Origin of the sequence: Burkholderia stagnalis, from assembly GCF_902830275.1 — a bacterium.
Lineage (GTDB): Bacteria > Pseudomonadota > Gammaproteobacteria > Burkholderiales > Burkholderiaceae > Burkholderia > Burkholderia stagnalis.
Genome location: NZ_CADESW010000036.1, coordinates 1 through 40,864 on the forward strand (window position 1 = coordinate 1; position 40,864 = coordinate 40,864).

Annotated in this window: 35 protein-coding genes; 17 read left to right on the forward strand and 18 right to left on the reverse strand. The window is 68.5% G+C overall.

Annotated elements, in window-relative coordinates; translation table 11 throughout:
* Nucleotides 1–132 precede the first annotated feature (132 nt).
* A complete protein-coding gene (locus tag HWY45_RS34675; protein ID WP_059882949.1) occupies nucleotides 133–1,215 on the forward strand; it encodes a porin in 1,083 nt (360 codons plus the stop codon).
* Between the two features lie 47 nt (nucleotides 1,216–1,262).
* Nucleotides 1,263–2,726 carry an MmgE/PrpD family protein gene (locus HWY45_RS34680; RefSeq protein ID WP_059882948.1) on the forward strand — a complete coding sequence of 488 codons (1,464 nt, stop codon included), beginning with the start codon at nucleotides 1,263–1,265 and terminating at the stop codon, nucleotides 2,724–2,726.
* A gap of 175 nt (nucleotides 2,727–2,901) precedes the next feature.
* Here the strand turns inward: HWY45_RS34680 and HWY45_RS34685 are convergent, their stop codons facing one another.
* The 8 genes from HWY45_RS34685 to HWY45_RS34720 form a co-directional block, all read right to left on the reverse strand.
* Complete coding sequence (locus HWY45_RS34685) at nucleotides 2,902–3,828, reverse strand: LysR family transcriptional regulator (protein ID WP_059882957.1); 927 nt, start codon at nucleotides 3,826–3,828, stop codon at nucleotides 2,902–2,904.
* Nucleotides 3,829–4,213: 385 nt separating this feature from the next.
* A complete protein-coding gene (locus HWY45_RS34690; RefSeq protein WP_059882946.1) occupies nucleotides 4,214–5,233 on the reverse strand; it encodes a cyclase family protein in 1,020 nt (339 codons plus the stop codon).
* On the reverse strand, nucleotides 5,230–6,762 hold the full coding sequence (locus HWY45_RS34695; RefSeq protein ID WP_059882944.1) for an MmgE/PrpD family protein: 1,533 nt from the start codon (nucleotides 6,760–6,762) through the stop codon (nucleotides 5,230–5,232). Before HWY45_RS34695 ends, HWY45_RS34690 begins: the two co-directional genes overlap by 4 nt.
* Nucleotides 6,759–7,631 (reverse strand): HpcH/HpaI aldolase/citrate lyase family protein, encoded by an 873-nt coding sequence (locus tag HWY45_RS34700; protein ID WP_059882942.1) that lies wholly within the window; start codon nucleotides 7,629–7,631, stop codon nucleotides 6,759–6,761. The genes HWY45_RS34695 and HWY45_RS34700 overlap by 4 nt, the downstream gene beginning before the upstream one ends.
* Nucleotides 7,628–8,866, reverse strand: coding sequence for a CaiB/BaiF CoA transferase family protein (locus tag HWY45_RS34705; protein ID WP_375862149.1), 1,239 nt, complete (start codon nucleotides 8,864–8,866; stop codon nucleotides 7,628–7,630). The genes HWY45_RS34700 and HWY45_RS34705 overlap by 4 nt, the downstream gene beginning before the upstream one ends.
* 102 nt (nucleotides 8,867–8,968) lie before the next feature.
* Complete coding sequence (locus tag HWY45_RS34710) at nucleotides 8,969–10,132, reverse strand: quinone oxidoreductase family protein (RefSeq protein ID WP_059809133.1); 1,164 nt, start codon at nucleotides 10,130–10,132, stop codon at nucleotides 8,969–8,971.
* A 50-nt stretch (nucleotides 10,133–10,182) separates the two neighbouring features.
* On the reverse strand, nucleotides 10,183–10,770 hold the full coding sequence (locus HWY45_RS34715; protein WP_059882939.1) for a hydrolase: 588 nt from the start codon (nucleotides 10,768–10,770) through the stop codon (nucleotides 10,183–10,185).
* 10 nt (nucleotides 10,771–10,780) lie between these two features.
* Nucleotides 10,781–12,253 (reverse strand): MFS transporter, encoded by a 1,473-nt coding sequence (locus tag HWY45_RS34720; RefSeq protein ID WP_059882937.1) that lies wholly within the window; start codon nucleotides 12,251–12,253, stop codon nucleotides 10,781–10,783.
* A 599-nt stretch (nucleotides 12,254–12,852) separates the two neighbouring features.
* Between HWY45_RS34720 and HWY45_RS34725 the strand changes: the two genes are divergently transcribed.
* Nucleotides 12,853–13,869, forward strand: a complete 1,017-nt coding sequence (locus tag HWY45_RS34725; RefSeq protein WP_230946964.1) for a DUF3466 family protein — start codon at nucleotides 12,853–12,855, stop codon at nucleotides 13,867–13,869.
* A gap of 124 nt (nucleotides 13,870–13,993) precedes the next feature.
* Here the strand turns inward: HWY45_RS34725 and HWY45_RS34730 are convergent, their stop codons facing one another.
* The gene (locus tag HWY45_RS34730) at nucleotides 13,994–14,872 is read right to left on the reverse strand and encodes a PhzF family phenazine biosynthesis protein (protein ID WP_059882931.1); all 879 of its coding nucleotides are present in this window, start codon (nucleotides 14,870–14,872) and stop codon (nucleotides 13,994–13,996) included.
* 217 nt (nucleotides 14,873–15,089) lie between these two features.
* Here HWY45_RS34730 and HWY45_RS34735 point away from each other — a divergent pair, with 217 nt between their 5' ends.
* From HWY45_RS34735 to HWY45_RS34750, 4 genes are all read left to right on the forward strand, one after another.
* Nucleotides 15,090–15,344, forward strand: a complete 255-nt coding sequence (locus HWY45_RS34735) for a hypothetical protein (protein ID WP_059882929.1) — start codon at nucleotides 15,090–15,092, stop codon at nucleotides 15,342–15,344.
* 92 nt (nucleotides 15,345–15,436) lie between these two features.
* Nucleotides 15,437–15,715: a hypothetical protein gene (locus HWY45_RS34740; protein ID WP_230942306.1), complete on the forward strand. Its 279-nt coding sequence runs from the start codon at nucleotides 15,437–15,439 to the stop codon at nucleotides 15,713–15,715.
* Nucleotides 15,716–16,183: 468 nt separating this feature from the next.
* Nucleotides 16,184–17,194: a hypothetical protein gene (locus HWY45_RS34745; protein WP_060131814.1), complete on the forward strand. Its 1,011-nt coding sequence runs from the start codon at nucleotides 16,184–16,186 to the stop codon at nucleotides 17,192–17,194.
* Nucleotides 17,191–17,802, forward strand: coding sequence for a GTP pyrophosphokinase (locus HWY45_RS34750; RefSeq protein WP_081059719.1), 612 nt, complete (start codon nucleotides 17,191–17,193; stop codon nucleotides 17,800–17,802). The genes HWY45_RS34745 and HWY45_RS34750 overlap by 4 nt, the downstream gene beginning before the upstream one ends.
* 141 nt (nucleotides 17,803–17,943) lie before the next feature.
* On the opposite strand, the gene HWY45_RS34755 is transcribed toward HWY45_RS34750, so the two are convergent.
* The 4 genes from HWY45_RS34755 to plcR form a co-directional block, all read right to left on the reverse strand.
* Nucleotides 17,944–19,068, reverse strand: a complete 1,125-nt coding sequence (locus HWY45_RS34755; RefSeq protein ID WP_059882923.1) for an adenylate/guanylate cyclase domain-containing protein — start codon at nucleotides 19,066–19,068, stop codon at nucleotides 17,944–17,946.
* Between the two features lie 25 nt (nucleotides 19,069–19,093).
* On the reverse strand, nucleotides 19,094–20,695 hold the full coding sequence (locus HWY45_RS34760) for a hybrid sensor histidine kinase/response regulator (RefSeq protein ID WP_414143460.1): 1,602 nt from the start codon (nucleotides 20,693–20,695) through the stop codon (nucleotides 19,094–19,096).
* A 51-nt stretch (nucleotides 20,696–20,746) separates the two neighbouring features.
* On the reverse strand, nucleotides 20,747–22,123 hold the full coding sequence (locus HWY45_RS34765; protein WP_059882919.1) for a pectin acetylesterase-family hydrolase: 1,377 nt from the start codon (nucleotides 22,121–22,123) through the stop codon (nucleotides 20,747–20,749).
* 65 nt (nucleotides 22,124–22,188) lie between these two features.
* Nucleotides 22,189–22,896: a phospholipase C accessory protein PlcR gene (plcR, locus tag HWY45_RS34770; protein WP_059882917.1), complete on the reverse strand. Its 708-nt coding sequence runs from the start codon at nucleotides 22,894–22,896 to the stop codon at nucleotides 22,189–22,191.
* Nucleotides 22,897–23,329: 433 nt separating this feature from the next.
* Between plcR and HWY45_RS34775 the strand changes: the two genes are divergently transcribed.
* The 7 genes from HWY45_RS34775 (at nucleotide 23,330) to HWY45_RS34805 (ending at nucleotide 31,340) form a co-directional block, all read left to right on the forward strand.
* On the forward strand, nucleotides 23,330–24,553 hold the full coding sequence (locus HWY45_RS34775; protein ID WP_059882915.1) for an amino acid deaminase/aldolase: 1,224 nt from the start codon (nucleotides 23,330–23,332) through the stop codon (nucleotides 24,551–24,553).
* Nucleotides 24,554–24,636: 83 nt separating this feature from the next.
* Nucleotides 24,637–26,106, forward strand: a complete 1,470-nt coding sequence (locus tag HWY45_RS34780) for a D-arabinono-1,4-lactone oxidase (protein WP_081069803.1) — start codon at nucleotides 24,637–24,639, stop codon at nucleotides 26,104–26,106.
* A complete protein-coding gene (locus tag HWY45_RS34785) occupies nucleotides 26,103–27,308 on the forward strand; it encodes an MFS transporter (protein WP_059882911.1) in 1,206 nt (401 codons plus the stop codon). The genes HWY45_RS34780 and HWY45_RS34785 overlap by 4 nt, the downstream gene beginning before the upstream one ends.
* A gap of 178 nt (nucleotides 27,309–27,486) precedes the next feature.
* Nucleotides 27,487–28,683: a porin gene (locus HWY45_RS34790; RefSeq protein WP_059882909.1), complete on the forward strand. Its 1,197-nt coding sequence runs from the start codon at nucleotides 27,487–27,489 to the stop codon at nucleotides 28,681–28,683.
* 87 nt (nucleotides 28,684–28,770) lie between these two features.
* Entirely contained in the window at nucleotides 28,771–29,817 is a 1,047-nt protein-coding gene (locus tag HWY45_RS34795) for an AraC family transcriptional regulator (RefSeq protein ID WP_059882907.1), read from the forward strand.
* Nucleotides 29,818–30,201: 384 nt separating this feature from the next.
* On the forward strand, nucleotides 30,202–30,669 hold the full coding sequence (locus HWY45_RS34800; RefSeq protein ID WP_059882905.1) for a GNAT family N-acetyltransferase: 468 nt from the start codon (nucleotides 30,202–30,204) through the stop codon (nucleotides 30,667–30,669).
* Nucleotides 30,666–31,340: an FMN-dependent NADH-azoreductase gene (locus HWY45_RS34805; RefSeq protein ID WP_059882904.1), complete on the forward strand. Its 675-nt coding sequence runs from the start codon at nucleotides 30,666–30,668 to the stop codon at nucleotides 31,338–31,340. The genes HWY45_RS34800 and HWY45_RS34805 overlap by 4 nt, the downstream gene beginning before the upstream one ends.
* A gap of 27 nt (nucleotides 31,341–31,367) precedes the next feature.
* Here HWY45_RS34805 and pdxR read toward each other — a convergent pair whose 3' ends face one another.
* Nucleotides 31,368–32,867: a MocR-like pyridoxine biosynthesis transcription factor PdxR gene (gene pdxR, locus HWY45_RS34810; protein WP_059882901.1), complete on the reverse strand. Its 1,500-nt coding sequence runs from the start codon at nucleotides 32,865–32,867 to the stop codon at nucleotides 31,368–31,370.
* A gap of 189 nt (nucleotides 32,868–33,056) precedes the next feature.
* On the opposite strand from pdxR, the gene HWY45_RS34815 reads away from it, so the two are divergent.
* Both HWY45_RS34815 and HWY45_RS34820 read left to right on the forward strand, forming a co-directional pair.
* Nucleotides 33,057–33,812, forward strand: a complete 756-nt coding sequence (locus HWY45_RS34815; RefSeq protein ID WP_059882899.1) for an SDR family oxidoreductase — start codon at nucleotides 33,057–33,059, stop codon at nucleotides 33,810–33,812.
* A 588-nt stretch (nucleotides 33,813–34,400) separates the two neighbouring features.
* Nucleotides 34,401–36,098, forward strand: coding sequence for a M4 family metallopeptidase (locus HWY45_RS34820; RefSeq protein ID WP_059882897.1), 1,698 nt, complete (start codon nucleotides 34,401–34,403; stop codon nucleotides 36,096–36,098).
* A 130-nt stretch (nucleotides 36,099–36,228) separates the two neighbouring features.
* Here HWY45_RS34820 and HWY45_RS34825 read toward each other — a convergent pair whose 3' ends face one another.
* Nucleotides 36,229–37,482: a PucR family transcriptional regulator gene (locus tag HWY45_RS34825; protein ID WP_059882895.1), complete on the reverse strand. Its 1,254-nt coding sequence runs from the start codon at nucleotides 37,480–37,482 to the stop codon at nucleotides 36,229–36,231.
* A gap of 259 nt (nucleotides 37,483–37,741) precedes the next feature.
* Between HWY45_RS34825 and HWY45_RS34830 the strand changes: the two genes are divergently transcribed.
* Nucleotides 37,742–38,215 carry a MarR family winged helix-turn-helix transcriptional regulator gene (locus HWY45_RS34830; protein ID WP_059882953.1) on the forward strand — a complete coding sequence of 158 codons (474 nt, stop codon included), beginning with the start codon at nucleotides 37,742–37,744 and terminating at the stop codon, nucleotides 38,213–38,215.
* Between the two features lie 30 nt (nucleotides 38,216–38,245).
* Here HWY45_RS34830 and HWY45_RS34835 read toward each other — a convergent pair whose 3' ends face one another.
* From HWY45_RS34835 to HWY45_RS34845, 3 genes are all read right to left on the reverse strand, one after another.
* Complete coding sequence (locus HWY45_RS34835) at nucleotides 38,246–39,190, reverse strand: LysR family transcriptional regulator (protein ID WP_059882951.1); 945 nt, start codon at nucleotides 39,188–39,190, stop codon at nucleotides 38,246–38,248.
* 119 nt (nucleotides 39,191–39,309) lie between these two features.
* Entirely contained in the window at nucleotides 39,310–39,960 is a 651-nt protein-coding gene (locus HWY45_RS34840; RefSeq protein ID WP_414143461.1) for a PqiC family protein, read from the reverse strand.
* 8 nt (nucleotides 39,961–39,968) lie between these two features.
* Nucleotides 39,969–40,864, reverse strand: an 896-nt coding sequence (locus HWY45_RS34845; RefSeq protein WP_176118437.1) for a PqiB family protein, incomplete at its 5' end; no start/stop codon positions are given.

Sequence of the window (40,864 nt, forward strand, 5' to 3'; positions counted from 1 at the left end):
GTCAGCGTATTTCATAGGGGCCCGCAGCGGCAGTACCGGCTGCAACAAGGCCGGATATAGAGCTGCTGCCCATCCTGTCTGTCGTAACACACGAGAACTGTTGCAAACGGGACGCGTTCATATAGACGACCCATGGGCAAGCGGATGTCCGCATTGTGCGGACTGGGCCTCGTATCGGCCGGCGCCTGCGCGCAGAGCAGCGTGACGCTGTACGGCATCGCCGATATCTACACCGAATTCCTCACGCACCAGGCCGCGCCCGGCGACAAGTCGTCGGTGTCGCAGGTGCGCATGGCGTCGGGCGGCAAGAGCGGCTCGCGCTGGGGCCTGAAGGGCGTCGAGGATCTCGGCGGCGGCTGGCAGGCGGCGTTCCGGCTCGAAAGCGGCTTCAACCTGAACAACGGCAGCGCCACCGGCGGCGGCGGCTTCGACCGCTCCGCGTGGGTCGCGCTGCAGCACGAACGCTGGGGCGCGCTGCGGCTCGGCCGCCAGTACTCGACGCTGTTCGACATCATGGAGCGCTACTCGCCGACCGGCGCGTATTCGACGCTGTACGAGCCGGCCGGCGCGGTCGTCGGCGTCAACTTCCGCGAGAACAACGTCGCCAAGTACATCGCGAAGGTCGGCGCGCTGACGCTCGAAACGCACTACGCGTTCGGCAACACGCCGGGCGCATTCCAGTCGAACGCCGCATACGGCGCGGGCTTCGACTATGCGGGCGGCGCGTTCTCGTTCGCCGCCGCGTTCGACGACGTCCACACGCCGCAGCCGGGCGGCTTCGCGCATTTCCGCCGCTACGCGGCATCCACGATCGTGCGGTTCGACCGTGCGCAGCTGATGGCCGGCGTCGTGCACGGCCAGAGCGGCGTGAACACGCCGTCGGTCGTCACACGCTACACGTTCTGGTGGGCCGGCATGCGCTACAGCATCAGCGATTTCCTGCAGGCGATCGGCGCGTTCTACTACGAGGACATCCACGCGCAGAACCCCGCGAACGCGCAGGCGGGCAAGCCGCAGCCGGCCAACCCGCAGCAGGTCACGCTGCAGTTGAACTACTTCGTGTCGAAAGCCACGACGCTGTACCTGGCGGGTGGCTACGTGCGCCGCGCCGCGCTCGATTTCGACAACTACAACTACAACTTCCTGCACTACACGCTCGCCGCCGGCCGCGCCAGCAGCGTGGGCGTCGCGCTCGGCATGCGCAAGGCGTTCTGAGCCCATTGCCTCTCCCCCAGCTTCAGGAACCTTCGGAGTTTTCCAAAATGAACCGCCGCCACTTCCTTTCCACGCTGTCCGGCGCCGCGCTCGCGCTGCCCTTCGGCCGCGCCGCTGCATCGCCCGCGGCCGACCCGCGCAACGGCCGCCCGGACCTCGCGCAACAGCTCGCCGACTACGCGGCCGGGCTGCAATACCACGACCTCGACGCCGCCACGGTCGAGACGGTCAAGGCGCACCTGATCGACGCGCTCGGCTGCGCGATCGCCGCGCACGACGAACGGCCGGTGCGCATCGCGCGCGACGCGGCGCTCGCGTCGCCCGGCGGCGTCGCGACGGTGATCGGCACCGCGCAGCGCACGAGCCCCGACCTCGCGGCCTTCGCGACCGGCACCGCGCTGCGCTACTTCGATTTCAACGACGCGTACGCCGGCAAGGAGACCGGCCACCCGAGCGACAACATGTCCGCATGCCTCGCCGTCGCGGAAGCGCAGCACGCGAGCGGCCGCGAGCTGATCCTGTCGATCGCGATCGCGTACGAGATTGCCTGCCGGCTGATGGACGCCGCCGCGATCAGCCCGCGCGGCTGGGATCACACGTGCTACAGCCTGCCGGCCGTCGCGCTCGCCGCCGGCAAGCTGATGCGCCTGCCCGCGCCGCAGCTCGTGCAGGCGATCAGCCTGTCGATCAACAGCCACCTCGCGCTGAACCAGACGCGCGTGCAGGAGCTGTCGAACTGGAAGGCGCTCGCCGATGCGGACGCCGCGCGCAATGCGGTGTTCTCCACGCAGCTCGCGCGCGCCGGGCTCACGGGCCCGTCGCCGATCTTCGAGGGGATGGCCGGGTTCTTCCCGCAGGTGTCGGGGCCGTTCGCGCTCGACACGGGCGAATTCGGCGGGCGCGGCGGCGCGTTCCGGATCGGCAAGTGCTTCGTGAAGTTCTATCCGGCGCAGGGGCTCACGCAGACGGCGATCCCGGCGGCGCTCGACGTCGCCGCGCAGGTCGGCGACCTGCGCCGCATCCGCCGCATCGAGATCCACACGACCGAGGTCGGCTACGTGACGGCCGGCCGCGACCGCGAGAAATGGGCGCCGTCGACCCACGAGACCGCCGACCACAGCCTGCCGTACATCGTCGCGCGCGCGATGCTCGACGGCGACATCACGACCGAGAGCTACCGGCACGACGCGCTGCACGATCCGGCGCTGCGCGTGCTGATCGACAAGGTCACGGTGCACGCGGACCCGGCGCTGACCGCCCGCTATCCGGCGCAGGCGCCGAACCGCGTGACGGCCGTGCGCGACGACGGCGCGACCTTCACGAAGCAGGTGGACGACCTGCCCGGCTCGCCGACGCGGCCGATGCAGCGCGGCGACTACGAAGCGAAGTTCGCGAAGAACTGCCGGCGGCACTGGCGCGACGCGCAGACGCGCGCGGCGCTCGACTACTTGTGGCGGCTCGACGAACAGCCCGACGTCGCGGCGCTGCCGTCGTTGCTGGTGGTCGGCTGAGGCTGAGCGGCGGCACGGCGGCACGGCGTCGGCGTTGTGGCGGCTCGACGAACAGCCCGACGTCGCGGCGCTGCCGTCGCTGCTGGTGGTCGGCTGAGGCTGAGGCTGAGCGGCGGCACGGCGGCACGGCGGCACGGCGGCAGCTAACGGCTAACGGCGAATGGCGGAGGGCGCGCTACGCCGCCACCGTAACGTCCTGTTCGAGCAATTCCGCGACCTCGACGATGCAGTTGCGCAGCCACGCATGCGCGTTGCTCGCGTCGTAGCGGCGGTGCCAGTACAGCGACCAGGTGACGGGCTCCATCGGCAGCGGCAGCTCGCGGATCACGAGCCGCGCATCGTCGAGGCTCAGCGCGTGCCGCTCCGACATGATCACCGCGTACGGCAGCGCGTCGAGCATGTTCGGCACGACGAGCCAGTGCGGCACGTTCAGCGCGATGCGCCGCGTGAAGTTCATGTTCGCGAGCTGGTTGTCGATCAGGCTGTGGTCCACCGGGTTGATCGACACGTTGAGGAAGTCGAGCGCGAGGAAGCGCTCGAGCGTCAGCGGCCGCTCCGCCTCCGGATGATTGCGGCTCAGCACGCAGACGAGCCGGTCCTGAAACACCGTTTGCGACGACAGCGTGCCCGAATGCGCGATGCCCGCGCTGATCGCCAGGTCGAGCCGCCCCGCTTCGAGCGCGTCGGCGGTCTTGGCCGCGCTCAGGTGCACGACGTCCATGCCGATATGCGGGGCCGTCAGCCGCATGAGGCGCAACAAGGCGGGCAACATCAGCAATTCGGTGAGATCCGACATGCGGACCGTGAAATGACGCTCCGACGTATACGGATTGAATTGATAATCCGATTCAAATAATGACTCGATTTGTTGCATGATCTGCCGAACCGGCAGCACGAGCGCCTGCGCGCGCGGCGTCAATTCCATGCCGAGGGTGGTGCGCGCGAGAATCTCGTCCTTGAACACGTAGCGCAGGCGCGACAGCGCGTTGCTGACTGCCGGCTGCGTGAGGCCGATCTTCAGGCCGGCCCGCGTGACCTGCTTCTCCGTCAGCAGCGCGTCGAGTATCACCAGCAGGTTCAAGTCGATCGATCGAAGATTCATGATTGTGACCATCCACTAAACAGGTTAATCACCGAACCCTAATTACGCGTTAACGCAATTAGAGAATTACCCTGATATTTAGTGCAATGCACAAGAATAGTCCAATCTTGACGCGCGGATAATTTTTCTATAGCCGCCGATACTGGATGGTTTTTTAAATTAAATCCGGTTCTACGCCCTGATTTTTCCGATTCGCTCGCCAATCGGCAATTGGTTTTCCATATTGTGCGATCGGGTTGCAGTGCAAAAAAGACGGGCGGCGGCCGCCACAAACCCGCCGCCCGCGCCAGGGCCTGTTCCCGCTCATAACGGGCTTGCGAACGTGACAAAAACTCCCTAGTGGGGCTGGCCGCCAGCGCAAGCCCGTTATGAGCGGGAACGGGCCCTAAACGGTCGCGACCGGATTCACCGGAGAGCCGACCACCCCGCGCAGATACAGCGGCGGCGCCGTCAGCAGGAACCGGTTTCGGCGGTGCGCGTGCAGCCAGCCGGCGAGCGGCGTCAGGTGCCACAGCTCGCCGAGGTGGATGCCGAGCTTGAACAGGCACAGCTCGTGCAGCGGCATCAGCGCGCCCGGCTGCGCGAGCGGCTGCGCGTTGTACGGACGCTCCTCGATCGCGTGGTTGTCGGCCGCGAGCGCGGCGAGGCCCGATTCGTCGATCCAGCGCAGCAGCCGCACGTCGCTGCTGTCCAGCACGCAGGCGCTGCCGACCGTCGCCGGTGAACCGCCGTCGTCGTGCAGCAGCAGGTCGGCGAAGCCGGTGTGGAGGCAGACGATGTCGCCGCGCTCGACCCGCACGTCGTCCGCGTCCATCACGCGCATCAGCTGGTCGAAGCCGACCTTGGTGCGCGCGTCGCCGAAGTGGCGCCGCAGGTCGATCAGCACGCCGCGCCCCTGCACGCCCGTCTGCGCCATCACCTCGATGCCGAGCGCGCGCGCGCCGCCCGCCGCATCGCCCTCCTGCGGCACCCGCAGGTGCTCGCCCATCCGGAAACCGTTGTAGAACACGATCTCGGGCACGCCGTCGTCGTCCGCGTCGAACAGGCCGCCCACGTGCGACAAGCCGTCCCACTGCGTCGAGAACTGCGAGTGCATGCAGAACGAATCGTCGCAGACCACATCGGTGGCGTTCGCCACCTGTTCGTCGGCGCGATAGCCGAAGTACGGCTTGCCGCCGAGCAGCGCCGGCATGATCGCCGGCGGCCGGCGCCGCGCGTTCAGCCCGCCGCCGCGCGGCACGTCGAGCGGCAGGCTCAGCGAGAACGACAGCCCGGCGCGCACCTCGGCCACGCCCTGCCGCACCTTCTCCGGGGTCAGCCAGTTCAGCCGCCCCTTCTGGTCGTCCGGGCCGAAATCCCCCCAGTTCGAGCCGGGCGGCCGCTTGTTCCAGCGCGGTGCGTTCAAGATGCGAGCCCTCCCGGCTGACCGGCGTGAGGCCGCACGCCGGACGTCAGTGCGGCGAGCGCATCGAGCGGCGCGTCGTCCACGAGTTCGCGCACCGCGTCGCGCAGCGCCAGCGCGCGCGTCATGCCGATCGCCGAGCTCGCCGCCAGCACGAACTTCGCGGTGAGCTCCTGCTCGGTGAGCGGCCGCGCGTTGGTGCCCTTGCTCGACTCGATCCGCACCTCCCGCTCCTCGCCGTCGCGCAGCTTCACGCGCAGCACGGCCGGCAGGAAATTCGGGAAGCGCGCGTCGCACCACGGATCGGCGACGCAGCGCACCTTCGCGGCGAGCGCGCGCCGCGCGGGCTCCTGCGCGCGCGCGTCGTCGAAATCGTCGAACCACACGCCGAGCCCGCCGCCGCCGAGCAGCGCGGCCGCGACCGTGTACGGCCCCGAGAACGCCGCCGCATAGCCGTTCGGCGGGTTCGCCTTCAGCTCGGCCGGCTCGCCGATCGTGCGCAGCGTCGAGGTCGCGACCCGCAGCTCGGCCCACACCACATCGTCGGCCGTCACGCCGTCCGCCTTCAGCTGCAGCGCCGCGTCGATGCCCGGATGCGTGAAGTGGTTGCACGGATACGGCTTGAAGATGATCCGGCTCGTTTCCCATTCGTCGCCGAGGCCGCGCAGCACCGCGCCGGCGTCGGCCAGGTCGCCGCACCACGCGTGGAAGAAGCCGAAGCGGCCTTCGAGCGCGGTGGGCGGCGCGGTCACGCCCGCGCCGGCCAGTTCCGCCGCGCTCACGCCCGCATGCGCGGCCCAGCCGCAGTGGATCCGCTTCACCGAGCCGCCGGTGCGGTTCGCCTCGAGCAGCCCCGCGCCCATGCTCGCGGCGATCCCGAGCGCGGCGGCGATCTGCGCGGCGTCGTGCCCGAACAGCATCGCCGCGGCGGCCGCCGCGCCGAGCGTGCCGCAGATCGACGTCGCATGCTGGCCGCGCTCGAAGAACACCGAATTGCCGAGCCGCGCGTTGTACGCGGCCACGCCGAGCCGGATGCAGATCTCGGTGCCGACCGTGATCGCATCGAGCAGCGCCGCGCCCGACGCGCCGCTCGCCTGCGCGGCGGCGAGCGCGGCCGGGATCACCGACGCGCTCGGATGCAGCACCGACAGCATGTGCGAATCGTCGAAATCCATCGCATGCGCGAGCGTGCCGTTGACGAGCGCGGCGCTCGCGGCCGGCAGCCGGTCCGGCGCGCCGATCACGCTCGCGCGGCCGCTGCCGGCCCAGCGCCGCGCGACCTGCAGCACCGACTGCGCGACCGGCTCGCCGTGCGCGATCAGGCTGTTGCCGACCACGTCGAGCACGCGCGCGGCGGCCTCGGCGCGCAGCGTGCGGCTCAGCCCGTCGGCGCGCGCCGCCGCCGCGAAGCGGCCGAGCGCGGCGACGATGCCGTCGGGCGGCAGCGCCGCGTCGCCGGCGCCGGGGCATGCCGCCGCCGGCCGTTCGGCGCGTGCGGCGGAGGGGGCGGAAATCGTATCGGGCGTGCTCATGCCAGCGCTCCACTGAGTCGAAGATTGTTCGCGAGCGCGAGCGTCACGCGCGCGTTCGCGATCAGCGGCGGCGCGACCACGCGGCCGTCCGGCAGCACGAACACCGACGACGCCGATTCCTTGCCCGCCGCCGCGTCCACCGCCTCCAGCACGCGCTCGGCCGCGCGGATCTCGTCCTCCGACGGCGTGAACACGTCGTTGATCACCGCGAGCTGCGACGGATGGATCGCGAAGCGGCCGAGAAAGCCCATCGATTTCGCGCGCAGCGTCGATTCCTTCAGGCCGTCGAGATCGGGCAGCGTGTGATAGACGGTCTGGATCGGCCCGGCCAGCCCGGCCGCGCGGGACACCACGACGCAGCGCGCGCGGCACACCTCGAGCGTGAAGTTGTCGACGCCGATCTGCAGGTCGGCGCGCAGGTCGCTCTCGCCGAGCCCGATGCGCTCCAGCCGCGGCGACGCGGTGGCAAGCTGGTAGGCCGTCTCGACGCCGTACGCCGATTCGATCAGGATCTGGATTCCCGCGTCGCAGCCGAGCGCGTCGAGCCAGCCCGCCACTTCCTGAATGTGCTGCGGCAGGTCGCATTTCGGCAGGCGCAGCGCCTGCAGCGCGGGCTGCGCGATCGCGTCGACGTCGTCGCGGCACCACGGGCTCGCGATCGGGTTTATCCGCACGTACGTTGGCTTCGGCGGGCCGTCCGCGAGAATCGCGGCAGCCGCCTTGCGTGCTTCGGCCTTGTGGCTGGCCGGCACGGCATCCTCCAGGTCGAGCACGATGGCATCGGCTTCGCTCGCATACGCCTTCTCCACGACCTGCGCCTTGTGCGCGGGCACGTACAGGTAACTGCGGTAAGTCGCGCTGGTTTTCATATCACGCCTCGTTCGGTCAAATCGGCGATCTCGCGCCGCTCCAGGCCCAATGCGCCGAATACTTCGTCGTTGTGCGTGCCGCGCGGCGGGCCGCCCCAGCGGATCGCGCCGGGCGTGTCGGACAGCCGGAACGGCACGTTGTGCGTGCGGAATGCGCCGAGCTCCGTGTCCGGCACCGACACGACCGAGCCGAGCGCCGCGTACTGCGGATCGTCGAGCACGTCGGTGACGTCGTAGATCGGCGCAACCGCCGCCTGCGCGCGCTCGAACTCGGCGATCACGTCGTCGCGCGTGCGCTGCGCGATCCAGCCGCCCACGGCCGCATCCAGCTCGTCCGCGTGCTTCGCGCGCTCGACGCCGTTCGCGAACCACGGCGCGTCGATCAGGTCCGCGCGGCCGACCAGGTGCATCACGCGCTCCGCGATGCTGTGCGCGGACGTCGACAGCGCGACCCACTTGCCGTCCGCCGTGCGGTACACGCCGCGCGGCGAATTGTTCGGCGAGCGGTTGCCGGTGCGTGCGGGCACCTTGCCCGTCTGGTCGTAGCTCGCGATCTGCGCGCCCATCGCCGCGAGCATCGTCTCGATGATCGCGAGATCGACCACCTGCCCGCGCCCGGTGCGCTCGCGCGCCTTCAGCGCCGTCATGATCGCGAACGCGGCGTTCAGCCCCGCGACGGTGTCCGCGAGCGGGAACGACGGCAGCAGCGGCGGCCCGTCGGCCTCGCCGGTGACCGACGCGAGCCCGCTCATCGCCTCGGCGAGCGTGCCGAAGCCGGGGCGGCTCGCATACGGGCCGAACTGGCCGAAGCCCGTCACCCGCACGAGCACGAGCCGCGGGTTGAGCGCGGCGAGCACGTCGTAGCCGAGCCCCCAGCGCTCCAGCGTGCCGGGCCGGAAGTTCTCGACCACCACGTCCGCCTGCGCGGCCAGCTCGCGAAACAGCCGCTGGCCGTCGGGCGTGCCGAGATTCAGCGTGACTGCCCGCTTGTTGCGCGCGAGCACCTTCCACCACAACGGCACGTCGTCGCGGCGCGCGCCGTACTTGCGCGCCGGGTCGCCGTCCGGGTGCTCGACCTTGATCACGTCCGCGCCGTAGTCGGCCAGCATCGTCGCGGCGAGCGGGCCCGCGAACAGCGTCGCGGCGTCGATCACGCGAATGCCGTCGAGCGGCGCCGGCCGGGCGCTTTCCGACGCCGTGCCGGCGTCGACATCCTCGGCTTCCACAGAGGCCATGGCGTTCTCCATGCAAAGAAATCGAACGGCGCGCCGCGCGCCGCCATCATCTGCATGACTAAGCATCGTGCAGCGGGGCGAACGCGGCGCGCACCCTGCCTGTCAGACGGCGTTGATCCGGTAGATCGGGAAATACGTCTGGATCTTCCCGTTCAGGTAGTCGGCCGCCAGCTTCGGCACCTCGTCGAAATCGAAGATCTCGGTCGGCTCCTGGCCGATCCAGCCGGTCGATTCCTGGAAGTCGCGGATCGTGATGCTGTCGTCGTAGCGCCATGCGTGCGTATGGATGTGCAGGCGGCGGTTGATGCATTCCGTCGCGCGCAGGTTCCACAGGCGCATGCCGGTCTTCCAGCCGACCGTCGTCACGATGCCGGTGCGGCCGACCACGCGCATCGTCGCGCGATACAGCGCGCCGCCGAGGTTGTCGAGGAAGATCGCGACGCCGCGCCCGCCGCTCAGCTCGGCGATCGTCTCCGCGAACACGCGCTCCGACTCGCGGTAGCTTGCCTGGTACTCGGGATCGCTCTTGTAGCGTGCGTCGTCGTACGCGAGGTTCGGGAACTTGCGGCGGTCGACCGGCGTGATGCCGAGCTTCGCGAGCTCCTCGAGGCGGCGGTCGTTGCTCGCCGTCATCGCGACGCGAAAGCCCTCGCGCTTCGCGAGCTGCAGCTCGGCGAGCGTCGTGCCGCCGCCCCAGCCGAACACCAGGTAGTCGGCCGGGTCGACGTCCGGCAACTGCGAGCGCCAGCACGCCGACGCCACCTTCCAGTTGTCCCACGCGGTGAAGTAGCGGCCGTAGGTCGCCCATTGCAGCAGCGAATGGCGGCTGTCGGTCGGCACCGGCACGAGGTTGTCGGCGCGCATCTTCGTGCGCTGCGCCATCACGCCTATCGTGCCCGGCGCATCGTACGCGTAGACGAGTTCCGCGAACCCGTATTCGTCGCGCTTGCCGAACGGCATCACCATGCAGATCTCGCCTTCCGTCAGCGACGTCACGCCGCTGCCGCGCTCCGCGATCCGCACCAGCGCGCCGTTGCCGAGCACGATCTTGTCCTCGCGGCGCTGGCGGCAGATGTCGACCGGGTTGCGCGACAGCGCATGGTCGAGGTTCGCTTCCCACGATCCGTACAGCGGCTCGACGAGCACCTCGTCGGCGGCCAGGTCGGCAAACTCGAAGGTTTCGCGCCGCAGCTCGCCCGCGACGGGCGCGTGCTGCTTGCCCGGTTCCGGTCCTGCGTAAAGCACCCATGCATCGGTCTTGATCATCGTCATTCCTCGGTTAATGACTAGGTGGCATGCCGAACGGTTCGCGCCGCTCAGCGCGCCAGGGCCTGCTCCAGTGCCGCCTCCACGTCGGCCGCTGCGGCGACCTGCCCGAGCTTCGGGAAGATCTGCGTCAGCGCGAAGTGCTGCGCGTCGGTCGACGACGTGCTCACCGCGTCGCTGACGACGACGACGTTGTAGTTGTTCTCGTAAGCCTGGCGCGCCGTCGATTCGACGCCGATGTTGGTCGCGATGCCCGTCAGCACGACATCGGTGACGCCGCGGCGGCGCAGCTGCACGTCCAGGTCGGTGCCGGTGAACGCGCCCCACTGGTGCTTCGTCACGACGATGTCGGACGGCTGCACGCCGAGCGCCGGCGCGAACGCGCTCCAGTTCGGGTCGAGATTCGGCGGCGCCGACGGCGCGTCGGTCTTCACCTTCAATGCCACGCCGCCGTCCGGCTGGTAGCTCGTGTGCACGTAGATCACGGGCAGCTGCAGCGCGCGGAACGCGGTGGCGAGCTGCACCGTCGTGGCCACCACCTGCGCGCCGGTGTAGGGCACGACCGGCAGCGACACGATGCCGTTCTGCAGGTCGATCGCCACCAGGGCAACCGTGCGGTTGAGCGTCGGAATGGACATGTCGAAAGCCTCACTTTTGTTGTGGAACGGAAGAAGATGTGGCGCCGTCGAGATGCCGGCTCGACGCCGCGTTGAGCAGCAGCAGCACGCTGATCACGGCCAGCACGATGGCCAGTTCGCGCAAGCCGCGATCGCTCGCCGGATGGCCGAGCGCGAGGCCGACCAGCGCGAACGACAGGCTGCCGCCGACGTACTGCGCGGTGCGGTACAGCCCCGACGCGGTGCCGATCCGGTCGTGCGGCGCGCTCTGGTAGAGCGTCGCCTGGTTGCCGAGGTTGTTGAAGCCGTTCGGCACGCCGAACACGATCGACAGCAGCACGATCGACCAGACCGGCAGGCTGCTGGTCATCAGGCTCATCACGACGCTGCCGACGCACAGCATCGCGGAGCCGATGATCAGCACCGGCCGCGAGCCGCGGCGGTGCGCGATGCGGGTCGCGAGCATCGTCGCCACCGTGCCGATGCCGGCGATCGGCAGCATCACGAGGCCCGCGTCGGCCGCCGACAGGCGCTTCGCCTCCTGCAGCCACATCGGCAGCGCGTAGAAGATCGCGTAGAACACCGCGTAGGTGCCGATGCAGCGCAGGTAGGTGCCGAGCAGCGCGCGGTTGTCGGCCAGCATGCGGATGTCGATCAGCGGCGTCGCGGCCTGCCGCTCGCGATGGATCAGCAGCGGACACAGCACGAGCGTCGCGGCGAGCAGCGGCCAGTCGGGCTCGCGCGACACCGACTGCAGGAACAGCAGCAGGCTCGCGAGCGTCAGCACGAACAGCGCGACGCCGGGCAGATCCAGTTCTCGCAGCGTGGCCCGCAGCGTGCGGTGCGCGGATGCGCCGCGCCACGCGGGGTCGGCCGGGATCCACAGCCACGCGAGCAGGAACGCGGCCAGCACGATCGGCACGTTGATCCAGAAGATCGCGCGCCAGCCCGCGAACTGCACGAGCGCGCCGCCGAGCGGCGGCCCGAACGCGACGGCCACCTGCGCCGCGACCGAGATCGCACCGAGGCCGCCCGTCGGCGTCGCACCGTTCGCATGCTGCTGCGACCACGCGCGAATCATCGCCATGCCGGCCGGATATGCGGCCGACGTGCCGAGGCCGAGCGCGACGCGCGATGCGATCAGCCAGCCGAGCGTCGGCGCGAACGGCGCGAGCGCCGACGCGGCCAGCACGATCGCGAGGCCGATGCAGAAGATCCGCTTCGCGCCGAAGCGGTCGGCGAGCCGCCCCATCGTCGGCTGGCCGACGGCCGTCGCGAGATACAGGCCCGACACGAGCCACATCGTGTCGATGCGCGCATGCGCCGCGCCGGCCGGCGCGAATGCCTGCTGGATGCTGACGAGCGCCACCGCGATCATCGACGAGTTCAGCGCGTTCAGCAGCGTGCCGAGCACGATCGGGCCCACCAGCCGCGCGGGCAGGCGCGGGCCGGCCGAAGGGGCCGGTTGGGTCGCATGCTCGCGTCGATCGGGTGTCGTTTTCATGGCGTCGTCGTGTAAGGGATGTGCAACATGATTCGCGTGGTTCGCTGAATTTCGAACGTGCGTTCACCTTACCGTTTCGATTGCGTCGGATGAAATGGATTGTTGCGATGCACACATTCGTCGCTTGAATGCCGCGCATGCGGCGTGGCGTGACCGATGCGGCGCGGCAGCTTGCGAGCGGCATCGCCGCCTGCCGCGCCAGCCTTGCCCGGCAGGCGAATCGGCGCAGCGCGGCGGCCTGTGCGAACGCCATGCGGGCTGCCGCGCATGAAGTGCGAATAACACCCTGGATGACAGTTTTATGCCGCAGTGCGATGCCGCATCAGAGGGGGTGCTCTAGCGGATGCCGCGATGCACCGGATAGCGCCTGCTGCGTTGCCGCGATGAAACGCTTTCGACTTGCCCGCAGCGCCGCACGCGCGCAATCGCCGCGCGGACGGGCATGGCGCGTTTCATGCATATCGCGATCCGATTCACCGGCCTGCACGTGCGCCGGCCGCCACGCCCCGTCGCGCGTCCGCCTCCGTCCGAAGGAGTGAACCATGTCTCTCGCATGCAAGGGTTTCGCCCATGGATACAGCATCTCCCGCGCCGTAACGATGTTCGCCCTGCTCTCGTTCCATGCGATCCAGCCTGCCGCCGCGCAGACGCTCGCGATCCAGGATCTCGGCACGCTGCCCGGCGGCGCATACAGCTCGGCCACCGCGATCAACAACAGCGGCCAGGTGGTCGGGCGGGCGTCGATCGCGCCGGACGGGGTGGTCATCCACGCGTTCCTGTACCGGCAAGGCGCGATGATCGACCTCGGCACCCTGCCGGGCGGCGACGTCAGCCTTGCATACGGGATCAACGAGCGCGGGCAGGTGGTCGGCAGCGGCGACGCGGGCCCGAGCACCGTGTCGCGCCAGCCGTCGCACGCATTCCTGTACGACGGCGGCCTGATGACGGATCTCGGCTTCCCGCCGGACTTCTTCGCGAGCGACGCCGCCGGCATCAACCAGCACGGCCGCGGGCAAGTGGTCGGCACCCTGTACAACGGGCCGCACGGCGAAGGCCATGCCTACGTGTACGACAACGGACACTTCAGCGACCTCGGCTCGCTGCCGGGCTACTTCGACAGCAGCGCGACGGCGATCAACAACCGCGGGCAGGTGGTCGGCACGGCCGGGCGCGGCGCGCACATTCACGAGCCGCCCCATGCGTTCCTGTACGACAAGGGCGTGATGACCGATCTCGGCACGCTCCCGGGCGGCAAGTACAGCTATGCGAACGCGATCAACGATCGCGGCCAGGTGGTGGGCGACGCGACCGTCGCGAGCGGCAGCACCCACGCGTTCCTGTACCAGCGCGGCACGATGATCGATCTCGGCACGCTGCCGGGCGGCAGCTACAGCTCGGCAACCGGGATCAACAACCGCGGGCAGGTGGTCGGCTTCGCGGATACCGCCGACGGGGACATGCATGCGATCCTGATCGAGAACGGCGTGATGACCGATCTCGGCACGCTGCCCGGCGGCCATCGCAGCCAGGCGGCCGGGATCAACGAACTCGGCCAGGTGGTGGGCGAAGCCACGACGTCGACCGGTGCGACGCACGCGGTGATGTGGAGCCGGTAGGGCCTGGTCACGCTAATAACGGGCTTGCGAACGTCCTGCCGGCTGCAGTGCAAGGAGCACGGAGCGCCGTTTGGCCGAGCCAAACAAGCGACGCGCGACGCCGCAATGCGGCCGGCCGGCGCGTTCAGTGCAACGCAGCGACGACGCCGGCGAGCGGCATCTCGCGCACGATCACGCACTCGCCCGCGACGCGCCGCGCCGAGCCCGTGCCGGCCGCCACGACGAGGCGCGCGTTCCCGCAATCCGGGCCGCCCTGGTCGATGACGACGTCGCCGGCCGCGGCCGCGAAGCCCGCGTGGCGCACCACGGTCGGCGCGATGCCGGCGGTGGCCATGTCCTCCTGCATGCCGCAGCGCAGCGGGAAGTGCCGCGCGACGAGACGCGGCGCCGCTGCGTCGCACACCGCGTAGACATAGAGGCCCGTCGTGTCGAGGCGCGTGCACAGCGCGTCGCGGCGTGCGGGGTCGAGCGCGATGTCGCGCAGCGCGGCCGCGTCGGGCAACGCGACGAACAGCTTGTCGCGCGGCGCGCCGACTGAGCGCGCGAGCGCTGCGCCGGCCGCGCGCAGCGCGTCCGGGTTGTGCAGGCCGAGCGCGGCCAGCGCGTCGACGAGCGCGTCGCCGTCGACAGGCTGCGAGCCGCCCGCTTCCTGCAGGTACGACCAGCGCCCGTGCGCATCCTGCTCGACGCGGATCGGTGCGCCGCCGACGTCGAACACCTGCGCGGCTGCGCCGCCGTCGCGCGCGGCGAGCCATGCGGCCGCGGCGAGCGTGCCGTGACCGCAGAACGCGATCTCGCCGCCCGGCGTGAAGAAGCGCAGGCCGCTTCCGCGCGGTGTCGCGTCGCGCCGGATCCAGGTGACTTCGCATTGCAGGCGGTCGGCCACAGCCGCGCACGCTTCGACGTCCACTCGTTCGTGCACGCCGGTTGCGAACACGATTGCGGCGTTGCCGCGTTGCCCGTTGATGCTGAATGCGTGAACCCGTGCGGCATGCGTGATCATGTCGGGTGCCTTGTATCGGCAAGGGGGTTGAAAGGGTCGCATCGTCCGGCGATGCCGGGAACGGTCGTCGGTGGCCTGAAGCAGGCCTGATTATCGGCGCTTCGCGGATTCTCGGTGAACCTGGGACAGGCTGTCGGCGATCGGCCAGAAGCGGCCGCTCGACCTCCGCGGCCAGTTCGTCGACAATGCAGCTGCGGAAGACGTCGAGCTCGGAGATATGGACAAAAATCGAGAGTTTTTTCTGCCGTTCGGAATCGACCTTAGGGTTGAGGACGGTACCGCAAGTATCGAATCCGACTTGCCGGAGTCGCTTCCTAGTCATAGCGACCCCGTCGAAAACGCGCGCATCGTTGGGGTCGTTGAAGGCGTCGAGCAATTGTTGCTTTCGCTGGCGCGTGTCGGTATCGATTTATCCAATCCACAGTTCGCGCAGGCAATCCATGACTGCGTAGCCAACTTGCAATCTGGCTGATCGGCAAACGGCCATGTCCGGCCACTTGGAGACGTTCGACAGCTCGGGCTGGATGGTTGACAATCGATCACCATTAACCACGCGGGGTGCTCATGAACACTGATTGGCAGAGCTTGCGCAAAACTATGTATTCGGCCGAGCGGCCGCCGGAGTGGCCTGATGGTGTGCGCGCCATATCCATAGATGGGACGTCATTCATTGGGGTCCACACGGAAACTGGCGAATTGTATTGGGACGGCAAGAAAGTGGTTATTCAGAAGCCAGTCACCTTGGGGTCATTTGAACGCGCTCTTGCCATCTTGGCAGCAGTAGGCACCTTCGGCGTGTTCATTCTCGATTTGGGCCGATTGATGGGATGGTGGAAAGGCTGATATGGAGTGGGGTCACAGACGTGCCTTCAACGGCCAAGACTGAATGAGGTGAATGACTGCTTCGGGTGGCGCGCGCAGCCGATCGCAAACTCGTGCGGCTCAGGTTGCGCATGCTTCTTGCATGATGCAGCACGCGGTCGTCGACGGACGCTGATCCATACTTGCACCCGGACGTTTGAATGTCGGCTCCACCTCACGTGCTCCGTGCCCTGAGATTAAGAGGGGCGCTCCACAGCATACCTTGGTCATCAGACTGGCTCGGCCAAAATACGGCAGTTGATGGTAAATCAATTGAAAAATTCTAAAATTGGCAATCTGTCCCCAAATGACTGGGAAGCACTCTAGTTCTTTCCCTTATCTACGCAAAGAAAGAGGCATCAATCGAAGCCGATCTGCTACGCTAATTAATACGCCAGGAAAAAAGGTGGCAGAGTTGGATCTGCTCTGGGGCATCGGGGGAATTTTAGTATGTCAATCGAAAGCATCTACAGTTTTCTGACCTATCCAAAGAATCATGAGCGGGCGGCCGACGCCATCGATGGCATTCACATCAAGCCAGACGAGGGCAAGCTTTCCAAGATGCTTTCGGAAGTATTTGATAGCGCCAAGTCTAGACGCGATGTTCCGGTCACGTTCGTTTCCGACAATAAAATCAATCCGATCCGGGAGCAGTTACTTGCTTTCTTTACAAAGCCGAGGTTAGCAAGTGCGCTCCCGTTGGCGCGATCATTGCAAGCAGCAACGCCCGGTACCGCAGGTATGGGGTTATTCTTCGTCTGCTTGGGGGCTGACGAGGGCAAGGCAGGTAAACGCACCGTGCTTTCTCGCTTCGCTGCGGACGAAGGGGTTGTGGCTAGCAAGAACGGTAGCGCGCTAAGTGTGGAGTTTGTTGAGCAAGTTTTCTTAAAGAACGCACACACATACAAAGCTGCGACATATCGGCACGAGACAGGTAAAAACGACACATGGAAAGGCATTGCCACAGATCGACAGCTAAATCACGGGTCGAAAGCAATCGCCGACTATTGGATTGTGGACTTCCTGCGCTCAGAACTCACAACCACTGCGGCGGAGGGCACCCGCCGCCTCGCGATCGCCATGAAGGATGCAAGCAGATCTACCGGTGACCCTCAAGTTCGTGGAGAGATCGTCGCAGCCGCGCGACTCGCGGGCAATTTAACATCGAACGCAATGACTATTGAGCAGTTTTGCGATCAGTTCGCGATGTCCCAAAGGGCCAAAGACGCAGTGAAAGCTGCTGTTAAGCCCGCGCGTCTCATCACAGAATCGTTTCGGTTCGATGCCGACGAGTTCATTCGGCATGTCCCATACAAGCAGATAGAACTTGATAATGGCGCAACTTTGTCCGCGCCGACTGATAGATTTGAGGACGTCTTCAATCCGACGAAAATAGGCGATGCCCACGCCTATTCCACGCAAGGGATGATCGTGGACGAAAAGCTGGGGTCTAGGCGATGAGCGACGAAGAACTCTTCGCTGAGTATTCGCGCCGGCATGCGAATATTCTTTCCCCCTTGGCTACGGGCCTGGCGTCATTCTTAAGTCAGCGTGTCGACGGAATGGAGCACATCGATCGAGTCAGCGCGCGCGCCAAGGATCCTGCGCGATTCCTCGCAAAGGCAGTCAAAGAAACCGGAGGGAAGCGCAAATATGCGGATCCCTTTAGTGAAATCCAGGATCAGGTTGCTGCTCGAATCACAGTCTTCTATCTGTCGGACGTCGAAGTTGTCGAGGTGAAAGTCATGAAATACTTCAATCGCATCGAAGCAAACACACTCATACCAGATTCGCCGAAGCAATTTGGCTATGAAGGTAGGCATCTAGTGTTGGCGATTCCCGAAGAACTATTCGAGGACGAAGAGCATTACGATGCCCCGGATTTCTTTGAATTGCAAATTAAGACGCTTTTTCAACACGCTTGGGGAGAAGCCGAGCACGACCTATCCTATAAACCGACAGCATCGCTAACCGAACTTCAAGCGCGGGAGATTGCGTTCACAGCAGCACAGGCTTGGGGGGCAGACCAAATGTTTGCCAAGCTAGCTAAAGAACTAACAGTTAGATAATTTCGTTATCTTTCGGTGACGACTGCAGTAATCCGCAACGGGCCATTCGGCGGAGACAAGTTCGAACGTCCGAAAAGGGTCGAACAGCGACATCCACGAAATTCCCCGAAGAACCTGAATTCTTCCACACCGCATCGCACATCAACCAACCTTCTCCCCATCCCTACCAACCAGAAACCACGTATTAAGCTCCCCGATCCCCTTCGCCGCGATCGTCCCGCGCGCCTCGCACACAAACGCCGCGCCGAGCCGCTCACGCGTCGCATCCGTCACCTGCACGCGCCCGGCCACCCCTTGCGATTCCATCCGGCTGGCGAGATTGACCGCCTTGCCCCAAAGATCGTAGATGAACTTCCGCTTGCCGATCACGCCGGCCACCACCTCGCCGCTGTTGATACCGATGCGCAGTTGGAGATTGCCGCCCCTGAGCGCATTGAAGCGCGCCATCGCGTCGATCATGTCGAGCGCCATGTGCGCGGCCCGCGCCGCATGGTCCGCCACCGGCTCCGGCAGCCCGGCCGCCGCCATGTACGCGTCGCCGATGGTCTTGATCTTCTCGAGGCCGCGCCGGTCGGCGATCGCGTCGAACTCGGTGAAGATGTCGTTGAGCATCTCGACGAGCTGCTCGGCGCTCATCCCAGCCGCGAAGCCCGCGAAATCCACGATGTCGGCGAACAGCACCGACACCTCCGGAAAGCGGTCCGCGATCACCTGCGGGAAACGCTCGGGCATCTCGTCGAGGTGGGCCTTCAGCCGCTGCGCGATCGGATAGGGCAGCATGTTCAGCAGCAGCCGCTCCGACACCTTCTGCTCGGCGACGACCTTCGCATACAGCCGCTTGAGCTCGTCGCCCTGCTCGCGCAGCGTGCGGTTCAGCACGCGCACCTCCAGCATGTTGCGCACCCGCATCAGCACTTCGGCGAGATCGAACGGCTTGCTGATGAAATCCTTCGCGCCGGCCTCCAGCGCACGCAGCTTGTGCGCCGGCTGCGCGGTGATCACGATCACCGGCAGGTAGTTGTCCGCCTCGAGCGCCTTCAGGCTTTCCATCACCTCGAAGCCGTCGGTGCCCGGCATCTGCAGATCGAGCAGGATCAGGTCGTAGCGGTGCGCGCGATGCAGCGCATGGACCTCGGCGGCATCCATCGTCGACGACACGTTCACATAGCCGGCCCGGCGCAGGATCTGCTCGAGCAGCAGCACGTTCGCCTCCAGATCGTCGACGATCAGGATGCGCGCGCCGAGGATCGCCGCGGGTTCGCTCATGATGGGCCGCCCCACGCGCGACGCGCTATGGCCTGCCGTCCGCCGCCGCGACGGCTTCGGCCAGCGCCTGCATGAACTGGTCGATGCGGATCGGCTTGGTCAGGTAGCGGAAGAAACCCGCTTTCAGGCCCTTTTCGACATCGCGCGCCATCGCATTCGAGCTCAGTGCGACGACAGGAATGTCCGCCGTCTCCGGCTGCGCGCGCAAGCGCGCCAGCGCGTCGATGCCGCTGATGTCGGGCAGGTTGATGTCCATCACGATCACCCGCGGCCGCGCGCGGCGCGCGAGCTCGACGCCGTGCCCGCCGGTCGCGGCGCTCAGCATGCGCAGGCCCGCGCGCCGCGCGACGAGCTGCTCGACGAGCTTCAGGTTCGCAGGGTTGTCCTCGATATAGAGCACGGTGTGCGCGGGCAGGCCGGCGGCATCGCCGCCGATCGCATCGCCGGCCGGCGCGGCGGGCTGCTGCACGGCGGCGGCCGATGCGCATTCCGGGGCCGGCGCCGCATCGAGTTCGATCCAGAACACGCTGCCCTCGCCGACGGTGCTGTCAACGCCGATCGCGCCGCCCATCAGCTCGGTCAGCCGCTTGGCCACCACCAGGCCGATGCCGGTGCCTTCTTCACCGCCGGCTTCCTGCCCGAGCCGCTCGAACGGCTGGAACAGCCGGCCGAGCTGGTCGGGCGACAGGCCCGGGCCCGTGTCGCGCACGCTGATCCGCACCCGGCCCGGCGGATGCGTCGCACATTCGACGTCGACCGTGCCCGCCGGGCGGTTGTACTTGACCGCGTTCGACAGCAGGTTGACCACGATCTGCTTGACGCGCGTGCGGTCGGCGCGCACGTGGGTGAGCGGCCCGACCGGCGCAAAACGCGCATCGATGCCGCGCTGGCGCGCCTGCGGCGCGATCATCGACGCGCATTCGTCCAGCATCTCGCTCAACGGCACCGCCTCGATCGACATCGGCACCTGCCCCGATTCGATCCGCGCGAGGTCGAGCACTTCGTTGATCAGCTCCAGCAGATGCCATCCGGCCCGCAGAATCTGGTCGATGCTCGCCTGTTGCGACGGCGTTGGCGGCGGCGCGTCGGACGCCATCAACTGCGCAAAGCCGAGGATCGCATTGAGCGGGCTGCGCAGCTCGTGGCTCATGCTCGACAGGAAATCGGACTTCGCGCGGTTCGCGCGCTCCGCGGCGGCCTGCGCCTGCTTCTGGTCCTCGATATCGGTCTCGGTGCCGAACCACTTGACGATCCTGCCGTCGCGATCCCGGTACGGCAGCGCGCGGCACAGAAACCAGCGATACCCGCCGTCCGCGCTCCGCAGCCGGTACTCCGTCACGAACTCGTCGCCGGTCGCGATCGAGTGCGCCCAGCGGTCGTACACGGGCTGCAGGTCGTCCGGGTGCACGAACGGCGACCAGTTGTCCCAGCCCTGCGCCTGGCTGAGCGTGATGCCGCCGAAGTCGAGCCCGCGCTGGTTGACGAAGTCGATCGAACCCGTCGGGTCGGAGGTCCACACGATATGGGGGATCGCATCGGCGAGCGCGCGAAAACCGCGCTCGCCGTCGATGGCCTCGTCCGCCTCGCGGGGCGATTGTGCAGACGGATCGGCTTGGTGCATTCGCATGATGGTTTCCCGGATCGCGCACGGACGCACCTTCAGTTTAGGACTCCATGCTCAGGCCCGATGCCCCGAAATCGGCCCCGCCTCGCCGGTCAGGTTCAGCACGCTGTCGATCCACGCGAGGAAGGTCGAGAACGTGAAATCCGACCATTGCTCGGTGCGGAACGCCTTCATCACGGGCGTGTCGGCCGGGTCCCGCTGGTTGAGCAGGTCGGCGACGAAGGTGCCGATGTCCGCGTCGATGCCGTTCTCGTGGATGCCCGAGCCGGTGAAGCTGACGGCCGTCACCTGGTGGTTCGCGATGAAGCCGTTGCGCGCCCACGGCATGAAGTAGCCGAAGTTCGGCAGCGGGTTGATCGTCTGCTTCAGCACGTCCAGCTCGCGTTCGAACATCGCGAGCGACAGCGCGTCCTTGGTCGCGTCGTCGGGCGCCGCGATCACCGCGGGCACGAACGCGCGATAGTGGTACGCGGCGATGATGCGGTCGCGCTGGTAGCTCGAGAAGCCGAAGCGGTCGTGCGGAAAGGTCGCCGACAGCGCCGCGTACGCGCTGCCCATGTTGCCGGGATCGAAGTAGCGCGTGAGCCGCGCGTTCACCGTGATCATTCCGTCGGGCGCGTCCATCCCCCATTCGCTGCGCGCCTTCGCGTACAGGCCGACCGACGGGTGGGTCGCCGGATCGGCGTCGAAGGGCGTATTGAAGACCGTGCCGGCGTCGTTGAGCAGCGAGCTGTGCGCCTGCGGCTGCAGCGTGGCGCGCAGCGTCGCGTAGTTGGCGAGCGTGCCGTAGCCGCCCGCGCTCATCCCGTACACGAGCAGCCGGCCGGGCTGGCCGAGGCCGTGCGCGACGAGCCATTGCGCGACGGCCTGGATGTTCTTCAGCCCGCTGTAATGCTGCACCCGCCAGTCGCCCGACGGCGACGTGTAGCTGCGCACCGCGCTGCCCATGTGGATGTCGCCGGTGCAGTACGGCACGAACACCTGCGTCCAGTCCTGCGTCTCCACCTTCGGTTCGCCGACGAGGATATGCGCGAGGTCCATCCGCGTCATCAGCGGCGACAGGAACGACGCCTTGATGGTCTGGCTGGTGGTGCCGTTCATGTAGTTGTGCGGGATGCCGTCGGGGTTGAAACCGCCGAGGCCCGCTTCCGGGCCGGTGGCCGTCTGCGTGCAGGTGCCGTGGTCCCAGCACGCGCCGCCCGGCTCCATCATGTACAGCAGGTTGTCCGACTGCGCGCGGTTGATGTAGAAGCGCATCGGCGTGCCGTTGCCGCACGACGCGCCGCTGCTTTCCGGCAGCGTCACTTCGTACCACGAATAATAGGGAATCGCCGGGTCCGGCGCGGCGGTGCCGGCCGCGTGGCCGTTCAGTGCCGCGCAGCCCAGCAGGGTCGCGACGATCAGACGCGTCAGGCGTCGTGCTGTGGACATGCCCCCTCCTTTTCTATCGACGTGATGGGATCGCCGCGCCCCGCGCGGCGCGATGCGGCCGGCGCTCAGTGCGGGCCGGCCGGTGCGGCGCCGTCGAACAGCTCGACCCGCAGCGCCTGCAGGCGCTGCGCGATGACGGCCTGTTGCAACGCGGGATCCGGCACGCTCGCTTGCGCTTGCCGGACGATCTCGCGGCTCTGCTGCGCGTACGCCAGATAACGCGGGTCCTGCGCCGGCGACGGGCCGACGGTCTGCCGCGCGTAGGCGTCCCACTGCTCGCGCATCGACCGGATCGCCGCGCCGCGCGTCGCGGCATCGGCATGCACGTCGATCAGCAGCGCCGCGCCGAGCGCTTCTGCCTGCACCGGCACGATCTCGTGGCGCGCGACATGCTCGGGCAGTTCGTCGAGGATCCGCCGGGCCAGCGCGGCCCGTTCGGCGTCGGGCAGGCTGTTGCGGCCGTTGCCGTACGCGGCCACCGTGTCGCGAAAGCGCGCGAACGCGACGATGCGCAGCAGTTCCGCGTCGGCATCCGGCCGCGCCGCGAGGCTGCGGCGCAGCGCGTCGAGATCGAGCCGGCGTTCTTCGGGGCCGGGCGCGGCCTGCGCCGGGCCATCGGCCGGGCCGTTCGGTGCGTTCGCGGCGGTCGCCGCCGGTGCACCGGACTGTGCCGCGCTCGCCTGCAGCGGCGACGCATAGCGCCATGCCGCGACGACGGCGACGATCGCCGCCACGATGCCTATGCGCCGCCAGAGTCTGCTGTTCTTGTTCACGACGTCTCCTCGATGGGCCGTGCCGCGCTTCGCGGGTGCATCCGCGAGTAGGTTCTAGGTCGAAACCCGCGCATCGTCAAAAGCGGTTCTAGAACCGGCGCACTAGAGCGGCGCGGCTCGCCTTTGCCGAACGAGCCGCACGGGCATGCACCGCACGCCGCCCTCGCGGCACTGCAGCGACGCGCGCAATGCCCGTGCGGCGGCGCTTCGCGCGGGCGCGGGCGAGGCGCGCCGCCGCGCCTAGCAAGCGCCGGTCCAGCGCCACGCCGATGCGCCGGCCGCCCGCGCGCACGCGCAATGCGATTGGCCGGATCGGACCCATCGATCGACCCGCTGCGCGCTTGGTCCGCGCCCCACCCGGCCCTATGCTGGCTGCCATCCCGCATCGCACGATCGATGCGCCGAACGCCCGCCCCCCAACCGAGCCAGGTCAATGAACCGCGCAGATCCACCGCCTTTCGCGCCCGCCGCCCGCGATTACGCGTACTACCGCGACGCGCTCGCAGGCCGCGCGCTCCCCGCCGCCTTCGTCGACCTCGATCTCGTCGACGCCAATCTCGCAGACCTCGCGCGCCGCGCGGGCGGCCTGCCGATCCGCCTCGCGACGAAATCGGTCCGCTCGCGCGCGCTGATCCGCTCGGTGATGGAAGCCGGCCCGTTCATGCGCGGCCTGCTGTGCTACTCGGCCGCCGAGGCCGCGTGGCTCGCGGACGGCGGCTTCGACGACATCGTCGTCGCGTATCCGACGGTCGAGCCCGCGCACCTGCGCGCGGTCGCCGCGCAACGGCGGCAGCAGCGCACGATCACGCTGATGGTCGACGACGCCGCGCAGGTCGACCGCATCGACGAGATCGCGCGCGCCGAGGGCGTCGTGATCCCGCTCGCGATCGATCTCGACATGTCGTCGGCGTTTCCCGGCCTGTACTTCGGCATGTACCGCTCGCCGGTGCGCGACGTCGCCGGCGCGCTCGCGCTGGCGAACCACATCGCGCGGCGGCCGGGCGTGCGGCTCGACGGGCTGATGGGCTACGAAGGCCAGATCGCCGGCGTGATGGACGCGGTGCCGGGCAGCGCCGCGCGCAACGCGCTGCTGCGCTGGCTGAAGCGGCGCTCCGCGCGGGAAATCCATGTGCGCCGCCAGGCCGTCGCGCAAGCGCTCGCGACGGCCGGCCACACGCTGCGCTTCGTCAACGGCGGCGGCACCGGCAGCATCGAGAGCACGCTCGGCGACGCATCCGTCACCGAGCTCGCGGCCGGCTCCGGCCTCTATGCGCCGGCGCTGTTCGATCACTACGCGACATTCCGCGCGCGGCCCGCCGCAGGTTTCGCGCTGCCCGTCACCCGGCATCCGCAGCCCGGCATCGTCACCTGCTCGGGCGGCGGCTACATCGCGTCCGGCCCGGCCGGCGCGCACCGCCTGCCGCGGCCGTGGCTGCCGGCCGGCTGCGCGCTGATCGGCAACGAAGGCGCCGGCGAAGTGCAGACGCCGCTGCGCGTGCCGCCCGGCGTCGCGCTCGCGATCGGCGAGCCGGTGCTGTTCCGCCACGCGAAGGCGGGCGAGCTGTGCGAGCGCTTCAACACGCTGCTGCTGATCCGCGCGGGCCAGGTGGCCGGCGAGGCGCTCACCTACCGGGGCGAAGGCAAGAGCTTTTTCTAGCGAACGGCGCGGCCGTTTTCCCGCCGCGCGCGGCGCAGCATGCGCGCGGCACGTCATTCACGCATCGGCAACGAGGACACCCCATGTGGCGCAACTGGTCCGGATATGTAAGCAGTCCTGAGGCAACCGTTTCGACACCCGCGTCGCGCGACGCGCTGGCTGCCGTGCTGCGCGAGGCCGCCGCTTCCGGCGCGACCGTGCGCGCGGCCGGCGCGGGCCATTCGTTCTCGCCGCTCGTGCAGACCGACGACGTGATCCTGTCGCTCGACCGGATGCAGGGCGTGATCGACATCGATCCTGAGCGACGCGTCGCGCGCGTCCACGCGGGCACGCGGCTGTGGGCGCTCGGCCCCGCACTCGCCGCGCGCGGCTACGCGATGGAAAACCTCGGCGACATCAACGTGCAGTCGATCGCCGGCGCGACCAGCACCGGCACGCACGGCACCGGGATCACGCTCGGCAACCTGTCGACGCAGATCGAGAGCCTCGCGTTCATGCGCGCGGACGGCACGGAAATCCGCGCGTCGGCCGACACGCACCCCGACCTGTTCGCGGGCGGCCGCATCGGGCTCGGCGTGCTGGGCGTGCTGACCGAGATCGGGCTGCGCGTCGTGCCGTCGTTCCGGCTGCGCCTCGAACGCGGCGCGATGCGTCTCGACGATTGCCTCGCGCAGGCGGATGCGCTGATCGGCCGGCATCGCTCGTTCGAGTTCTACTGGTTCCCGCACACCGACACCGTGCTGACCAAGGCGTGGGACCTCACCGACGACGCGCCCGACACCGCCAGCCGGGCCAGCCGCGCCGCCGAGTCGTTCGTGGAGAACACAGTGTTCGGCGCGCTGTGCGGGCTCGGCCGGCGCGTGCCGGCGCTGTGCCCGTCGCTGAGCCGGCTGTGCGCGTCGACCGTGTCGGCCGGCCGACAGGTCGACGCGAGCCACGCGATGCTGTCCACGGTGCGCCGGGTCCGCTTCAACGAAATGGAATGGGCCGTGCCGGCCGAGCGCGGCGCCGACGCGCTGCGGGAAATCCGCGCGTTCATCGCGCGCCGCACCTTCCCGCTGATGTTCCCGCTCGAATACCGCTGGGTGCGCGGCGATGACATCTGGCTGAGCCCGAACTACGGGCGCGACAGCGTGCACATCTCGGTCCACCAGTATCGCGGGATGCCGTTCGACGCGTACTTCGCGGGCGTGCAGGCGATCTGCCTGAACCACGGCGGGCGGCCGCACTGGGGCAAGGTGCACGGGCTGACCGCGGCCGGCCTCGCGGCCTGCTACCCGCGCTGGGACGATTTCCTCGCGCTGCGCGAACGGATGGACCCGCACGGCCGGTTCCTCACGCCGTACCTGCGCGCGCTGTTCGGCTTGCGGCACGGCGCGTCGGCCACATCGGCCACGTCGGCCACGTCGGCCACATCGGCCCCATCGGCCACATCGGCCACGCCGGCCACGTCGGCCACATCGGCCGCGCCGATTCGCGCCGGCGCGCGGCCGCCGACCGATGCGGCCCGCGCGCTGCATGCCGCGCCGCGCTCCACCGAGGAGAACCGATGAGCACCGCCGCTTCCGGTTACGCAGCCTCGTCCCGCCCCGATCCGTCGCGCGGCGCGGTCGTCCGCCTCGCGCTCGCGTTCGCGGCGGCCACCAACGGCCTGATCCTGTCGCCGTTCCTGGTCGCCGCCGTGATGGCGCGCTTCCGGCTCGACGAAGGCGCCGCCACCGCGCTCGTCAGCGCCGAGATCCTCGGCATCGCGATCAGCTGCGCGCTGTTGCCGCGCCTGATCGCGCGCGCCGCCGGCCCGTTCACGCTGGCCGGCATGCTCGGCGCGATCGCGGGGCAGGCGCTCAGCGCCGTCGCGCCCGGCATCGTGCCGGTTGGCGCGGCGCGCGGGCTGACGGGGCTGTTCGAGGGGATGCTGTTCGTCGTCGTCGCATCGGGCGTGTCGCAGCGCGCGTCGACCGACCGCCTGTGGGGGCACATCAACCTGCTCGCGGGCGGCATCAACGGCGGCATCCTCGTGCTGATCTCGGCGCTGCCGTCCGCGTGGCTCGCGCGGGGGATCTTCGCGCTGCTGGCGAGCGTCGTGGCCGTGCTGGCGCCCGCGATGCGCGGCATCGGCGCGTTCGCGGCGCCGCCGGCGCAGGCGGCCCGCACGCAGGCGCGCGACGGCGGCCTGCCGTGGCGCCCGGTCGTCGCGATCTGGATCGTGACCGCGCTGGTGTACGGCGTGCAGGCATCGCAATGGGCGATCGCCGGCTTCGTCGGCGCGCGCGCCGGGCTGTCGCCGACGACGATCGGCGTGCGGCTGTCGGCGTCGTCGCTGCTCGGCTTCGTCGGCGCGGCCGTCCCCGCGCATCCGGCAAGCCACCGGCATCGCCTCGCGCTGATCTGGGCCGCGCAGCTCGCGATGGTCGCGTCGCTCGAATGGTTCTTCGGCTCGACCGGCGGCGGCGCGTACTTCACGAGCCAGCTCGTGCTGAACGGCGCGTTCTTCGTGATCGTGCCGTTCCTCACGGGCCTGCTGTCCGACGTCGATCCCGACGGCTCGCTCGTGGCCCGCACGCTCGTCGTCACGTTCTTCGCCGCGGGCGTGGGCACCGCGCTGTCCGGCGCGCTGCTCGGTCGCTACGGCGGCACGCGGGTCGCGCACCTGCTGTGCATCGCGGTGCTGGCCGCCGCGCCGTTCGTGCGGCTCGCGCTGAGACGCGCAGCACCGGCCGGCGCGCACGGCGGCGTGGGCCATCCGTCGCGCTGACACGCATCGCGCGTCGCGCCGGTGCACGCGGCATAGGCGGCATCACGCTGGCCGCGACGCACCACGAAAATGGCCGCCGCGGCCTTGGCCCGCGCAAATTTGGCTCTCTACATTCGATCCGGCGGCGCAAGACCGCCAGCCTCTCCCCCATCCGTCCGGAGTTCCGATGACTCGCCGCATGACTCGTCTCGAAAGCATCCGCGCCGCCTGCTGCGCGATGTCGGTCCTCGCCGGCACCGCCGCGCACGCGCAAACCAGCCTGACGCTGTACGGCGTGATCGACGCCGGCCTGCGCTACGAAACGAACGGCGTTTCATACGGGCCCGACGGCGCGCCGCAGGCGACGGGCCGCAAGATCTCGATGGCCGACGGCGGCGGCCTGACCGAAAGCTACTGGGGCCTCAAGGGCAACGAGGACCTCGGCGGCGGCCTGTCGGCGCAGTTCAACGTCGAAAGCCACTTCGGCCCCAACAGCGGCGCCATCGTGCCGGCGAATTCGGACAACTTCTTCCAGGTCGCGTTCGTGGGGCTGACGTCGTCGACGCTCGGCCAGCTGATGCTCGGCCGCCAGTACAACGTCGCGTTCGAAGGCGTGTCGATGACCTACGGATCGAACCTGTGGGCCGGCCCGCAGGATCCGTACTTCAACCTGTTCAAGCCCGAACAGACGATGCTGGCCGGCGCGCGCACCAGCAACATGATCCAGTACATCGCGCAGCTCGGCGGCTTCTACCTGCTCGCGCAATACGCGCCGGGCGGGCATGCGGGCGGCGGCTCGGCCGGCAGCCAGTACGGCGCGGCCGTCGTGTACGCGCCGGACAAGGGGCCGTTCACGCTCGGCGCATCGGCCATGCGGATCCGCGACGACGCCACCAGCGGCCACTTCGACATCTATTCGGGCGGCGGCTCGCTGACGATCGGCAACGCGAGCGTCAACGCCGGCTACATCGTGAACACGCGCGACAACGAATTCACGTCGTTCGCGAACGGCCCGTTCAGCCCGACCGATCTTGCGGCGCTCGGCATCATCTCGCCGGCGCAGGTGGCCGATCCGGCCGCGCCCGGCGGCTTCCGCCGCCGCGAGATGGTGCTCGCCGGGCTGACCTACCGGATCACGCCGGTGCTGACCGCGGCCGTCAACGCATGGTGGACCAACCAGTCCGGCTACGTCGCGAACTTCGACGGCCGCGCGCGCCAGTTCCAGGTGATCGCCGGCTACTGCCTGTCGAAGCGCAGCATGCTCTACGCGGAAGTCGACTACGCGATCTATCGCGGCGGCCTGGCCGGCGCGCAGCTCGTGGGCGTCAACGGCCAGGCGCCGAGCACGGGCACCACGCAGCTCGGCGCGACCGTCGGCCTGCGCCACTACTTCTGAGCGGCCGCGCCGATGTGGCCGGCGGCCGCCGAGGCACCCCGCGCGGGCGGGACGCGTACAATCCGTGGAAAAAAGCTGGGAGCATCCATGGACGATACCACCCGCTATACGACGGCAAACCTGCCGGTTCATTTACTGCGGTGCCTGGCGGAGACAAGCAAGGAACTGGGCATCGACCCCACACGGCTGTGCCTCGGGCTCGGCTTCGACGTCGCGGACCTGTCCAATCCGTCGTGCCGGATTTCGCTGCGCCAGGCGAGCGCGATGATCCGCCGCGCGCTCGAGATGGCACCGCGGCGCGCGCTCGGCCTCGAGCTGGGCGTCAGCGAGACGATCGCGTCGATCGGGCTGGTCGGCTACGCGATGCTGACGAGCCCGACCGTCAAGGATGCGATCGCGGTCGGCATCGCGCTGCAGCGCCACACCGGCCCGCTGATGCATTTCGACCTGACGACCGACGCGCGCTCCCTGTCGATCTACGCGACCAACGTGTTCCTCGAACCCGACATCGAGGCGTTCCTCGTCGAGGAGGCGTTCGGCAGTTTCATGAAGATCGGCCGCTCGCTCGCCGGCGACGGCTTCCAGCCGAAGGCCGTCGACCTCAGCTACCCGCGGCCCGACTACGCGGACCAGTACGCGCGCGTGTTCCAGTGCCCGGTGCGCTTCGAGCAGGAGCACAACCTGTTCGCATGCGACGCCGCCTGGGGCCGCCGCGCGATCGCGACCAGCGATCCGCTCGCGCACCGGCAGGCGCTCGAGTTCCTGCAGACGGCGCTGCCGCCCGAGCCCGAAGGCACCGACTTCCTCGAATCGATCGAGCGGATCGTGCGGCGCGACCTGCGCCACGCGCCGACGCTCGCCGCGATCGCCACGCAGTTGTGCATGAGCGAGCGCACGCTGCGGCGGCGCCTCGCCGATCAGGGCGTGTCCTACCAGGCCGTGATCGACACGATCCGCAAGAAGCGCGCGTTCACGCTGCTCAGCAACCCGCGGCTGTCGATCGAGGATGTCGCGCACGCGGTCGGCTTCAGCGATTCGCACAACTTCCGGCGCGCGTTCAAGCGCTGGACCGGGCATGGCCCGCGCGAGGCGTTCCATGCGATCGGCGCGGCGGCACCGTCCGGCACGCATTGACGTGGTGACGCGGTGACGCGGTGACGCGGTGACGTGGTGACGTGGTGACGTGGTGACGTGGTGACGTGGTGACGCATTGTTGCGGTGACTCGGTGACTCGGTGACACGGTTACGCGGTGACGTGGTGACGTGGTGACGTGGCGACGTGGCGACGTGGTGATGCGGTGATGCGGTGATGCGGTGATGCATTGACGCATTGACGCATTGACGCATTGACGCATTGACGCATTGACGCATTGACGCATTGACGCATTGACGCGATGACGTGGTGACGTGGTGACGCGCGCCCGGACGATGGCCCGGTCGGTTGGCGCGTTCTTGGCCCTGTCGACCGGGCCGTCCGCGCGCTATCGTGTGCAGCGTTCCCCGTTCGTTGAGACGCCCATGACCGCCTCGCTCCGCTTCACTCATCTCGACACGCCGCAGGCGCTGCTGCCCGCCTTCGACGTGATGCGCCAGTTGCGCGCGCACCTGACGGATCCGCACGCGTTCGCCGCGCAGGTCGCGCGGCAGCACGCTGACGGCTATCGCCTGCTTGCCGCATCCGACGCGGGCCGCATCGTCGGTCTCGCTGGCTACCGAACCCTCACTAACCTGCTGTACGGCCGCTTCGTGTACGTCGACGATCTGGTGGTCGACGCCGCAGCGCAACGCGGCGGCATCGGCGCGCAATTGCTCGACGCGGTGCGGCGCATCGCGAGCGAGGCCGGCTGCGCGCAGCTCGTGCTCGACACGGGCCTGCACATGCCGCTCGCGCAGCGCTTCTATTTCCGCAACGGGCTGCTCGCACGCGGCATGCATTTCGCGCAGGCGCTCGCGCCGCTTGCGCCGGCAACGGAGCAAGCGTCATGAAGATCCTGCTGATCAACGCGAGCCCGCACGGCGCAGCCAGCCACGGCTTTCGTCTCGCCGGCGAGATCGTCGACATGCTGCGCGCACGCGTCGCGCCGGGCGCGGCGGCGATCGACGTGACCGAACGCGACCTGGCCACGTTGCCGCTGCCGCCCGTCGCCCGCGACTACGCGCGCGCCATCACGTCGCGCACGCCGGATACCGCGCAGTTCGACCTGTCCGAGGAGCTGATCGGCGAGATCGAGGCAACCGACGCGCTGATCGTCAACACGCCGATGCACAACTTCACGGTGCCGGCGGCGCTCAAGCTGTGGATCGATTACGTGCTGCGCATTCATCGCACGTTCGCGTCGACGCCGGACGGCAAGGTCGGGCTGATGCGCGACCGGCCGACCGTCGTGATCGTCGGGTCGGGCGGCTTCCATCGCGGCGCGCGCGCGCGGCAGCCGGATTTCCTGACGCCGTACCTGCACTATGCGCTCGGCTCGATCGGCATCCGCGACGTGCAGTTCCTGCTGCTGCAAGGGCTCGTGGCAGGCGAAGCGGCCGTGGCCGAAGCGCTCGATACGGCGCGCGCCGAGCTGGCCGGCGGCTCGGTGTTCGCGGCGCTCGCCGCGCACGCGGCCGGCCGTGCGCGCGCCGACGCAACTGCGGCGGTGCCGGGCGCTTGACGCCCCCGGGGCGCGACGTGATGCGCGTCAGCCATCCAGACACGCGCGCAGCGTGCGCGCGTGTCGCCCGGCCTCCCGCGCGTCGGCGATATTCGCGAAGCCCATCACCAGCCCGCGCGGCGTAATCCGCGCGCGCGGGTTCGCATACCAGGTCGACAGCGGCACCACCGCGAGCCCCGCGTCGCGGGCGCGCGCCGCGACCGCGACATCGTCGACACTGCCGTCGGCGAACCGCACCGCGAACTGGATGCCGCCGGACGGCGGATCGACGATCAGCCGTTCGCCGAACGCCTGCCGCAGCGCCTGCACGATCAGCATGCGCCGCTCGGCGTACAACGCGCGCATCCGCTTCAGGTGGCGCGCGAAATGCCCCTGCTCGATGAAATCCGCCGTGGCCGCCTGCAACAGCGTCGGCGAGCCGGCGTTCATGCTGAGCGCGACCCGGCCGATGCGCTCGATCGCGCGTTCCGGCACCACCGCATACGCGAGCCGCAAGCCCGGAAACATCACCTTGCTGAACGTGCCGCAATAGATCACGCGATCGCGCCGGTCGAGGCGCTTCAGCGCCGGCAGCGGCCGCCCCTGATAACGGAATTCGCTGTCGTAGTCGTCCTCGATGATCCAGCTCGACGCGTGCTCGGCCCAATCCAGCAGCGCGATGCGTCGCGCGAGCGACAGCGTGTGCCCGAGCGGGCTCTGGTGCGACGGCGTGACCAGCGCGAAGCGCGCGTCGGCGTCCAGCTGGGTGCCGCGCTCGACGTCGATGCCTTCGCCGTCGACCGGCACCGGCACGAGCCGCACGCCGGTCTCGTTCAGGAAGCCGCGCGCGAGCAGGTAGCCGGGATCCTCGAACCACATGCGATCGTCCGGGCGCGCCAGGCTGCGCAACAGCAGTTCGAGCGTCGCGCGATAGCCGCCGGTCACGAAGACCTGTTCCGGCACGCAGGTCACGCCGCGCGACAGCCCGAGATAGGTCGCGATGTGCTCGCGCAGCGGCCCGTAGCCGGCCGGATCGGGATACGCGAGGCTCGCGCGTTCGCCGCTGCGCGCGCGCTGCGACACCAGCCGGTGCCAGACCTTGCGCGGAAACGCGTCGAGCGCGGGCAGCCCCGGCTGCAACGGCCGCGGCTCGCCGCTCATCGCGACGGCGAGCGCCTGCAGGCGCGGTGCCGCCGCCGGCCGCCGCGCCGCGCCGTTGCCTTCGGCGCCCGGCTCGCGTGCGCTGCCCGCGCCCGGCGCGCGCGATGCGCGCGTGACGGCCGCCGGCAGCGACGGCGACACGAACGTGCCCGCCGCGCCGCGCATCTGCAGGTAGCCCTCGTCGACCAGGATCGAATAGGCGAGCTCGACGGTGCCGCGCGCCGTGTTCAGCTGCGTGGCGAGGCCGCGCAGCGCGGGCACGCGATCGCCGGGATGCAGATGGCCGGCGGCGATCGCGGTCCTGAAGCGTTCGCAGATCTGCAGGTAGATCGGCTGTTGATGGTGCCGGTCGATTTCGATGGTCAGGGCGGGGGACGGTGCGGTCATGACGGTCTCGCGGGCGACGGGAGCGGAAGCAGCATGGATCAGTCGGATCGGCGATTCTTGGCACTTATCGCCGGGACATGATTCTCCCAGAATAGCCTCACGCGATGCGACGGTGTCGCCTACATTCAAACGAGACGGCACCCGTCGGCCATCCCGCTCGTTCAACTGCATTCATCTGGAGGTTTTGCCATGAAGATCGTCGTCATCGGAGGATCGGGCCTGATCGGTTCGCGCGTCGTCACGCTGCTGCGCGAGGCCGGCCACGAAGCGCTCGCCGCGTCGCCGCGCAGCGGCGTCGACACGATCACGGGCGCGGGCCTGAGCGACGCGCTGGCGGGCGCGGACGTCGTCGTCGACGTGGCCAACGCGCCGTCGTGGGAGCCGCAGGCGGTGCTCGACTTTTTCCGCACGTCGGCCCGCAATCTCGGCAAGGCCGAAGTGGCCGCGGGCGTGCGCCATCACGTCGCGCTGTCGATCGTCGGCACCGACCGCATGCCGGGGAACGCGTACTTCGCCGCGAAGGTCGCGCAGGAAGCCGCGATCGAGGCGGCGGGCGTCCCGTACACGATCGTGCGCGCGACGCAGTTCATGGAATTCCTCGGCGGCATCGCCGACACGGGCACCGACGGCGGCACGGTGCGCGTCGGCGACGGGCTGTTCCAGCCGATCGCGGCCGACGACGTCGCGGCGGCCCTCGCGCAGACCGCGCTCGCCGCGCCGCTGAACGGCACCGTCGATATCGCGGGCCCCGATCGCGCGCCGTTCGCGGAAATCATCGCGCGCTACCTGAAGGCGATCGGCGATACGCGCCCGGTGGTCACGGATCGGGACGCGCCGTACTTCGGCGGCCGCGTCGAACAACAGTCGCTCGTGCCGCTCGGCGAAGCGCGGATCGGGCAGATCGGCCTCGATCAGTGGCTCGCACGGGCGCGGCAGGCAGGCTGAGCGAAAGCGGCGCTGCGGACGCGACACGACAGGTTTTTCATGTCAGCAATATGTCGATCGCGTCCGTAAAACGCGCCGAAAAGTTTCATCCATTCAAACCATGCCGCGATGCCCCGAGTTCGTTTTCCACATATTCGACACTCGTTTGAAAATGCGGGACACATGGACCGATAAACCCCTTCATTGACAGGGTGAATGCCCATATAAACAACATCAATAATCCGGCCGAATATCCAGCCATTCAAAACACGGCCATTGCAGCCGACCAGCCCGCACCCCCGCACCCCGCTCCGTCCGTATCGCGCTCAGCCTCGCCCTGCCTGAGATTCACGCCTCCCCCTTGCCGTCGCATTCCGCCGACGCAATGACGCCGCAGCATCCAATGCATCAGACAAGATCATTTCAGATTTCTCACCAATATCTGACTCGATGCACGCCGATACAATGAATAATTAATTTATTCGCAAGTATCTTGTAAATATGAAATTGACCTCCTAGCATGGCTTTGCAGTTCACATTACCTCTCACGTTTTGCGCTGCTAGTTAATACATTTTCAATCGTCTCGCATTCGTTATCTGGGGGATTACATGAAGAAACTGTCCAGCCTGCTGACCGTCACCGCGATTTCCCTCGCCAGTTTCGGCGCGTTCGCGCAAGCCGGCGACCAGCAGGCCCCGGTCGACCGGGCGCTGCAACTGATCCAGCAAAACCCGGCCGCGTTCAGCGTGGCCGCCGGCCATGCCGCGCGCTCGCTGAAGTTCGCGGCCACGCCGGCGGGCGCCCCGGTGGAGGGCGACCAGTTCAAGGTGCACGACGTGGTCGTCGATCCCGACGGCACCGAACACGTGCGCTTCGATCGCTTCTACTCGGGCCTGCCGGTGATCGGCGGCGACGTCGTCGTCCACTCGAACCAGGGCCAGCTGAAGCAGGCGAGCCTGACCCAGCCCGCGCCGATCGATCTCGCCGGCAAGATCGGCAAGGCCGGCGACCGCTACGTCGTGCGCAATGCACCGGACGTCGGCGCGGCCACGGCCCGCCGCGTGGCGGTCGCGCGCTTCGGCTCGGAAGTGCGCCGTGTCGACAATGCGGAGCTCGTGGTGTTCGTGCGCGACGTCGCGCCGACGCTCGCCTATGCGGTGCGCGTGTACGGCAAGTCGACCGACGTGCACGGCGACGCCGTGCTGTACTACGTCGACGCGCGCACGGGCAAGCTGCTCGACGCGCAGGACCTGATCAAGACCGCCTCGGCAACCGGCACCGGTCGTTCGCTGTACTACGGAAACCTTTCGCTGACCACCGACCAGCTCGGCACGAACTCGTACCGGATGCTCGATCCGACCCGCGGCAGCGGCTCGGTGTACGACGGCCGCGGCCTGACCTCGGACGACGTCGAACAGGCCACCGACCTGCCGATCTTCACGAGCAGCACGAACGTGTGGGGCAACAACTCGACCACCAACCGGCAGACCGTTGCCGCCGACATCGACTACGGCCTCGCGCTCACGTGGGATTACTACCGCAGCGCACACAACCGCAACGGCATCTTCAACGACGGCCGCGGCGTGCGCAGCTATGCGCACGTGGTGTTCAACACCGGCAGCGGCACGACCGGCGCGAACGCGGCGTGGCTCGGGTCGCAGGTGATGGTGTACGGCGACGGCCAGCCCGGCACCCGCCTGCCGAACCCGGTCGTGTCGGTCGACGTGGCCGGGCACGAGATGAGCCACGGCGTAACCGAAGCCACCGCGAACCTGAACTACTCGGGCGATGCGGGCGGCCTCAACGAGTCGACGTCGGACATCTTCGGCACGCTCGTGAAGTTCTACGCGAACAACCCGAACGATCCGGGCAACTACGTGATCGGCGCGCGCGTGACGTCGGGCGGCCTGCGCAAGATGTACAAGCAGGATCTCGACGGCCGCTCGTACAGCTGCTATCCGTCGGGCGGCTTCTCGTGGGCGAATCCGCGTCATGATCCGCACTACACGTCGGGCGTCGGCAACCGCTTCTTCTACCTGCTGGCGGAAGGGCCGGTGGTGCCGTCGACCGACACCGGGCTGTCGAGGAGCCAGCTGGTCTGCAATGGCGACACCAGCTTCAGCGGCCTCGGCCGCGACAAGGCCGGCAAGATCTGGTACCGGACGCTCACCGTGTACCTGAACGCCAACTCCAGCTACCCGAACGCGCGGCGCGCGTCGATCCAGGCCGCGACCGACCTGTACGGCGCGAACTCGGCCGAGAGCGCGGCGGTGGCGCGTGCGTGGAGCGCGGTCGGGGTGAATTGATGGCGCTTGCGCGGGTGCATTGAACACCCGAGGGTCGCGCGGCGGAACGTCGACTCGGACGAAATCGAGCCGATCGAGGCCGCGCGACACTCAGGCATCCGAACGGAAGGCGCCGTTCCCGGGCGCCTGCTCACCGGCCCCGCTCGCCCATCCCGTGAAGTTTCAGCGCGATTTCCAGCTTCGCGATCCACGCCGCGTCGTCGAGCCGGGCGCCCAGGATGTTTTCGATCCGCTCGAGCCGGTGGTCCAGCGTATTCGGATGAATGCCCAGCGCGGCGGCGGTCACTTTGCGGCGCTGCAGGTTCGCGAAGAAGGTCTCGAGCGTCAGGATCAGGTCCTGCTCGCCGGACAACTCCCGCATCAGCGACAGCAGGTAGTCGAGCGCGCTGCCGTCGCTGCGAATGCACTCGCCGATGACGATGTCCGAGTAGCGGTGCAGCTTGCCGTCGCCGCCCCGGTGCCGGCCGGCATCGAGCGCCCGAATCGCCTCGTCGGCCGACGTCGCCCATCCTTTCGCGCCAACGCCCGACAACCCCATGCCGATCGCGCCGATGCCGCCCGCGCCGTCGAGCCATGCCGTCATGCAGGCCTGCACGCGCCGGTCGCTCGCGCTCGCCGCTTCGCCGGGATCGCATGGCGCCCAGATGACGAGGCGATCGCGGTGCCAGACATCGACGACATCGTCCTTCCGGCACTTCAGGTAGCGCGCCGCCGACAGCACGACGCGTTCGCGCTCGCTGTCCGATCGCATCGCCCCGCGATCGAGCCGATCGCAGTCGATCGCCAGCGCGATTCGCGGCGAAGCGTGGTCCAGCCCCAGCGCCTTGGTCGCCTTGCGGAACGCATCGTCGTCCGCGACATGGCTGAAGACGATCTCGTGCAGTTGCTGACGCAGCGCGTCGCGCCATCGCGCCTGTCGATATTGCTCGTCGAGGTAGGCCTGCGAGATCAGCTGCACCATGTAGTCGAAATACTCCATCAGATAGGGCGACAGCACGAACAGCAGCTCGTCGCGCAAATCGTCATGCTGGCTGCCGAGCTCCGCGCAAACCCGCCACAACTCGCGCGGCCCGACCCAGAAGGCCCGCAGCAACGCAGACAGCGGAATGCCCTGATGAACGCGCCGGCGCCCGAATTCCCGCAGACCTTCCAGCTCCGTGGAGGACGGAAACGTGCCCGTGGCCACCGATTCGAACCACAATCGCTGCGACACCTCGATCGAGTCCATGATGTCCTTCCGCATCGCGGAAGTCAGGCCGTCGTAGCCGCCGATGCGGGTCAGCGCCGCATACGTGCGCTCGATGATGGTCGACGGGTCCGCCGCAAGCGCGCGCACGCTGTCGCGCATCAGCGCCGACGTTGCGGGAACGTCGACGGGCGTCATGGTGGATTCAACCTTTCTGTTCTTGGCAGCCATCGGCCATTCCCGTTCATTCGATTCACGGCGCGACACGCGCGGCTCACGCCCCGCAGGGGATTGTGAAAAACCACATCGTCGGCCGCACCTTGTCCCATTTCCCGCGCCGCGACGCTCGGATAACGTAGTCGGCATCGCCCGACGAAGGCAGTCATTTTTTCAGATTTCGGCGCGCAGGTCACCGCGCCGGATATCGACACGGGCAATGAATCGGAGCAACTGCATCATGAACCCGGCAATCTCGCCGAACGCCCCCGGCACGGGAACGCAGCCGGCCGGCGACGGGCTCGGCTACCTGCTGAAACGAACCCAGGCCGTCATGTGCCGCACGCTGTCGCGGCGCACCGAAGCCGAACTGGGCGTGACGGACACCCAGGCGCGCCTGCTGCTCATGCTCGCCAGCCGTTCCGCTCGCACGACGGCCGAGCTCGCGCGGGAATGCGAGGTGAACGCCAGCGCCGTGACACGGATGATCGACCGCCTGGCGCAGCGCGGCCTGCTGACGCGCACGGATTGCGACGAAGACCGGCGAATCGTCGGACTACACGTCACTGAGCCGGGGCAGGCGGTCGCCACCCGGATTCCGGCGATCGCCTCGGCGGTGTCCGGCGCGTTGCTGTCCGGCTTCCGTGCGGACGAGATCCATGCGCTCGAGCGCCTGCTCGGCCGCCTCGTCGCGAACGGAACGCATCACGCCTGAACCGCGCTCGCGCGCGGCGAGCCCGGGCGCTCACGCTGCCGTATGCTCCGGACATCGAAGGGTCGCTTCATCCGCGCTCAGCAATGCGGGAAACGCATCCTCGATGAAGTCGACCCAGGTTCGAACCGTGTCGTCCCGATAGCGTGGCGGCGAATACAACGCGTAAGCGCTCATCCCCGCTGCGCGGTAATCGGGCATGATCCGCACGAAGTCGCCGTTGCGCAGCCCGGCGGCCGCCGAACCCATCGGCAAGACCCCGATCCCCATCCCTTCCCGAACCGCCGTCGCCAGCGCTTCCGCGACGTTGACCCGGACTTCCGGCCGCACCGGCACCGTCGTCTCCTTGCCGTCCGGCCCGGCCAGCACCCACTCGTCCGGCCGGAAACCCGGCACCGCGAGGCCCAGGCAAACGTGGTCGGCCAGATCGCGGGGGCCTTGCGGCGCGCCATGCCGTGCGATGTATTCGCGCGACGCACAGACGATGCCGAAGATCTGCCCGAGACGCCGCGCGGCCAATCCCGGTTCGGGCGCCTGCCGGCGAAGCGCCAGTGCCATGCTGGCCCCTTCGCCGAACAGATCGGGCATCCCGTGCGCCAACGCAAGCTCGACCCGAACGTCGGGATAGCGCCGCCGATAGCGCGCGATCAGGGACATGACGTAACGCTGCCCCAATTCCGACGAAGCATGGATCTTGAGCTTTCCGGCGGGGCGCATGCCGCCGCCGGCGGCTTCGGCTTCCGCGGCGTCCACGCACTCGAGAATCCGTTTGCAGTGCCTGATATAGCGTTCACCGGCCGGCGTGAGCTGCACGCGTCGGGTCGAACGATCCAGCAGGCGCGCGCGCAGCGATGTCTCCAGCGCGGCAACGATGCGGGAGACCGACGTGACCGACACGTTCAACTGTCGAGCGGCCTCGGTGAAGCCATTCGCGTCCGCCACCCGCACGAAGATCCGCATCGCCCGCAGCGTGTCGATGCTGCGTTTCCCGGTCCTGTCACGGCGGATTTGCCTGACGAATGCGTCGGCATCGCTATCGCAGAGGGCAGGCGCCACGCCGGCGATGGGCCGGCGATCCAGGTCGGGCGGCAGCATGGTCATCGATTCCGGCACGGCTGGACCGGCGACGCCGGCGCGGCACGCGCATGTGCTTCGTCCATCGCCCGCACCCCTGCCGCGATCCGCTCCGCCAGCTCGCCGAGCGCCCGCCGGTGGCCCGCGACGAGCGCGTCGTAGCCGCTTCCGACCGGTTCGGCGACGCTCGTGCGGCAGGTCATCACCGCCTGCGTGCCGACCGCGCGCACGCTCCACACCGCGTCGATTGCCGCGTGTTTGGCCTGCCACGATTCGAAGCGCTGCACGTCGACGCTCACCCGATACACGGGCACGCCGGCCGGATGCGCGGCATTCGCGACGTCGATCGTGCCGAGCCGTGCGGCGAGATCGTCGGACAGCGCGCGACGGATCTCGTCGGCGGGCGGCGACGCCCAGCGTTCCAGTTCGAGCACGTCGACCTGCGCGCCGTTCTTCTGCACGACGAGCTGGTTTTTCGCGACCTGCTCGGGCACGCCGACGGCCGGCACCTCGATCAGGAACGGCGGGTTGGCAGGTGTGGCGCGGGTTGAGGCCGCGGCGTCCGCGGAGGCGAGCGTGTAGAACCGCGCGGGCGGCGACGCGCACGCGGCAAGCATCAGTGCGGCGGCCACCGCGCAAGCGGCGAACGTCGCGCCGCGCACGTGTCGTGTCAGGCGATCGATCATTTCCTGTCTCCGGGTTTGCCTTGCAGCAACGATTCGGGGTGGCGTTCCAGATAGTCGGCGAGCGCGTTCAGCGATTGCAGCGTATGCGTGAGTTCCTTCAGCGCGCCGCGCACGTCGGACTGCAGCGGCGAATCCTGCTGCAGCGTCGCTTCGGCCGTCGCGAACGTCTGCTTCGCGGCCGACAGCGTGTCGCGCGCCTCGGGCATGACCTGCGTGTCGAGCTGCCTGAACAGACGGTCGGCGTTCGCGAGCGTGCTGTTCAGGTTCTTGCCGATCTGCTCGAACGGCACCTTGTCGAGCTTCTTCGCGATATCGGCGACCTGCACCTGCAGTTCGTCGAGCGTGTTCGGCACGGTGGGCAGTTCCATCACCGGCTTCGTGATGTCGATCGACTCCGCCCGCGCCTGCGGGAAGAAATCGAGCGCGACGTACAGCTGGCTCGTCAGCAGGTTGCCGGTGCGCAGCTGGCCGCGCAAACCGTAACTGGCAACCAGCCGCTTCAGGACCAGCCGGCGCGCGGCATCGCCCTTGTCGCCGACCGCGTCCCGGAAGCGCTTGCCGAGCCGATCCGGATAGATGTTCATCGTCACCGGCATCGTGAAATTCTTCGCCTTCGGGTCGTAGTCGATGCCGATGCTCGTCACTTCGCCGAGCACGATGCCGCGGAAGTCGACCGGCGCGCCCACCGCCAGCCCGCGCAGCGACTGGTTGAAATTCATCACGACCTGTACCAGTTCGCCATCCGGGTCGCGCATCGCGTCGGTCTCGTCGGCGGCGAGGCGGAACGTCGTGTTGCCCGGCGCCGTCGCGCCCGTGGTCTGGTTCGGCGGCGTCTGGAACGCGATGCCGCCGAGGATCACCGTCGCGAGCGACTGCGTGTTCAGCTTCAGCC

Bases quoted from the DNA above. Each gene is read 5' to 3' on its own strand.
- HWY45_RS34705 (WP_375862149.1), bottom strand. From the start codon at position 8,866: ATGGCCTCTGTGGAAGCCGAGGATGTCGACGCCGGCACGGCGTCGGAA.
- HWY45_RS34780 (WP_081069803.1), top strand. From the start codon at position 24,637: ATGTGGCGCAACTGGTCCGGATATGTAAGCAGTCCTGAGGCAACCGTT.
- HWY45_RS34775 (WP_059882915.1), top strand. From the start codon at position 23,330: ATGAACCGCGCAGATCCACCGCCTTTCGCGCCCGCCGCCCGCGATTAC.
- HWY45_RS34725 (WP_230946964.1), top strand. From the start codon at position 12,853: ATGTTCGCCCTGCTCTCGTTCCATGCGATCCAGCCTGCCGCCGCGCAG.
- pdxR (WP_059882901.1), bottom strand. From the start codon at position 32,867: ATGACCGCACCGTCCCCCGCCCTGACCATCGAAATCGACCGGCACCAT.
- HWY45_RS34700 (WP_059882942.1), bottom strand. From the start codon at position 7,631: ATGAAAACCAGCGCGACTTACCGCAGTTACCTGTACGTGCCCGCGCAC.
- HWY45_RS34755 (WP_059882923.1), bottom strand. From the start codon at position 19,068: ATGAGCGAACCCGCGGCGATCCTCGGCGCGCGCATCCTGATCGTCGAC.
- HWY45_RS34735 (WP_059882929.1), top strand. From the start codon at position 15,090: ATGGACAAAAATCGAGAGTTTTTTCTGCCGTTCGGAATCGACCTTAGG.
- HWY45_RS34720 (WP_059882937.1), bottom strand. From the start codon at position 12,253: ATGAAAACGACACCCGATCGACGCGAGCATGCGACCCAACCGGCCCCT.
- HWY45_RS34760 (WP_414143460.1), bottom strand. From the start codon at position 20,695: ATGCGAATGCACCAAGCCGATCCGTCTGCACAATCGCCCCGCGAGGCG.
- HWY45_RS34790 (WP_059882909.1), top strand. From the start codon at position 27,487: ATGACTCGTCTCGAAAGCATCCGCGCCGCCTGCTGCGCGATGTCGGTC.
- HWY45_RS34695 (WP_059882944.1), bottom strand. From the start codon at position 6,762: ATGAGCACGCCCGATACGATTTCCGCCCCCTCCGCCGCACGCGCCGAA.
- HWY45_RS34805 (WP_059882904.1), top strand. From the start codon at position 30,666: ATGAAGATCCTGCTGATCAACGCGAGCCCGCACGGCGCAGCCAGCCAC.
- HWY45_RS34710 (WP_059809133.1), bottom strand. From the start codon at position 10,132: ATGATCAAGACCGATGCATGGGTGCTTTACGCAGGACCGGAACCGGGC.
- HWY45_RS34715 (WP_059882939.1), bottom strand. From the start codon at position 10,770: ATGTCCATTCCGACGCTCAACCGCACGGTTGCCCTGGTGGCGATCGAC.
- HWY45_RS34730 (WP_059882931.1), bottom strand. From the start codon at position 14,872: ATGATCACGCATGCCGCACGGGTTCACGCATTCAGCATCAACGGGCAA.
- HWY45_RS34750 (WP_081059719.1), top strand. From the start codon at position 17,191: ATGAGCGACGAAGAACTCTTCGCTGAGTATTCGCGCCGGCATGCGAAT.
- HWY45_RS34745 (WP_060131814.1), top strand. From the start codon at position 16,184: ATGTCAATCGAAAGCATCTACAGTTTTCTGACCTATCCAAAGAATCAT.
- HWY45_RS34800 (WP_059882905.1), top strand. From the start codon at position 30,202: ATGACCGCCTCGCTCCGCTTCACTCATCTCGACACGCCGCAGGCGCTG.
- HWY45_RS34675 (WP_059882949.1), top strand. From the start codon at position 133: ATGGGCAAGCGGATGTCCGCATTGTGCGGACTGGGCCTCGTATCGGCC.
- HWY45_RS34785 (WP_059882911.1), top strand. From the start codon at position 26,103: ATGAGCACCGCCGCTTCCGGTTACGCAGCCTCGTCCCGCCCCGATCCG.
- HWY45_RS34830 (WP_059882953.1), top strand. From the start codon at position 37,742: ATGAACCCGGCAATCTCGCCGAACGCCCCCGGCACGGGAACGCAGCCG.
- HWY45_RS34685 (WP_059882957.1), bottom strand. From the start codon at position 3,828: ATGAATCTTCGATCGATCGACTTGAACCTGCTGGTGATACTCGACGCG.
- HWY45_RS34815 (WP_059882899.1), top strand. From the start codon at position 33,057: ATGAAGATCGTCGTCATCGGAGGATCGGGCCTGATCGGTTCGCGCGTC.
- HWY45_RS34765 (WP_059882919.1), bottom strand. From the start codon at position 22,123: ATGTCCACAGCACGACGCCTGACGCGTCTGATCGTCGCGACCCTGCTG.
- HWY45_RS34820 (WP_059882897.1), top strand. From the start codon at position 34,401: ATGAAGAAACTGTCCAGCCTGCTGACCGTCACCGCGATTTCCCTCGCC.
- HWY45_RS34680 (WP_059882948.1), top strand. From the start codon at position 1,263: ATGAACCGCCGCCACTTCCTTTCCACGCTGTCCGGCGCCGCGCTCGCG.
- HWY45_RS34825 (WP_059882895.1), bottom strand. From the start codon at position 37,482: ATGACGCCCGTCGACGTTCCCGCAACGTCGGCGCTGATGCGCGACAGC.
- HWY45_RS34795 (WP_059882907.1), top strand. From the start codon at position 28,771: ATGGACGATACCACCCGCTATACGACGGCAAACCTGCCGGTTCATTTA.
- HWY45_RS34740 (WP_230942306.1), top strand. From the start codon at position 15,437: ATGAACACTGATTGGCAGAGCTTGCGCAAAACTATGTATTCGGCCGAG.